This window comes from Pseudoalteromonas sp. MMG033, from assembly GCF_057197785.1.
The window spans coordinates 3,532,133-3,589,803 of record NZ_CM170070.1 but is presented as its reverse complement, the minus strand read 5'-3'; the positions used below and the strand labels follow the sequence as shown (position 1 = coordinate 3,589,803).

48 protein-coding genes (2 of these 48 running past the window's edge) are annotated in these 57,671 nt (G+C 40.8%); 19 read left to right on the top strand and 29 right to left on the bottom strand.

Annotated features, from left to right (window positions below):
• Positions 1–354, top strand: the 3' portion of a protein-coding gene (gene rlmA, locus AC2CZC_RS15635) for a 23S rRNA (guanine(745)-N(1))-methyltransferase (RefSeq protein ID WP_063364001.1). 456 nt of this gene lie to the left of the window's left edge; only the last 354 of its 810 coding nucleotides appear in the window; the start codon falls outside the window, past its left edge; the stop codon is at positions 352–354.
• A gap of 44 nt (positions 355–398) precedes the next feature.
• Here rlmA and AC2CZC_RS15630 read toward each other — a convergent pair whose 3' ends face one another.
• The gene (locus AC2CZC_RS15630; RefSeq protein ID WP_484582502.1) at positions 399–4,163 is read right to left on the bottom strand and encodes a M4 family metallopeptidase; all 3,765 of its coding nucleotides are present in this window, start codon (positions 4,161–4,163) and stop codon (positions 399–401) included.
• 241 nt (positions 4,164–4,404) lie between these two features.
• On the opposite strand from AC2CZC_RS15630, the gene AC2CZC_RS15625 reads away from it, so the two are divergent.
• Positions 4,405–5,085, top strand: a complete 681-nt coding sequence (locus tag AC2CZC_RS15625; RefSeq protein WP_484582501.1) for a PKD domain-containing protein — start codon at positions 4,405–4,407, stop codon at positions 5,083–5,085.
• Between the two features lie 47 nt (positions 5,086–5,132).
• Here the strand turns inward: AC2CZC_RS15625 and yfbV are convergent, their stop codons facing one another.
• A complete protein-coding gene (gene yfbV, locus AC2CZC_RS15620; RefSeq protein WP_484584895.1) occupies positions 5,133–5,579 on the bottom strand; it encodes a terminus macrodomain insulation protein YfbV in 447 nt (148 codons plus the stop codon).
• 152 nt (positions 5,580–5,731) lie between these two features.
• Between yfbV and AC2CZC_RS15615 the strand changes: the two genes are divergently transcribed.
• The 7 genes from AC2CZC_RS15615 to AC2CZC_RS15585 all read left to right on the top strand — a co-directional run bounded on the left by AC2CZC_RS15615 (position 5,732) and on the right by AC2CZC_RS15585 (position 12,244).
• Positions 5,732–6,931: an acetate kinase gene (locus AC2CZC_RS15615; RefSeq protein WP_211036325.1), complete on the top strand. Its 1,200-nt coding sequence runs from the start codon at positions 5,732–5,734 to the stop codon at positions 6,929–6,931.
• Between the two features lie 2 nt (positions 6,932–6,933).
• Positions 6,934–9,078, top strand: coding sequence for a phosphate acetyltransferase (gene pta / locus AC2CZC_RS15610; RefSeq protein ID WP_484582500.1), 2,145 nt, complete (start codon positions 6,934–6,936; stop codon positions 9,076–9,078).
• A 116-nt stretch (positions 9,079–9,194) separates the two neighbouring features.
• Complete coding sequence (locus AC2CZC_RS15605) at positions 9,195–9,575, top strand: ACT domain-containing protein (protein ID WP_063364007.1); 381 nt, start codon at positions 9,195–9,197, stop codon at positions 9,573–9,575.
• Positions 9,575–10,081, top strand: coding sequence for a PTS glucose transporter subunit IIA (locus AC2CZC_RS15600; protein WP_484582499.1), 507 nt, complete (start codon positions 9,575–9,577; stop codon positions 10,079–10,081). The genes AC2CZC_RS15605 and AC2CZC_RS15600 overlap by 1 nt, the downstream gene beginning before the upstream one ends.
• Positions 10,078–10,425 carry an ArsC family reductase gene (locus AC2CZC_RS15595; protein ID WP_484582498.1) on the top strand — a complete coding sequence of 116 codons (348 nt, stop codon included), beginning with the start codon at positions 10,078–10,080 and terminating at the stop codon, positions 10,423–10,425. Before AC2CZC_RS15600 ends, AC2CZC_RS15595 begins: the two co-directional genes overlap by 4 nt.
• Positions 10,422–11,570 (top strand): succinyl-diaminopimelate desuccinylase, encoded by a 1,149-nt coding sequence (gene dapE / locus AC2CZC_RS15590; protein ID WP_211036309.1) that lies wholly within the window; start codon positions 10,422–10,424, stop codon positions 11,568–11,570. The genes AC2CZC_RS15595 and dapE overlap by 4 nt, the downstream gene beginning before the upstream one ends.
• Positions 11,570–12,244 (top strand): M15 family metallopeptidase, encoded by a 675-nt coding sequence (locus tag AC2CZC_RS15585; RefSeq protein WP_484582497.1) that lies wholly within the window; start codon positions 11,570–11,572, stop codon positions 12,242–12,244. The genes dapE and AC2CZC_RS15585 overlap by 1 nt, the downstream gene beginning before the upstream one ends.
• A 21-nt stretch (positions 12,245–12,265) precedes the next feature.
• Here AC2CZC_RS15585 and AC2CZC_RS15580 read toward each other — a convergent pair whose 3' ends face one another.
• Together AC2CZC_RS15580 and AC2CZC_RS15575 are read right to left on the bottom strand one after the other, a co-directional pair.
• On the bottom strand, positions 12,266–13,480 hold the full coding sequence (locus AC2CZC_RS15580; protein ID WP_484582496.1) for a pyridoxal phosphate-dependent aminotransferase: 1,215 nt from the start codon (positions 13,478–13,480) through the stop codon (positions 12,266–12,268).
• 148 nt (positions 13,481–13,628) lie between these two features.
• On the bottom strand, positions 13,629–13,973 hold the full coding sequence (locus tag AC2CZC_RS15575; protein ID WP_484582495.1) for an Hpt domain-containing protein: 345 nt from the start codon (positions 13,971–13,973) through the stop codon (positions 13,629–13,631).
• 129 nt (positions 13,974–14,102) lie between these two features.
• On the opposite strand from AC2CZC_RS15575, the gene AC2CZC_RS15570 reads away from it, so the two are divergent.
• The 3 genes from AC2CZC_RS15570 (at position 14,103) to AC2CZC_RS15560 (ending at position 17,634) form a co-directional block, all read left to right on the top strand.
• Positions 14,103–14,708 (top strand): tRNA-uridine aminocarboxypropyltransferase, encoded by a 606-nt coding sequence (locus AC2CZC_RS15570; protein WP_484582494.1) that lies wholly within the window; start codon positions 14,103–14,105, stop codon positions 14,706–14,708.
• On the top strand, positions 14,647–15,486 hold the full coding sequence (locus AC2CZC_RS15565; protein WP_484582493.1) for a CLCA_X family protein: 840 nt from the start codon (positions 14,647–14,649) through the stop codon (positions 15,484–15,486). The genes AC2CZC_RS15570 and AC2CZC_RS15565 overlap by 62 nt, the downstream gene beginning before the upstream one ends.
• Positions 15,487–15,609: 123 nt before the next feature.
• Positions 15,610–17,634, top strand: a complete 2,025-nt coding sequence (locus AC2CZC_RS15560) for a hybrid sensor histidine kinase/response regulator (protein WP_484582492.1) — start codon at positions 15,610–15,612, stop codon at positions 17,632–17,634.
• On the opposite strand, the gene AC2CZC_RS15555 is transcribed toward AC2CZC_RS15560, so the two are convergent.
• Together AC2CZC_RS15555 and apbC are read right to left on the bottom strand one after the other, a co-directional pair.
• Positions 17,631–20,099, bottom strand: coding sequence for a putative bifunctional diguanylate cyclase/phosphodiesterase (locus AC2CZC_RS15555; protein ID WP_484582491.1), 2,469 nt, complete (start codon positions 20,097–20,099; stop codon positions 17,631–17,633). The genes AC2CZC_RS15560 and AC2CZC_RS15555 overlap by 4 nt on opposite strands.
• 180 nt (positions 20,100–20,279) lie before the next feature.
• A complete protein-coding gene (gene apbC / locus AC2CZC_RS15550; protein ID WP_484582490.1) occupies positions 20,280–21,353 on the bottom strand; it encodes an iron-sulfur cluster carrier protein ApbC in 1,074 nt (357 codons plus the stop codon).
• A 192-nt stretch (positions 21,354–21,545) separates the two neighbouring features.
• On the opposite strand from apbC, the gene metG reads away from it, so the two are divergent.
• Positions 21,546–23,570, top strand: a complete 2,025-nt coding sequence (metG, locus tag AC2CZC_RS15545; RefSeq protein ID WP_484582489.1) for a methionine--tRNA ligase — start codon at positions 21,546–21,548, stop codon at positions 23,568–23,570.
• A 250-nt stretch (positions 23,571–23,820) separates the two neighbouring features.
• Complete coding sequence (locus tag AC2CZC_RS15540) at positions 23,821–24,567, top strand: hypothetical protein (protein ID WP_484582488.1); 747 nt, start codon at positions 23,821–23,823, stop codon at positions 24,565–24,567.
• A gap of 69 nt (positions 24,568–24,636) precedes the next feature.
• Here the strand turns inward: AC2CZC_RS15540 and AC2CZC_RS15535 are convergent, their stop codons facing one another.
• From AC2CZC_RS15535 to tmk, 7 genes are all read right to left on the bottom strand, one after another.
• Positions 24,637–26,238 (bottom strand): ATP-binding protein, encoded by a 1,602-nt coding sequence (locus tag AC2CZC_RS15535; protein WP_484582487.1) that lies wholly within the window; start codon positions 26,236–26,238, stop codon positions 24,637–24,639.
• A gap of 61 nt (positions 26,239–26,299) precedes the next feature.
• On the bottom strand, positions 26,300–28,333 hold the full coding sequence (locus AC2CZC_RS15530; protein WP_484582486.1) for a ligand-binding sensor domain-containing protein: 2,034 nt from the start codon (positions 28,331–28,333) through the stop codon (positions 26,300–26,302).
• A 73-nt stretch (positions 28,334–28,406) separates the two neighbouring features.
• Positions 28,407–30,206, bottom strand: coding sequence for a metallophosphoesterase family protein (locus tag AC2CZC_RS15525; RefSeq protein WP_484582485.1), 1,800 nt, complete (start codon positions 30,204–30,206; stop codon positions 28,407–28,409).
• Between the two features lie 25 nt (positions 30,207–30,231).
• Positions 30,232–31,032: a TatD family hydrolase gene (locus AC2CZC_RS15520; protein WP_484582484.1), complete on the bottom strand. Its 801-nt coding sequence runs from the start codon at positions 31,030–31,032 to the stop codon at positions 30,232–30,234.
• A 10-nt stretch (positions 31,033–31,042) separates the two neighbouring features.
• Positions 31,043–31,369: a PilZ domain-containing protein gene (locus AC2CZC_RS15515; protein ID WP_484582483.1), complete on the bottom strand. Its 327-nt coding sequence runs from the start codon at positions 31,367–31,369 to the stop codon at positions 31,043–31,045.
• Positions 31,370–31,374: 5 nt separating this feature from the next.
• Complete coding sequence (gene holB / locus AC2CZC_RS15510) at positions 31,375–32,283, bottom strand: DNA polymerase III subunit delta' (protein ID WP_484582482.1); 909 nt, start codon at positions 32,281–32,283, stop codon at positions 31,375–31,377.
• 28 nt (positions 32,284–32,311) lie between these two features.
• Positions 32,312–32,947, bottom strand: coding sequence for a dTMP kinase (gene tmk / locus AC2CZC_RS15505; protein WP_484582481.1), 636 nt, complete (start codon positions 32,945–32,947; stop codon positions 32,312–32,314).
• Positions 32,948–33,280: 333 nt separating this feature from the next.
• On the opposite strand from tmk, the gene AC2CZC_RS15500 reads away from it, so the two are divergent.
• Positions 33,281–35,506 carry an EAL domain-containing protein gene (locus AC2CZC_RS15500; RefSeq protein ID WP_484582480.1) on the top strand — a complete coding sequence of 742 codons (2,226 nt, stop codon included), beginning with the start codon at positions 33,281–33,283 and terminating at the stop codon, positions 35,504–35,506.
• A gap of 182 nt (positions 35,507–35,688) precedes the next feature.
• Here the strand turns inward: AC2CZC_RS15500 and adk are convergent, their stop codons facing one another.
• The 6 genes from adk to glk form a co-directional block, all read right to left on the bottom strand.
• A complete protein-coding gene (gene adk / locus AC2CZC_RS15495; RefSeq protein WP_237137696.1) occupies positions 35,689–36,333 on the bottom strand; it encodes an adenylate kinase in 645 nt (214 codons plus the stop codon).
• 271 nt (positions 36,334–36,604) lie between these two features.
• Positions 36,605–37,609 (bottom strand): type I glyceraldehyde-3-phosphate dehydrogenase, encoded by a 1,005-nt coding sequence (gene gap, locus AC2CZC_RS15490; protein ID WP_484582479.1) that lies wholly within the window; start codon positions 37,607–37,609, stop codon positions 36,605–36,607.
• A gap of 16 nt (positions 37,610–37,625) precedes the next feature.
• Entirely contained in the window at positions 37,626–38,246 is a 621-nt protein-coding gene (locus AC2CZC_RS15485) for a bifunctional 4-hydroxy-2-oxoglutarate aldolase/2-dehydro-3-deoxy-phosphogluconate aldolase (protein WP_063364029.1), read from the bottom strand.
• 22 nt (positions 38,247–38,268) lie between these two features.
• Positions 38,269–40,122: a phosphogluconate dehydratase gene (gene edd / locus AC2CZC_RS15480; protein WP_063366582.1), complete on the bottom strand. Its 1,854-nt coding sequence runs from the start codon at positions 40,120–40,122 to the stop codon at positions 38,269–38,271.
• 271 nt (positions 40,123–40,393) lie between these two features.
• Positions 40,394–41,404: a LacI family DNA-binding transcriptional regulator gene (locus AC2CZC_RS15475; RefSeq protein WP_063364031.1), complete on the bottom strand. Its 1,011-nt coding sequence runs from the start codon at positions 41,402–41,404 to the stop codon at positions 40,394–40,396.
• Positions 41,405–41,416: 12 nt separating this feature from the next.
• Positions 41,417–42,433 carry a glucokinase gene (glk, locus tag AC2CZC_RS15470; protein ID WP_284019894.1) on the bottom strand — a complete coding sequence of 339 codons (1,017 nt, stop codon included), beginning with the start codon at positions 42,431–42,433 and terminating at the stop codon, positions 41,417–41,419.
• Between the two features lie 281 nt (positions 42,434–42,714).
• On the opposite strand from glk, the gene AC2CZC_RS15465 reads away from it, so the two are divergent.
• On the top strand, positions 42,715–43,743 hold the full coding sequence (locus tag AC2CZC_RS15465; RefSeq protein WP_484582478.1) for a LacI family DNA-binding transcriptional regulator: 1,029 nt from the start codon (positions 42,715–42,717) through the stop codon (positions 43,741–43,743).
• A gap of 1 nt (position 43,744) precedes the next feature.
• On the opposite strand, the gene AC2CZC_RS15460 is transcribed toward AC2CZC_RS15465, so the two are convergent.
• Both AC2CZC_RS15460 and AC2CZC_RS15455 read right to left on the bottom strand, forming a co-directional pair.
• Positions 43,745–44,629 carry an ABC transporter substrate-binding protein gene (locus AC2CZC_RS15460; RefSeq protein ID WP_484582477.1) on the bottom strand — a complete coding sequence of 295 codons (885 nt, stop codon included), beginning with the start codon at positions 44,627–44,629 and terminating at the stop codon, positions 43,745–43,747.
• 90 nt (positions 44,630–44,719) lie between these two features.
• Positions 44,720–45,058 carry a gamma-glutamylcyclotransferase family protein gene (locus AC2CZC_RS15455; RefSeq protein WP_484582476.1) on the bottom strand — a complete coding sequence of 113 codons (339 nt, stop codon included), beginning with the start codon at positions 45,056–45,058 and terminating at the stop codon, positions 44,720–44,722.
• Positions 45,059–45,249: 191 nt separating this feature from the next.
• Between AC2CZC_RS15455 and AC2CZC_RS15450 the strand changes: the two genes are divergently transcribed.
• Complete coding sequence (locus AC2CZC_RS15450) at positions 45,250–46,425, top strand: GGDEF domain-containing protein (protein ID WP_484582475.1); 1,176 nt, start codon at positions 45,250–45,252, stop codon at positions 46,423–46,425.
• 14 nt (positions 46,426–46,439) lie between these two features.
• Here the strand turns inward: AC2CZC_RS15450 and AC2CZC_RS15445 are convergent, their stop codons facing one another.
• Genes AC2CZC_RS15445 through AC2CZC_RS15430 form a run of 4 tightly spaced genes read right to left on the bottom strand, consistent with a single transcriptional unit; the run spans position 46,440 to position 49,703 of the window.
• A complete protein-coding gene (locus AC2CZC_RS15445) occupies positions 46,440–47,252 on the bottom strand; it encodes a hypothetical protein (protein ID WP_484582474.1) in 813 nt (270 codons plus the stop codon).
• Entirely contained in the window at positions 47,245–48,282 is a 1,038-nt protein-coding gene (locus tag AC2CZC_RS15440; protein ID WP_484582473.1) for an MlaD family protein, read from the bottom strand. The genes AC2CZC_RS15445 and AC2CZC_RS15440 overlap by 8 nt, the downstream gene beginning before the upstream one ends.
• A gap of 3 nt (positions 48,283–48,285) precedes the next feature.
• Positions 48,286–48,951, bottom strand: coding sequence for an ATP-binding cassette domain-containing protein (locus AC2CZC_RS15435; protein WP_484582472.1), 666 nt, complete (start codon positions 48,949–48,951; stop codon positions 48,286–48,288).
• A 2-nt stretch (positions 48,952–48,953) separates the two neighbouring features.
• Positions 48,954–49,703, bottom strand: a complete 750-nt coding sequence (locus AC2CZC_RS15430) for an ABC transporter permease (RefSeq protein ID WP_484582471.1) — start codon at positions 49,701–49,703, stop codon at positions 48,954–48,956.
• Positions 49,704–49,944: 241 nt separating this feature from the next.
• Between AC2CZC_RS15430 and AC2CZC_RS15425 the strand changes: the two genes are divergently transcribed.
• Together AC2CZC_RS15425 and AC2CZC_RS15420 are read left to right on the top strand one after the other, a co-directional pair.
• Entirely contained in the window at positions 49,945–50,547 is a 603-nt protein-coding gene (locus tag AC2CZC_RS15425) for an acyl carrier protein phosphodiesterase (protein ID WP_484582470.1), read from the top strand.
• A 77-nt stretch (positions 50,548–50,624) separates the two neighbouring features.
• Complete coding sequence (locus AC2CZC_RS15420; protein ID WP_484582469.1) at positions 50,625–50,996, top strand: VOC family protein; 372 nt, start codon at positions 50,625–50,627, stop codon at positions 50,994–50,996.
• Here the strand turns inward: AC2CZC_RS15420 and AC2CZC_RS15415 are convergent, their stop codons facing one another.
• The 4 genes in view from AC2CZC_RS15415 to AC2CZC_RS15400 are tightly spaced (at most 17 nt apart) and all read right to left on the bottom strand, a layout consistent with a single transcriptional unit that may run on beyond the window.
• On the bottom strand, positions 50,997–52,655 hold the full coding sequence (locus AC2CZC_RS15415; protein ID WP_484582468.1) for an HD domain-containing phosphohydrolase: 1,659 nt from the start codon (positions 52,653–52,655) through the stop codon (positions 50,997–50,999).
• Positions 52,656–52,672: 17 nt separating this feature from the next.
• Positions 52,673–54,898: a CHASE2 domain-containing protein gene (locus tag AC2CZC_RS15410; RefSeq protein WP_484582467.1), complete on the bottom strand. Its 2,226-nt coding sequence runs from the start codon at positions 54,896–54,898 to the stop codon at positions 52,673–52,675.
• A complete protein-coding gene (locus AC2CZC_RS15405; protein ID WP_484582466.1) occupies positions 54,898–55,713 on the bottom strand; it encodes an MBL fold metallo-hydrolase in 816 nt (271 codons plus the stop codon). The genes AC2CZC_RS15410 and AC2CZC_RS15405 overlap by 1 nt, the downstream gene beginning before the upstream one ends.
• A gap of 15 nt (positions 55,714–55,728) precedes the next feature.
• On the bottom strand, positions 55,729–57,671 hold the final stretch of the coding sequence (locus AC2CZC_RS15400) for an Ig-like domain-containing protein (protein WP_484582465.1). It continues 3,784 nt past the right edge of the window; only the last 1,943 of its 5,727 coding nucleotides appear in the window; the start codon falls outside the window, past its right edge; its stop codon occupies positions 55,729–55,731.

Sequence of the window (57,671 nt, the reverse complement as noted above, 5' to 3'; positions counted from 1 at the left end):
TTAAGTATATTCGCACCAGTATTTGCACAAGAGTCTGCTCGTTTGTTACAAGACGATGGCACACTCATCGTTGTTGGGCCTGGCCCTAAGCATTTGTTTGAACTAAAACAAAAAATTTATGATAACGTGCACTTACATGAAGCGCCGGAATGTCCACAAGACTTTGAAGTGATTGAACAAACACTGGTTGAAGATAATCAGGCAGTCGCGACTGATATTGTTAAGCACTTAATTCAAATGACGCCTTTTGCATGGAAATTTAAAGCTTCTCATTACGAAGAGCTCTCTCGCAAAGACGTTCATGATATTACCTTTTCGTTTTTAATCACTCAGTACAAAAAATTAGTAAAGTGATTAACAATTAGGCCCGTATGCAAATCGCAACGGGCTTAAACATTTTAGTTCATGCCCTTCTGTATAGAAAAACTAAACTGTAGTGGCTCTTCTGAATTGTCTTGAGCCCACTTAAAATCTAACCCAGAACTTTCAAAGACCTGAATATTCTCAAAAACCTCAAGCACCTCTTGCTCCTTTTCATACACAGTAAGCTTGATACTTGTTATTTGTGTTTTGTCAGGAAAATCATAATCAATCGTCTGACCGTATCTTATTTCATTGTTGATCAACCACTGAAATGCCATCCCATCATGTACCTCACCTGAAGCGCTCAGTGACAAGGTTTGGTTATGTTGCTTAAAACCGATATTTATTAAAGGTTTAATTACGTCGACTTTTACCAATAGTTGAGCAGTAAACCTCGCTCTTCCATCAATGACAAGCGTAATATTCGCAATGTATTCTCCAGCTTCCTGATAACTGTAATTAATGCTTTGTGCATTATTTTCTATAACAGTGCCATCACCAAAGTCCCACACATACTTTATATCAGTGGCAGTAGACTGATGCTCTGCTAAAAACTTGCATTCTAGGCCGTTACTTTGGCATCCAATCTTCAAGTTAGGGTCATTTACATGAGCAATATCAATACGTTTCTCAAAAATTGATTCACCATCTTTTTGCAATATATAGCTTACACTGTCTTGAGGGGACAACGCAGTTAAAATAGTTCCAGTTTGACTATGCGGATATTCGATGCCATTAACCACCCAAATTAACGAATAACTAGCCGGAAGTGCTTTTGAGATATTTAGTATGAAGTCATTGTTTTCTTGCTGTACATCAACATCAAAATCCACAACTTCTTTTAACTCAATAGACTGTGACCGTTCAAATATAACAGAGGCGCCTTGCAGGGTGAGTAATGCAGTGACATTTTTCAGCCCTGTTGTACCAAAGTCATAAATTAGAAAGTCATTACTGCTAGTGAAGTGCTGTTCATCTATTTTCCACGCAAACCGAGTGATATTGCTTGGTAAGTCACCTACCAATAATAGCTTACATTCCGTACCATTTTGCTGACAATCAATAGAAAACGCTGGTTCCGGTAATACAGCTACACTTTTATCGATACGATTCACTTCGACACCATGGTAGAGCAATATTAACGTCACTTCTGATGTCTGTGGCATTGATTTTACAATATGGTATTCAGAGGTCTCTATTTCTTCATTACCAAAAACCCATCTAAAAGAATACGCACTAGTGAAGTCTTGATTGATAGATAAGTGGATCTCACTATTTTTCTGTTTATAGCCAAAATCAATATCCGGAGCAATGTAATGACCTTCACGTAATGTTATATTTAGATCAATCACTTGCGCATTGGTTAAACCTGCGCAACTAGAGGTTTCTTCTTGTGCAGATAACACAATCCTTACTACAATAGGTCCAGCACCCAATTTTTGATACTGAGCGAGGTCAAAGACAAACTCACCTTCCTGACTGCTCTGGTTGACCATTTTTTCACTATTAGTATCAAAATACCCATTTCTGTCCAAATCCAAATAAGTAGATATCGCTATCTCGGGATTAAGGCCAATAAAATCTATGTTTAAACCGCTTTGTTTAAAAACTGGATCGAGTATGGTCAGCTCATTAAAACCTTGCTCTACTTCATGATTTTGGGCATTAATTGAAAGGTTAGTAATATACTGATCGCTAATACCTTGTGGTTTACATAATACGCCGTCAAATAAACTCACCAACCTTTTAGTTTCTAATTCTGTGCCATCATTAAGCTCAACATACCATGATAAGTCATGTTCACCTGCACCCAGTGTATGTTGCCCAGCGATGATATCCTGCCAAACGAGTTCATTCTCTGGTGTCCATCTCATAACAGGGTTTGAACCAATTTGAACCTCGACAACCGAAGTATTGTCTTGTGAAACCCTCATATCACTAAAGTCATACCTTAGGCTGCCATATCGGCGATCAATAGATACATTTAATTGAGTATGCTCTTTGTCAGTCGCTATAAATCCAACTTTTTCAGCGAGCCGTGTAATATGTTCTGCATCAGGAGCATCAGCCACTGCAATAATACATTGCGAGGCTTCATACATACCTGCTGTGGCTGAAAAACACCCTGTCATGGCTTTTAACACTAGCTGATATGCTCGCTGAATATCCCAACCATCACTGGAAGCGATTAAATAGAAAAATTTATTTAACGCGCCAGCACGTTGATGCGACCCCACAGTCTGATCATACTCTCTATAGTCATCCATGCTAACGCCATCAAGCCTCGGCATAGCTGCATGTCGAGAAAATGTATCAGACAATCTTGCGTCAAAGCCTATTGCCCAAAGCATTTCATTTTGATCGTATAGTTTCGAATAAATTGCAGAGTGCACCCAGTTAGAATCAAAAGGCTCTGCTTGCAAATGCCGAGCGTAATAATCTTTAACAGCAATCGCTGTCATATCCGAAAAACTCTCATGTAATGCACTTCTCTTCGCACGAAGTTCTACTGGCTCATCTTCAAAATTAAAGCCTGAAATAATATTATCCGTATTCCACTCTAATATCGCATGTCCGATTTCATGAGCAACAATATCCAATGAACTACCATGTGGAAATGGGGAGCCCTTTGTTCCTCCTGCATAATTTGTAAATTCACCGTCCCAACTGCTTTGATATAAATTTCCTGCATCAACACGCTGTTTTATTTTATTCAAGCAATAACCCGCTTCCTTCTCACAACGGCTTTGCTGGTTTGGAAACAACTGTTTAAAATGATAATGCAAGGTTTGGGCAGTAATACCACCAAAAAAATGACCGTCATTTACCGTTTTAAATGCACCTTTTAAAAAATAATAAAAGTATGGGTTACCACTAATACCGTGGGCTTCTTCAACACCATCTGGGCAAGCGTATGAATATGGTTCTAAAGCGCTGCCAAGGTATGTCTCAACCCAGTTATTTTGAAAAATACATCGATTATCGTATAGCTTAACGATCATTGGATAGCCATCAAACTCACTAAATGCAGCGTTGGTATTTGTTCGATAATAAATATTACTGACTATTGGCGCATTTGGAAAAAACTGCTGTGTGATGGGGTGCTCAAGTGGTAAAACACTATTTTGGCATTTTTGAGTTGGCATGTCTGGGGCTTGGTGGCAGTTTAGACCAAGTTTGTAATTCCCAGTTGTTGTCGCTACCGGGTGATAGCTCTCATCATGATGTTCTGAGAAAGCATAATTACTGACAGATACACCTAACTGCTTTAAAGTGAGACTATCCAAGGTAATAAACTGGCGTCTTTGCTCCTTTGATTTTACTTCGACTTGATAAATAAAACGAAGCTTTTGTTGCCTACCTAAAACAACTAAACGATTAACCTGTGCCACATCTGATACAAATGGATAAGTCTGTAAGACATGCTCCGTGACATAATCATCTTTGTAATTGAACTTAGGCTTCTTTATTTTCAAACTTGCTAAGCTTTCTGTTAATTGACTTACAAAGCTTAAATTTCCAGATATTAGCTGCCCCTTACCGCCCTGTGTTTTTTTTAAAACCAATGTACTGTCATATACCTTTACATCATCCAAGTACAAATCATAATGTTTGAAGGTAGACGACGTATCTATTTCCTTAATTTTGTTTAATTTATATTGAATATCAGCGGGTTGGTCTGATAAATGTATATGGTAACCTTCATATTGGTATGGAAACGGCGAAACCTGTTGTGCTCTAGCGTCACACATAAAAGCTTGACAGCCGACCAAGGTAAATATAAATCCTAACTTACGCACTGGAGTCCTTCCTGAAATTATTTTTGTGGTCAAAAAACCAGTAAAAAATAACCAATAAAACTGAGATAATCCAGTAAAACCCCTAAATAAGTTCATTATATAAACAATTTCATAATATAAAAGTATGTATTTAAAGTTTCATATAAATATATTAAGTTAGACGCTTATTCACGTATCAAACAATCCATCAAAAACTGTTAAATCGAAATATATTATCTCCATAAATGGGAAAGGAAATTAAATGCTGTTAAAAAGGATATTGCTGATAACTTGTGTACTGGCTTTTAACATACCTACTCAACTCCATGCACAAGAAAAAACCTACTTTTGGGATTTTGGTGATGGCTCAACGAGTACAGAGGCAAGCCCTAACCATACTTATACAAAACCCGGGATTTATACCGTCTCACTTACTGAAACAGTCAGTGATAATCTTAGCTATAGTAAGCAATACGAAATAAACGCCATCACTCCCGTGATAGAATCACTTAATTTAATCGCACCACACGATATACATAAGGGAGAAAAAGCACGTGCCAGTATCGAACTGAACTCGGAATACGACTTAGCCTTAGACTACGAATGGTTACTTCCTGATGACACGAAATTAAATGGGGAACATGTAGATTTTGCATTTGATACAGTCGGTGAGTATACAATTCAAGTGACAGCCCTTTTCGAAGGTAAACATGTATTTACACAGTCTTTCGATATAGAAGTCATAGCTGAAACCGACACACAGCCAAAAGATATATCAAACCCAGTTGAAAACACTGAACCGGTTGAAAACTCAAGCCCAGTTGAAAACACTGAACCGGTTGAAAATGATATTAATAAAGAATCACCTAGCTCTGGTGGAGCATTGTATTGGCTATTAATAATATTAGGCTTGCTTAAGATAAAAAGAATCACCAATGCCTAGCTTAAAGAAGCGCACAATAAATATAGATTATTGTGCGTTTGAACTTTTTACAGGTTTTCTTTAGTGAAGGCTTTATCCATCTTATCGAACATGTCACTGAGTAATTTAGCCAGCTCACGATAAGTGGGCTTTCGTGTGCAAAGATCCCCTTGATAACCGTTAGCAACCATTTTTTGGTACAAATCTCTATACCAAGAATTCAGTGCAGGGGTTAAGGCTGTCTCACATCGCTTCCCTAACCATAATAATCCTTGTACTGGCAGCGTTAGAAAAAACAACGCAATCGCAATTGATTGAGGTAAATACTCCATACCCAGTAGGCTTGTTTGAAAAAAAACAGTAAACATCGCTAAAATTGGCATAGTTTGCAAAGCCAGATCCGTAGCCCTAATCACTCTAAACTCGGGAAATAAAGGTGCGAGTTCCTTACGCATTGGCCATTCTTTAGCATATTGACGGCCCAGTTGCACTTGTGAAATAAGACTTTTCTGCATCATAACTCCTAGGTGCTAACTTTTCTCAAAAAAATAAGGTAAAATTACGGTCATTCATGTCAATTATACCTTAGTATTAAGTGTAATGCTGAATGAACGTCATCATTTAGCTTAATACGCAACTACTCTTATTGTCAAAACGGAAAGTCATTATGTCATCGTCGCATGTTTTGGTCCTCAATTGTGGCAGCTCTAGCCTCAAATTTGCAATCATAGACTCGAGCTCTGCAAAAGAGCATTTATCCGGGTTAGCGGAACGCTTGGGTGAAGAATCACCTCAAATTAAATATAAAGTTAATGGCCAAAAGCACATTATTTCTCTATCTAATGGCGACGCCCATGAAGTCGCTATAAACAAACTGGTTGAACTAGTAAAATCGTTGAAGCTCGATCAGCAGCTTGTTGCTGTTGGACACCGCGTCGTGCATGGTGGTGAACACTTCACCAAATCAGCACTTATAGACAACACGGTGCTTGAAGCAATCAAGCAAACAGCAACACTTGCGCCTTTGCATAACCCAGCTAACTTACTTGGTATTGAAGCGGCCACGGAAGCATTTTCAACACTTCCTCAAATTGCTGTTTTTGACACTGCTTTCCATCAAACAATGGATGCAACTGCATTTTTATACGCATTGCCATATAAATTGTACGAACAACACAGCATCAGACGCTATGGTTTCCACGGAACCAGTCATTATTTCGTATCGGCACAAGCCATCGAACAATTAGGCCTAGCTGATAAATCTTCTAAAATTGTTACTGCGCACCTTGGTAACGGATGCTCTGTTTGTGCTGTTAAAGATGGCAAATCAGTAGATACCAGCATGGGCTTAACACCTTTAGAAGGCCTTGTAATGGGCACACGAAGCGGTGATATTGATCCGGGCTTATTTGCCTACCTAGTGAACCAGCTTGGTTACTCTGCGGCACAAATAGACACATTATTGAATAAAGAAAGTGGTTTACTTGGCATTAGTGAGCTGTCAAACGACTGCCGTACAATCGAAGAAAATGCTTCCCAAGGTCATGAAAAAGCAAAACTAGCTTTAGACATATTCTGCTTCCGACTTGCAAAGCAAATTGCGAGTTTTGCAGTACCACTTGGTGGGATTGATGCTTTGGTATTTACGGGTGGTATCGGAGAAAACTCTGATGTGATCCGTGCAAGTGTCGTCAACCAGTTAAGCTTCCTAGGCTTCCAGTTAAACAATGAGCGAAACTTAGCAGCAAGATTTGGCAGCGAGGGCGTTATTACTGAAGGTTCATCTACGCCTATTGCCATGGTTATACCAACTAATGAAGAACTTGTTATTGCACAAGATGCGGCAACACTTGCTGGGGAGCAATAATTATGGGTCGTAGGATCATGCTTATTCCAATCTCAACTGGGGTTGGTTTGACATCTGTTTCTGTCGGTTTAGTGCGAGCTTTAGAGCAAAAAGCTGTAAAAGTTAACTTTTTCAAACCGATTGCTCAGCCTCGAAATGCCGATGTAGGGCCTGAGAAGTCGACTTTAATTATCAAGCAAGGCTCATCAATTGCGCCCCCTACGCCTTTCGAATTGCACTATGCAGAGCAAATGATTGGTGATGGTAAAGGCGATGACCTGCTAGAGGAAATAGTAGAGCGCTTTGAAAGCAGCGTACAAGATGATGAAGTCGCCATCATTGAAGGTATGGTGCCAACACGTAAACAACCTTATGCTGGTCGTGTCAACCGAGAAATCGCCCAAACTTTAGGCGCTGATATCGTGTTTGTATTAACACCAGGTAATGACACCAACGACCAACTTGAAGACCGCTTAGAGATTGCCTCTGGTAACTATGGTGGAATAGACCATGCGAGAGTACTAGGTTGTATTTTCAATAAGGTCAACGCGCCACTAGATGAAGATGGCCGCGCTCGTGCTGATTTGGTTGACCAACATGAACCAGAACAACTTGAAAACGAGATGAACCGTTTGGCTTCATTGCCAATCTTCCGCAAACATCCGTTTATGTTGCTTGGCGCTATCCCTTGGGATTTCGATCTTGTTGCACCACGAGTTAGAGATCTAAGTGAATATCTCCAAGCCGAAGTCATCAATGAAGGGGATATGGCTCACAGACGTCTTCGCCGCGTTACCTTTTGTGCGCGAACAGTGTCTAACATCCTGAACCACTTTACTCCAGGCGCCCTTTTGGTTACTCCTGGCGACCGTTCAGATATTTTGGTCGCTGCATGCTTATCGGCTATGAATGGTACAAAATTAGGGGCAATTCTACTGACTGGTGGCTTCAAGCCTGAGCCGCGGATCATGGAACTGTGCGAGCAAGCCATGAATACCGGCTTGCCCATCCTTGCAACTGAAGCAGATACATGGAGAACATCGTTATTACTGCATAACTTCAATATGGAAGTACCTGCGGACGATGAACAACGCATTGATAAGGTGAAGCAACACAACGCTGATCATATCGACCCAGATTGGCTAGATAGTTTATCTCAAGGTGTTGCTCGCACCAGAAAGCTCTCGCCACCGGCATTTAGATTCATGCTGACGGATCAAGCACGTAGAGCAAACAAAACCATTGTATTACCAGAGGGTAATGAGCCACGCACAATCAAAGCGGCAGCAATCTGTGGTGAGCGAGGCATCGCTAAAACGGTCTTACTTGGTGACCATGAAGAGATCCAACGTATCGCAGCGCAACAGGGCGTGGTGTTAAACGAAAACATCACCATTGTCGACCCAAGCCAAGCGATTGGTAAGTATATTGCACCTATGGTTGAACTGCGCAAGAACAAAGGACTTACTGAAGTCGTCGCCGCAGAACAACTGCAAGACAATGTCGTGCTTGGTACCATGATGTTAGCTGAAGATGAAGTAGATGGACTTGTATCAGGTGCGGTTAATACCACTGCGAATACCATTCGCCCTCCTCTACAGTTGATCAAAACTGCACCAGACTCATCTTTAGTGAGTTCTGTGTTCTTTATGTTGCTACCTGATCAAGTACTTGTTTATGGTGACTGTGCAATTAACCCAGATCCAACCGCTGAACAATTGGCTGATATCGCGATTCAATCAGCTGATTCAGCTGCTGCATTTGGTATCGAGCCAAAAGTTGCGATGATTAGTTACAGTACAGGGACTTCAGGCCAAGGGGCTGATGTTGATAAAGTAAGAGAAGCAACTGAATTAGCACAGCAAAAACGCCCAGATTTAGATATTGACGGGCCGTTACAATACGACGCAGCGATTATGGAAAATGTCGCACGTAAAAAGGCACCAAATAGTAAAGTAGCTGGCAAAGCAACTGTATTTGTATTCCCTGACCTAAACACAGGTAACACAACATACAAAGCAGTACAGCGAAGCGCCGAGCTCATCAGTATTGGTCCGATGCTTCAAGGGATGAGAAAGCCTGTAAATGACTTAAGCCGTGGAGCACTGGTTGATGATATCGTTTATACGATTGCATTGACGGCAATCCAAGCGGCTCAACGCCCATAAATAGCCTTTCTTAACGCTATCAAGGGAGTAGGCAATCTCTACTCCCTAAATAAAAAGGTTTCTTTTCCTTTTGCTTACCTATACTATGAAGAAGTCGATGCAGTTAGAGCGCAAGTATGTCAAAACAAACGCTACAAATACTACAACAAGACTTTACGATTCATAGCCTAGATAGCGATGAGAGCATTCCTAGTAATGTACTCAAATCTGATATTTTTTTTATTGCTAAAACAACTGAAGAATTATCAATCGTTTGTCCTTCTGACATAAAAGTTGATAGCTTCGCCGCTGAGCCATACTGGAGAGCCATAGAGATTATCGGTCCATTGGGGTTTTCACTGACTGGGATTATGTCTAACATCTCAGGTGTATTAGCAAGTGCAAATGTGTCTATTTTTTCCATTTCAACATACGATACTGACTACATTCTTGTTAAAGAACAACAACTCAATAATGCAATTCAAGCGCTCAGAAAAGACGGTTACCTTTTTGTTTAATGATATTTTCTAAACCTATTAATTACGCACCAATTACGCAAATTGCCAATCCCCTTTTACATATTGCCAGCCCATTTACTGGTAAAGTTTTTCCATTGACAAATCATCCTTTACCTCTGTTTTCAACTGGCATGATAGGCAGTGGCGTGTGTGTCAAAATGAATCAAGCACTGATGATGTCACCATGCAATGGCAAAATAATAAAGGTTGGCCAACAAGGCTGTGAATTTGTGATCCGTGCAGAATCCGGATTGCAATTTTTACTACACCTTAATATTCCCAATGAATATCGCAAAATGGAAAACCTTATTAAACACTGTATTGGACAAAAACACATCATCACTGGCGATATTCTTTGCTACTTCGATATACCACAGGAATTGCCCATCACAGGCACACTCATAATTCTCAATGCAGATAAATTAGGCCCGTGTTATTATCCGCTAAATCAAGTCAACGCGGGCAAAGATCCGCTAATAACATTATCAAGAGCTAGTAAATTATGAGCATAGTTTTATACGGTATTCCAAATTGTGACACGATTAAGAAAGCGAAAAAATTTTTACAAGAACAAAATATTGAGTTTGCTTTTCATGATTACCGAAAAGATGGTTTAACACCTGAGTTACTAGACAGCTTTGTGGCAGAGCTAGGTTGGGAAACGGTATTGAATAAACGTGGCACCACATACAGAGCCCTTAGCGACGAGCAAAAACAAACACTCGATGAAGCGTCTGCCAAGCAATACATGCTCGACGCACCTGCTATGATCAAGCGCCCTATTTTACAAGTTGATTCGAAGCTACACATTGGTTTCAAAGCAGCGCAATATCAAGAGATTTTTAAATGAGCCAAACCCCACTTAGCGAAGTGCTTGAACTTGCCTCAGCCCTTATCCAACGCCAATCAGTCACACCTGAAGATGCCGGATGCCAAAGCTTAATGAATAGCCGTCTCGAAAAGCTGGGGTTTAACATTGAAGAGCTATTTTTTACAGATACACTCAACACATGGGCAAGAAAAGGCACGCAAAGCCCGCATTTTTGCTTTGCAGGGCACACAGATGTCGTGCCAATTGGCAATGAAAAAGATTGGTGCCACCCACCATTTGCAGGTTTAGTTGAAGACGGTATTTTACACGGCAGAGGCGCTGCCGACATGAAAGGATCGCTCGCGGCTATGGTTGTCGCGACAGAACGATTTGTTGCAAAACACCCTAACCATCAAGGCTCGATCAGCTTTTTGATCACATCCGATGAGGAGGGGCCATTCATAAATGGGACTACCAAGGTCGTCGATTTGCTTGAAGCACGCAACGAGAAAATTGATATGTGCCTTGTCGGTGAGCCTTCATCTAGAGAAACATTAGGCGATGTAGTCAAAAATGGTCGCAGAGGTTCCTTAACTGGCTATTTAACCGTGAAAGGCATTCAAGGCCATGTCGCTTACCCCCACCTTGCTAAAAACCCAATTCATGATGTCGCACCAGCACTTACTGAGCTGAGCAATAAAGAATGGGATACGGGCAACGCGTTTTTCCCTGCTACCAGTTTTCAAATCTCAAATATTAACGGTGGTACAGGAGCTGGCAATGTCATCCCTGGTACTGTTGATGTGCAGTTCAACTTCAGATTCAGTACAGAGTCCACTGTTGAGCAGCTACAAGACGGCGTAAATGCAATATTAAAAGCACATAACCTAGATTATGAGCTTAATTGGACAGTGAATGGCCTGCCCTTTTTAACCGAGCCAGGTGAGTTGCTCAACGTCACATTGGAAGCTATCAAAGAAGTCACGGGTATCGAAGCAAACCCTGAAACAACGGGCGGTACTTCTGATGGTCGATTTATCGCACAAACAGGCTGCAAGGTCATTGAACTTGGCCCTGTAAATAAGACAATCCACCAAGTAGACGAGCAAGTTTGTGCCAAATCTCTAGACGATTTAGCGCTCATCTACGAGTCTATTCTTGAAAAGCTCTTGGTAAAAGCGTAATGAATAACATTGCGCTTCAAGCACTTGGGTTGGACTCATCTCATTTAGTTGAATATCAAAATAAGTTTGTCCACAAAGAGGTAATCAAGGACTTAGATTCCCTCAATAAAGCAGCTAAAGCAGCTGGCTTTGCGTTTTCGATTGCATCTGCACATAGAAATTTCCACCGTCAAGCCATGATTTGGAATGCTAAATTTAGTGGTAAACGCCCTATTCTTGATAACAATAATGCACCTGTTGATATTCACCATCTCAGTGACGAAAAAATTGTCGAGGCAATAATGTTGTTTTCAGCGTTGCCTGGAACAAGCCGACATCATTTTGGCAGTGATCTGGATGTTTACGCCAGTAACTGCCTTGGAGCTGGAGAGTCATTGCAGCTTGAACCTTGGGAATATCAATCAGGCGGTCCATTTTATGAATTTTCATGCTGGCTTGATGCGTCATTGTCACAATTTGGTTTTTTTAAACCGTACGATACATATCGAGGTGGAGTTGCTGCGGAGCCTTGGCATATAAGCCATCTAGAGACCGCGTATAAATTAGAGCAACATGTATCACTAAATACAATTCAACAAGTGATTTCTGAGCAAGATGTTCTTGGAAAGGAAGCGATATTAGCAAATTTACCAAAACTATATTCTCAATTTATTACCAATATCGCAAAGGGCTAAACGCCCTTCTAAAAATAAAACTTACTGTCGATAATGATCAAAAAAGCGGTGCATAGACTGTAATGCAGGCTCTAGTTCATCTTTATGAGGCAAGAAAACCAACCTAAAATGATCAGGAGAAGGCCAATTAAAAGCCCGACCATGAACAAGCAGTATTTTCTCTTCCCTTAAAAGGTCAAGTACCATTAACTCATCGTTTTTAACGTTAAAGTGTTTTGTATCAACTTTCGCAAAGGCGTACAAAGCACCTTTTGGTTTTACACAGGAGATACCTTGAATTTCGTTCAACCCCTGCCATGCAATATTGCGTTGCTCATACAAACGCCCGCCGGGTAGAAGCAGGTCGTCTATCGATTGCACACCACCCAAAGCCTGCTGTATCGCAAATTGTGCTGGTACATTTGCACACAAACGCATAGAAGCGAGCATGTTCAAACCTTCAAGTAAGTCACGCATGACAGAAATTTTACCACTTGCCACCATCCAGCCCATTCTAAGACCAGCGGCTCGGTACGTTTTAGCTAATCCATTGAACGTAATCACGGGTAAGTCATCACATAACGAACCAATTGAAAAATGTTCTGTACCATCAAACAGTATTTTCTCGTAAATTTCGTCACTTAGAATAAGTAACTTGTGCTCTCTGGCAATCTCGATAAGCTCTTGTAAAAGCGCTTTGCTATACACGGCTCCCGTTGGGTTATTCGGATTAACTAATACCAGTGCCTTTGTTTTACTGGTGATCTTATCTTTGATATCGGCAATATCAGGGAACCAATCTGCACATTCATCACACATGTAGTGCACTGGCGCACCCCCTGCTAATTTAACAGAGGCAGTCCAAAGCGGATAATCAGGAGCGGGGATCAATACTTCATCGCCGTCATTCAATAGAGCTTGCGTGACCATTTGGATCAGCTCACTCACCCCATTGCCTATAAAGGTGTTATCAACACTGATATTTGGAAAGTTTTTCTGCTGATAGTATTGGTAAACAGCAACACGTGCTGAGTACAATCCCTTTGAATCACAGTATCCCTGCCCGTCTCGCAAATTTCTAATAATGTCACGGTGCATGTCTTCAGGCATATCAAAGCCAAATGCTGCTGGATTACCAATATTGAGCTTTAAGACTTTGACGCCTTCATCTTCCATTTTTTGTGCTTGTGACAAAACAGGTCCGCGAATGTCGTAACACACCCCATTTAATTTATTGCTTTTACTTATTTTATTCATGATATTCCCCTCAATCCAAACTTAGCATAACGATGAATGAGGGGTTTTAAAAGAGTCAATTGCTGAATTATTTAATTGAAGTGAGATTAGGGCAATACATCTATTTATACTTATTTCGATAGCGCTCTTACCAAGCCGAACCCTTTATTTACACACTGGAAGTTAGCCACCTTTGTAAAAGCACTTTAGAGGCATCTACCTCTGAGCACAAAACACTGACTTGCGTTTTAGCATGCTCTATATTGTTTTCGACCAATGACATCTCAATCGTTCTAGCCACATCAGCCAAACTCATTGCACCAAATTGTGCCGCATTTGATTTAAGGCTGTGCGCATTTCTTGTTGCCGCTTCTAAATCATTATCAATAGTCGCCTTAACCTCATTTGCCAGACGATCAAATTCGCTTAGACAAAACTCTAACGTATCAGTAAATTGCTCTCCAAGCAGTGCCTGCATGTTTTCCAAGCAAGTTTCATCAATTCTAGTATCCATAAAAGTCCTTTATTGTCTATTGCCCGTGTATCTAATTATAACTATATGCTAGTTAAGAGTATCAACAAGAGCAAAGCCAACTATAAATTATGTTAAGATATATACCAATGTAACCTGTTCTAAGCCTATATGAAAAGAAGTACCTGCAATATTTGCCATTTTTCTATTAAAACATGTGTTTGTCACTATATTAGCCCTGAGATGAGCAATGAAACGACAATCATCATATTGCAGCACCCGAACGAAGTTTGTGTAGCAAAAAATACAGTTAGACTGTTAAACCTTCAATTAGGCAACATTCAAACATACGTAGGTGAAAGTCCGTCTGATTTTTTAACCCCACAAAAAATAGCCTCTTCGAGTCATTGTGCTTTACTATTTCCTAGCGAAAATGCGCTTCAAGTTGAAAATATTGATAAAAGTGTAAACCCGATAGACACACTGTTCGTACTAGACGGCACTTGGAAAAAAGTCAATAAAATTGCCATGCTAAATCCTTGGTTAAATGATCTGCAAAAAGTCTCATTTTCACAATTGCCAGAAAATAAGTATTCGATTAGAAAAGCTGAACAATCGTACAGTTTATCAACCTTAGAAGCGTGCGCATATTTCTTATCCTGTTACGAATCGTTAAACGTTAAGCCACTGCATGACTTGCTTGCAGGTATGATACATGAACAGACCAAATTTATGCCCGCAGACGTTAAACAACGATACCTCAATGAAGAGCACTAGATTACATAGGCATTTTAAGCGCTCAGGACCTGATTATCGGTTTGGTGATCAAGTCTGCTTTGACGAATTAAAAACGACATTTGGTTTTAAAACGATTACTTTAGGAAATTGGGTTACCAAAGAAGAGCAACACCTAAGTGCCAATTTAATCTATGACTCACTGGCTGATCTTGCCCAAATACTCTCTCTTCCTCCAACCGCTATAGGCCTAAGAGGTACTTTGAACCTCGCGTTTGGGAGTGGTGGCCAAAAGGGTGTGCAAGCTCACTATGCCCCATCTACTCGAACCTTAGCGCTTGCAAAAAATGCCGGAGGCGGTGCGCTTGCACATGAGTGGTGGCATGCATTTGATCACTATATATGCAAGCACCTGTTTGGGTCCAGTAAGTCCAACGACTTTGCTTCATCGCTTTGGCTTACAAATTCACCAGAGACAGCTCATCCACTCAATCAACTACTAGACCAAGTCTATAAAAGTATTTTACTTAGCAGTGATGGCAATAAACCAAGTGCCTTTTTTCAAAGAGGTATTCATTTAGACAAACAGACACATCAGCTCTATTATAGTTTGCCGCAAGAGCTCACAGCACGTGCTTTCGAATGTTTTGTTGCACATCAACCTAGTATTCAAAACGAATTCTTAGTATCTGATGTCATCAACTCTAAGCTGGAACACGCCGGAGGATTCCCCCTCACCGATGAGATTCAACCAATAACCAAAAATATTGAACGCTACTTTCATACGTTAGGTCATGCACTACATTCCCAATCTAATTAACGTAAATATAATCACCCAGCCAATTGATTATTAGAGATATTAATATATTATTCATCTTTGGGTGTTTTTTTGCATTTAATCTAGTAGAACATAATTTGTACTAGTTCAAAAGGATTTAACTTGGTGAGTTTTTTAAGGCAGTTTCATAATATTGTATCGAAACAAGAGTTGAGCACCGAGGAAAAAATCCAATCATTACTGCGGTTTGGTCTCGACGTTTTTGATCTCGAAATAGCAATTGTTAGTCAAGTTATAGATGATAAATACACCATTTTGTATGTCGAGTCAGATAGCCCTTCACTCGAACCAAAATGCCAATTTGACTTAGCAGGCACGTACTGTACTCACACTTTAAAAGCCAATAAAGCGCTGTCCTTTCACCATGCGGGTTCGAGCAACATTGCTTCCCACCCTTGCTATCAAAATTTCCAACTAGAATCATATATCGGTGCACCGATACGCATTGCAAATCAAACATTTGGAACTATTAACTTCTCCGCGGCCAAGATCAGTAACCCTTTTACAGCAGAGCACAATGACTATGTAGAGTTATTTGCTCAGTGGCTAGGATGTGAACTTGCAAGAATGGAATCTGAAAGCAAGTTCAAGAATAACTACAAAACGCTCGCAAAGATGGAACAAGTTGCGTCAATGGGCAGTTGGCGAATTGATATATCTTCTAATCAAGTATTTTGGAGCGATGAAGCTAAGCGGATCCACCAACTAGAGTTAGATTCGACACTCTCACTCAATGAATGGTTTGCACTCATCAACGAAGATGCGCATCGTCAAGCATTTTCCAGTGCAATTGATAATGCCTTAAATAAAGGCTTGCCATGGGAGTTAGAATTACAAATCACAACCAAACTAAACAAAGAAGTTTGGGTGTCATGTCACGGGGAAAGAACCATTGATCAAGATGGGGAAATGTATCTAATTGGTTCAATACAAAACATTACCAAAGATGTCGAACTAAGAAATAGCCTTCAACAACAAAAATTAGACGCCGAGAAATTGTTAAATGAGCGTAGCTTACTTTTGGCGAAAATAAGCCATGAAATGAGAACCCCATTAAACGGGATCAATGGCATGCTATTAAGTGCCATGGATGAAACTGATAAAAATAAGATTACAGAGCACCTTCAACTTGCGCTACGCAGCACAGACATTTTAACTGGTCTGGTAAATGAAATTTTAGACTTTTCAAAAATATCTCAAGAAGGCCTTTCTTTAACTCACCAAGATTGCAACCTCTGCTCTTTAATCGATGACCTTGTAGAATTATCTAAACAGCTGGCAAGCAACAAAGGTATTGATTTTCGCTCTGACATCAAATTACCTAAAACATGCTGGGTAACATGTGATCCACTACGACTCACTCAAATTATCACTAACCTTATTAGTAACGCCGTCAAATTTACTGAATATGGCAACGTGAGTCTCAGAGTCCACTCTCAATCTCGCGCGGATGGCGTCAATCTTTTTATTGATGTGAATGACACAGGGATAGGCATGTCACCCACAAGCATCCAGTATTTATTTGAACCATTTAAACAAGGGGAAAACGAAATAGGTCGTCATTTTGGCGGAACTGGGCTTGGCATGTCCATTGTGAAGGAACTGATAGATCTCATGCAAGGCACAATTAATATTACCAGCGCTTTGCAAAAAGGCAGCCAGTTTAGTGTGTTTATCCCGTTAAAATTAGTGCCTAAACCCGCTATCGAAGAACCTCTAAAGCAGCATGATTTTGATGCATCCAGCTTGAATGTGCTCGTTGTGGAAGACAACCTGATTAACCTAAAAGTGATGATAGCATTTTTAAATAAATTTAATATTTCCCCGCATACTGCAAGCAATGGTGAGATTGCGATAAAACAGTGTGAACAGAATAAGTACGACATCATATTCATGGATAGTATGATGCCGGTTATGGATGGGCTGACAGCTGCAAAGATTATTTTTGACCGTAAACTCCTTCCACATCATGCTACCATTATCGCTATGACTGCTAACACGGATGAGCTCAGCAAAAGGCACCTATCTGAGGTGGGAATGACAGATATGCTGCCAAAGCCCATCGACTTTATGACGCTTGGCAACTTGATCTCCAGCGGTCTTGAAACTATGCCCGTAATTAACACTTAAGATGTGAGGTAATGAATAACGTCCTCAACCTCAATCATTCTATGCAGCCATTTTTTGTAATCTTCAAAAGGTAGTGGCCTTGAAATAAAATAACCCTGTCCAATGTCGCACTTGTACTGTTGCAACTGACGATAGCATTGCTCACTTTCAATTCCCTCAGCAACAACAACTGAACCTAAACTGTGCGCCATATCACAAGTAGCTTTACAAATTGTTTGATTAGTCTTCGAACTTTCTACGTCCATAACAAAGCGTTTATCTATTTTCAATTTATCAAATCCAAGTTGACTTAAATAAGCCAATGATGAATAACCAGTACCAAAATCATCAATCGCTACTCTAAGCCCTATGCTTCGATAATCACCTAAAGTATCAAACAACGTATTTTCATTCTCCACTGTTGCTGACTCAGTCACCTCCAAAACAATTTGTGTCGGTACTAATGTATATTGATTAACTAGCTCGATAAGTTGCACCGTTAGCTCTTTACGACCTACATCTTTACCTGAGATGTTAAGTGATAAGGTATGATCAGGTAATAATTGAACAAGCTCCGCTTGCTGTTTTAGTCCGGTTTCAATCACCCATTCCGTGAGTTCGTAGATAATACCCGAAGACTCAGCTACAGGAATAAACTCACTGGGTGGCACAACACCTAACTCTGGGTGATGCCACCTTAATAATGCTTCTGCACCGTATACACGGCCAGTTCCAAGATGAAGCTGGGGTTGAAGGTATAAGCTAAGCTGCTTTCGTTCAATAGCCACCTTTAGCGCAGAAGCAATTTTTATACGCCTTTGAGAGACGATTGAATTACCAAAGTCAAAAAGCTGCCACTTGTTAGTCCCGGCAGGCTTTGCAGCCATTGCCTGCATAGCACACTGTATTAACGAGTCGGCATTTGTGGCATGAATTGGATTACTCGCCACCCCTATTTCAAGTTGATCTACCAATAAGTCTCCACCAAAATCAATGCCTTCCTCAAAGCTAGCAGACAAAACACAAACAAACTGCTCTACTTGGCTAAGTTCAAACTTTCCGAGTAAGACAATTGCAAACAATGAATCATCTAGGCGATAAATCGCGGTATGCACATTATTATGCCCTGCAATGACAGTATTGCCGTACGTATTTAACTGCTCACCCACTTTCATCAGAAGTTTTTTTAGGTGAGCATTAGCATAGCTCCAGCCCATATTTAATCTAATCGTTTGCAAAACCAGCGGGCGAAAAAGAAGTAAAGTATGATCTTTTTGACTTTTACCTAAGCCATCTAGACTCTGCTGCAACATATAGCGATTAGGGGCGCCGGTATCTTTGTCATGCGTGGCATAGAACAACAGCTGTTTTTTCTTGTTTTTATCATGCCAGTACAAGTATGCCGCAAGTAAAACAACATGTAACGTGACAAATATCTGGTTTAGTACGGATGGATCAATCGACACATAGATTCCAAATTGATTCATGAAAACATACATTTTAAAAATAAAAATAGGCAACCAAGCGATAACAATCGCCATTACTTCACGTTTATGTTCATAAAACTGATTTTGTAGTACCAAAATATACAATAAGAAACAGATCAAGCTACCGATTAGGTGGAAGACAAGAGAGTGCTGAGCATTCAAGGGGGCTATCAAAACAGCTAACCCTGCCAGTGCCCAAATAGATGCACTGACGAGCCTAGTGAATTTTGGGTCAGAGCGTTTAACTACGACAAAATAATTTAGAAAGAGTACCGCAAAAATCAAAGAGAGCAGATAGATTTGGCTTTGATAAACTGCAAAATAGCTTGCCAATTCGCTTGGAAAAATTAAGTTGTTGGCGCCATTATATGCGCCTGTTTGTATGCTGACACAGACAAAATAGGCTGCTAAAACCGCTAGCCCTTTTCGTGACTGACTTATCGCCATCAATAAAACAAAAATAGCAATGAAATAATGGATACCACTGCTGGCACCAGTAATAAATAACCTTTCATTAAGTGCCTCTCTATACTGTTCCAACGACATCACAGATAAGGACAACATGCCATTATACTTAGCCTGTACCTTGATGTAGGCATCGTAGTTCTGATTGTCGGTAGATAATGCGATAGAAGGCAATATATGAAGATTAGGCGCAAGATGCGCGAGTTCTGGTGAAATAAACTTGTAAGCTGCAACTTTACCGTTAGCAACCTGATACAACTTGAAAGTGCCTTCAATAGAGCCTAAAACGACTAAAGTCTCGCTAGCTAGCTCACTGACACTAGAGACTTTTATCCAAAGTGTTTCGCCTTTAATAAAACGAATTTCTCCCTTAGCAGCATTAAAGCTCGCAGAACGGTCAATGATGGAATCTATGGTCAATTGGTTTGATGTATCTGAAACTTGCTCAATGATATAACTTTGAGATGCAAACGAACCATAGCTACAAATTAAAAGCATGCAAAACAATGCAATGTTCTTAACATACAACCACATACCCACCTCCTTGAGTAAGTGATTTCGATTGCCAATAGCCTAGGCTATCACAAACATGTCAACGTTAATGTCAATTCAACCAGACACCCCTAAAAACCACATGTATAAGTATGATGACTAACAACCCAATTACCAGTGTTCAAGAGAAATAAAATCCCCAACATCATACAAAATAGACATTTAGTCGTCAGAAAAAGTAATTTCGACTGCTGATGTTTCAGCTGATTGCAAGTGCAACATACTACTCAAAAGCTGTGCACAATAAACATAATGTTCAGCCACCTTAGTACCTTGAGAAATTAAGTTTTCCCCTTTTTCTGACTCTTCTCTAATCTGAATATCTAGTGGGATCTCAGCTAATAAAGGCACACCATGGCGCGCCGCTAACTCACTGCCGCCATCAGAACCAAAAAGCGCGTTTTTCTCACCACAGTGCTGACAGTTAAAGTAACTCATATTTTCAATAAGTCCTATTATGGGCAAATTAACTTGTGAAAACATGGCAATGCCTTTTTGTGCATCAGCTAGCGCTAAGTCCTGTGGCGTTGTAACAATGACTGCGCCACTGGCTGGTAACTTTTGCGTCATAGTAAGCTGTATATCGCCTGTTCCTGGAGGCATATCAACAATAAGGTAATCCAACTCACCCCAGTCGGTTTCATTAAGTAACTGATTTAATGCCTGCGACGCCATTGGCCCGCGCCAAACCGTCGCATTTTCGGCTGGTACCAAGTAACCAATAGACATTGTATTTAATCCATATTTTTGCATCGGATTCAGTGTTTTATCATCTTTCGCTGTCGGTTGCTCACCAACCAAACCCAATAATGATGGAATAGAAGGTCCATAAATATCCGCATCAAGTAAGCCTACTTTTGCTCCCTCTTGTTCGAGCGCTAATGCTAAGTTTACCGCGGTTGTTGATTTACCCACCCCGCCTTTACCGGAAGCAATAAGCACAATATGCTTTATTTTCTTAAATTTGTATGAAGTAGGGATACTGGTTTCAATGGTAACAGCGACTTCTTCTATTTTATTTTTATGTAGATATTGCTCAAGTTGCTTTTGTTGAGTGTGTGCAGCAAAAGGAAGCGTAATCAATACACGATATTGCGACTTACTTTTTTCAATCGATGAGATCCACTCGTTTTGAACCCCCATCGGAAAAATCGCACTACGATAGCTATTTAATAGCTTCATAATCTCAGTTTGCTGTGGATCTTCTTTACTAAAAAACTTCTTGATGCCAAACATACAAATAAAACGCCATCAGGTGATGAAAAGAACGCAGGAATTATGTAACATTCGATAAATTAAGACCAGTCAAAATCGCGTTATTTGGGCATAATCCAGTTGGTCAAAATATTTGTATTTAATTTAACCGTCAAATTGAATACAAAGTGACACTGGCGTTAGCCGATGCGGCTAATTAACCTTGGGAAAACTATGACAAAGAGAAAAATTCTCATCACAAGTGCATTACCATATGCAAATGGCCCAACTCATTTAGGGCACTTACTTGAATACATTCAGACTGATATTTGGTCACGCTTCCAAAAAATGCGTGGCCATGAAACATACTATGTTTGTGCTGACGATGCACACGGTACTCCGATCATGCTGAACGCGCAAAAGCAAGGTATCACACCTGAAGAAATGGTTAAGAATGTCAGTATTGAAAGACAGCGTGACTTTGCTGATTTCAATATCGTTTTTGACAATTACCACAGCACACATAGCGATGAGAACAAAGCTCTTAGTGAACTTATCTATACTCGACTAAATGATAAGGGCCACATCAAAAAGCGTACTATTTCGCAGTTGTTTGACCCAGAGAAAAATATCTTTTTACCAGATAGATTCGTAACTGGTACCTGCCCTACATGTGATGCAGTAGATCAAAACGGTGATAGCTGTGATGCCTGTGGCGCAACATACAGTCCAACAGAACTAAAAGACCCTCGCTCAGCAATGTCTGGCGCAACGCCCGTTTTAAAAGACTCAGAGCACTACTTCTTTGATCTGCCTGCTTTTGAAGGCATGTTAAAAGAGTGGCTACATTCAGGGAGTTTACAAGCCGAAATGGCAAACAAACTGGAAGAATGGTTTGCTGAAGGTCTTCAGCAGTGGGATATCAGCCGTGATGCGCCTTATTTTGGTTTCGAAATTCCAGGCGCGCCAGGTAAATACTTCTACGTGTGGCTAGATGCACCGATTGGTTACATGGCAAGCTTTAAAAACTTATGTGACAAGAGTGGTATCGACTTTGACGCATTCTGGGGCAAAGACTCAGACGCGGAGCTATATCACTTTATCGGAAAAGACATCATTTATTTCCACAGCCTATTTTGGCCTGCAATGTTAGAGGGCGCAGATTTTAGAAAGCCAACTAACGTATTTGCTCACGGGTTCGTTACTGTAAACGGTGCCAAGATGTCTAAATCGAAAGGTACGTTTATCAAAGCGCGTACTTATCTTGAGCATTTAGACCCTGAGTACTTGCGTTATTACTACGCTGCGAAACTAAACAACGGTATCACTGACTTAGACTTGAACCTAGAAGACTTTGCACAACGCGTAAACTCTGACCTTGTCGGTAAAGTTGTGAACATTGCAAGTCGCTGTGCAGGATTTATTACTAAGAAGTTTGCTGGTAAGTTAAGTGACAAGATCATGGACGAAGCGCTTTTAGCAGAGTTCAGTGCTGTTTCTGATACCATTGCAACCCACTTTGAGAATCGCGAATATAGCCGTGCTATTCGCGAAATCATGACACTTGCTGACAAAGCAAACCAGTTTATTGACGCTGAAGCTCCTTGGGTATTGATCAAAGACGAAGCGACTCAAGAACGCGCACATCAGGTATGTTCACTTGGTTTGAATATGTTCAAGATTATCCTGACTTACTTAAAACCAGTATTACCTGGCATGAGTGCAAACGTCGAGCAATTCCTTGCAACAGAACTTACTTGGGAAACAGTATCTAAGCCATTAGTTGGCCATGAAATTAATAAGTTCAAAGCATTAATGCAGCGTGTTGATTTAGATAAGGTAAATGCAATGGTAGACGCATCTAAAGAAAGCTTAGAAGCTGCTAAACCAGCTTTAGATCCAAATAGTCCGCTAGCTAAAGAGCCAATCGCAGACGAAATTGAATTCAATGACTTTGCTAAGGTTGACTTACGTGTCGCTAAAATCGCTAAAGCTGAGCATGTTGAAGGAGCAGAAAAACTGCTTAAATTGACGTTAGATTTAGGTGGTGAAACGCGTCAAGTATTTGCAGGTATCAAGTCAGCCTATGCACCAGAAGACATTGAAGGTAAGTTAACTGTGATGGTAGCAAACCTTAAGCCGCGTAAGATGCGCTTCGGTATGTCTGAAGGCATGGTTTTAGCCGCAGGTCCAGGTGGTAAAGAAATTTATATCTTAAACCCTGACGACGGCTCTGAGCCAGGTATGCGTGTAATGTAATACAATTCATTGAGGGCATGAAACTATATTTCATGCCCTCATTTTAGGCTGGCTTCTCTTTAAATCTAGGCCTCTTGCGACAAAGTGCAGAATAAATCTACTCTAATTTATACCCTTTATACTTAAATATTTTAATTGTTTAAATACTTTTGAAACTATAATAACCCATCAACAAATACTACCTACCCCTTTAAATAATATCATGTGCACGCTAAAGTAAATTCTCACAACATGTAAAAAGGAATGTAAAATGAGAATTAATAGAGTGTTACCTTTGATGATCATAATAAATACATCTGCTTTAGCATCATCAATCATACACGATACTGATGGCACGCCCGGTAGAGTCACCTATTATAACCAAACTGCACTTAATGTGATGGTGACCCAGTCAAGCTCTGCATACGACATCCGTGTTTATGCTCCATACCCAGGTAACGAACTCCCTTGCCAACACGCCGCAATTTTCGAAAAGTACACACATACTCATCTCGCTAATGTGCAAATAAATGGAAGCATTTTAACGGCTCAACTTGAACGTGGCCACGAACACAAAGAAAAGTATATTGAGGTGCAATGCATCGATAACTCAATTTCATCAGTACGATTAAGGCATAACATTGCCCCAGCACCTAAAATCAAATTAAAAAGCAAAATGACAGCATCTCACTGGCAAGATGGCGATCATCTTTATCCGGGTTTTTATCAAGATGTACGCTATCAAGCTACTTTAAACATTAATAACAGCGAAGAGACTGGTTTTTGTACTGCTTCAAGTATTGAAAGTGACGCACCATTAAAACTAGAGCCATGGCACAGTGATGGTTTTATAAATGATATTATCTCTTTTGATGAGCCTACCTATTATGATGCAAGAACAGCAACAATATCAGCACAAATAGTCTGTAGGAATACAGGCGGCACAACTCGAATGGTCGAGACTTGGAAGCTAAATCAAAATAATATCACTCGGGATATATCTACCTATATAAATTAACCATTTTTAATATATTAACTCTAGCCCTATTTAAAATATGATTTAGTATGGGCTAGCTTTAATTAGAACCTATTTTTTTTCATTCATATGTGCTGTTGGCACTTTCAACTTCACCTCTAGGCCTTTATTAGGTTTTGACCAAGCTGATATCTCGCCTTTAAGTAACTGTGTGACTAAATTATAAACAATATGCATACCTAAACCACATCCCCCTTGACTGCGTTTAGTGGTAACAAATGGGTCGAACATTGTTTGTAAGTTATCCGCACTCATTCCAACACCATCGTCTTTATAAACCAACGACCAATAGCCATCTATTTGATGGACTATTACACTCACCCCACCAGACTCTTTTCCTTCAAAACCATGCAATATCGAGTTGTTGTATAAATTGGTTAGGATTTGATAAAGAGCGCCGGGATAAGTATCTACATTCACCTCCTTATCTCCTTCGATATCCAAGGTTATCTGCTTGCCATTTGCCAAAGGGCTTAAAGACTTAAAGACATCCTCGACATAGCATTTTACATTTATTTCTCGCTGGACTTCACTGGAGTGATCAACCGCGACTTGCTTAAAGTTACTAATTAACTCTTTAGCTCGGTCAAGGTTACGGCTCATCAATAAATAGCCCTCTTGTTGCTCCTCAATAGACTGCTCTAAATCAGACTGTTTAAGTGTCTGATTCTTTAATTTAGTCGCGACCTGTTGCAAGCACTCTTGATTATAAGAAATTGCCGTAATAGAAATACCTAGCGGAGTATTAATCTCATGGGCAATACCGGCAACAACGTTACCAAGTGAAGCCATCTTTTCACTCTCAATAAGCTCTTGTTGCGTTCTTTTGAGCTCTATCATCGCTTGCTCTAGCTTCTGGTTCTTTTGATAAAGTTCGTCAGTGCGTACTGCGACCTTAATCTCTAAATCTTCATTTAATGCCTGAAGTGCATTCTGATGTGCTTTGAGCTCGGCTATGTCTTTTAAGGCGCCAGCGAGCCGTTTAACCTTGCCATGACTGTCTCTACTGACAACCTTGCCTCGCTCCAATACCCATGTCCATTGGTCATCAATGGTTTTAACTCTAATTGCGATCTCATATGTATCTTGCTCACCATCTAGGCAAGCTTCGAGTTTTTCTTCCCAAGCAATGTAATCTTTTGGGTGTATAAACTGCACAGCGTCATGGACGGACATCTCTGACTTGCATTGTCCATATTCAATTCGGGGTCTCACACTGTGGCGATAAATTTTATCTGTATCAATATGCCAATCCCACATTTCGTCCTGACTGGCCCACAAAGAAAGCTCTAAACGCTCCTGCAATTCATTCATTATTTTGTTGTCATTAACAACTTGTAAGAATCGCTTTTGTCGCTGTCTAAACCACATGACTAGAAGAAGTGATAAAAGAATGAAATAAAGTGTTTTAGTCAAGTTACTCCACCACCACGGCGCATTAATTTTTATATCAAAATGATGGACAGGAGATGTTTGATTAAAACGATTAATTGTATAAGCCTGAACTTGATAATTGCCTGGGTTTAACTTGAGCAGATTAATTTGCCTAACCCCATCAGCAAGCTTAAGCCACTGTTCACTGAGCCCAATAATACGATAGTAAAATCTAAGGCCTTCAGAACCATAGTCCAAACTTGAGTAATGCAAAGACACAATATCTTGGTCATATTCAAGTTCGAGGAAAGTAGTGAGCTCGGGTGCTAATTTTAATTCTTTATTTATCGACGGGCAATGTTTTACCCAATAACTCTATATTGGAGGTTAATAATGGTCTAATTAATGGGGATATGGTTATCTGCTCAGGATGAAATTGATTAAATCCATTTGACCCACCAATGAATACTCGTCCATCTGGCGCTAGCCAGCTCGCATTATAATTAAACTCATTGCCTTGCACGCCATCCACAGGTAAGAAGTTATCAATTTTAAAGTCATGAATATTTATTCGCGACAAACCACCACTCGTGCCTAGCCAAATATGATCTTGCTCGTCATACAAAAGTGCCCAAATTGCGCTATTTGCTATTCCGTCCTGCCTTTTAATGGTTCTAACCACAGAAAACGTATTATCAATAACAGAAATGCCCGTTTCACTTCCTGCCCAGACTCGACCAAAGCTGTCAGCTTGCAACATAAATACGATATCAGAAGCCAAAGCATCAGCAATAGTAAGCTGTGTTAAGCTGCCCTCTTCATATTTGAAAAGCCCATCGCCGATACTGCCAAATATAAGCGCATTACCTTGGGGCAGTAGTGATGAAACGTGACTAGGCGCATTCTCCATGTTTAGAAATGGCTCTAACTTGTTTGATGATTCATTAAAAAACAACAACCCCATCGAGCGTGAGCTCACCAAAATTCGACCTTGAAACTCAATGATGTCATTAAAGCTCAGCTCTGGGCCTTTACCGACATCGGGAATAATATTCAATAATGTTCCGTCATCTAAGTTAAACCGATAAATACCTAACCCACGTGTTGCAATCCACATATATTGATCGCGAATATACAACTTAGTTATAAATGCACTCTCAACAACCGAGAGGTTCGGAAAAACGCGGTGTGCTCCTTTAAACCCTGTTCCATCGAAAAAATATAAGCCTGAAGAGGTTGCCAGCCAAAGTCTATCAAACCTATCTAATGCAAAATTTCTAATATCAGGCTCAGGCAGTGGGCTATGTGGATAGTTAAAAGCACTGATATGACCGAAGTTCTCACTTAATTGGCTAATGAAATGTAACCCACCTGTCTCAGTACCAAACCATAGATCTTGATTACTATCGACCAGTACAGACATGATGCTGTTGTCTTGTAAGCCAAGTCCCTGACCTTCATGCTTAAACCAGTGCTTTTTAAAATTGCCATTCAAGTCATATAAATAAACACCATAATTACTGCCAACAAATAATTTCCCTGTTGATATGTGCAAGTTGTTCAATTCAAGCCCAGCTCCAGCACCAACTGATATCTCCCAAAGCACACGCTCGTATAATGTGTCATAACTCAGCAATTGATTTTCTTTGGTGATCAGAAAAACGCGCTCTCCGCGTAGTGCCAGATACTTAAATTCTCCTGCGAGCAACAAGTCACTTTTCTTAGACTGCAGGTTCAGCGTACTAAATCCGCTCTCAGTGATATAAAAGACTTGATTATTGTAGGCAATCGCATGGCTAGGAAAACGGCCAGCTAAATCTAACGCAACCGGCTCAAGTGTCACTTTGTCGATAAGATAAAAAGCATGGTTTTCAGTGGTGACCGAAATATAATTACCGCTGCAATTGAGGGTTTTTACTCTGTCTGAAGTAATGGCTTGGTAATTTTCTTCTAAAAAACTTTGAAAGCGCCCTGTCACTGTGTGATATGCGCTGAGCCCAGTGCTTGTACCTATCCAAACTGTTTCACCACTGTGGCACAGCCCTGTCACAAACGAACCAGCTAGCTCGTTGGGGTTTTGTTGCGTGCTGGTAAACTGTTTAAATTCATGGCCATCAAATCGGTTAAGCCCAGCCTGAGTACCAATCCATATGTAGCCCAGCTGATCTTCGGTAAGTGCCATGATTGTGACTTGACTGAGGCCTGACTCATAATCAAATCGCCTCATAACTTGAGAGGTATCCGTAAAGACAGGGTTTGCCGCCGTAACAAAAACAGCACACAGCAAAACAACACAAAGGACACCTTGTACAAAAGGCTTAATAACCCGTGTTAATCCTATACACATCACATGCAAGCGCTGTATTAAAAGCATAAATGCCACTTAAGTCTCTATACTTAAACGTAACTATAGCAAAAGCTACGTGTAGCGCTTTAATCCGTGATGTTTAGTTTAAATCAAATTGGGTTACTTCGCCTGTTCCGTGAAGTAGCGTGTATTTAACCAGTTTGCCCTCATCCATACTCACCAAGCTAATTGCAGAGTCCGAAACCAGATACCGTCCATTTTCATAATCAGACTTATGCTTAGAAACAGCGAGCTGCCAACGCTTTGTAAATAAGTTAAATGGACTCCAAGTAGCGAAAAACGCAATATCTAGTTTTTCCAATATCGCCAATAGCCCTTTGGGGAATTCATTTTTAATCCCCGAAGCAGTTAGCTGCCAGATCCGATTGTCATGACGACCAAACCTCGCCTGAACCGAAAAACAAAATGAATAATGTACATCACCAGATAGAATAATTGTTTCCTTAGGCGTGTCTTCTCGCTTGAAGATATCAATAAGCTTTCTAGCTGCTCCCTCATGCGCCATCCAGTTCTCAACATCCACCACTAATGGCTCGCCGCAGGTATTAAAAATTGCCTGAATAGTTTCAATAATTTTTACACCAAATACTGGCGCAGGGCTCACCAGCAGTACACTTTCATGATTAATCAGTACTTCCTGTAACTCCATCAAGCTTTCCCAATCCATCAAGCCACTGGGTTCATCAAAGTCTTGCTCGCTTCGCCACCGGTGCGTTCTGGTATCGATCACAACGACTTTTGGTGTCGTATCTAAACAATAATGCCATTGACCAAATCGATTTATCTCTTTATCAAAACTTTTAAAATACCAAACATTGTCTTTTAAAGAATTGGAAAATCCGGCTAACAATCGACCTGACACTTGGTGCGCATCATTACCAAGACCTTGAAACAACCAATATGCGATCAGCCCATTATTGACAATACGCTTACTAGCTTGAGAATTGGCAATATTTTGCTCCCACCTAGGCGTTAAATTCCAATCATCTGTCACATCGTGGTCATCGAACATCATTAATGTGGAGACGTTGGCCATCAATCTTTCGACGCTAGGTAAAGTTGCAATGAACTCTTTCAGCGCCCTTGATTCAGCCTCAAATAATGTTTGCTGATTTGCGCTCAATTTTCGAGTATCAAACTCAAAAGGGGTGACTAACTGCCAAGCTTTAGCACTGAAATTTAAGACATAAAAAGCCACAAACTCTTCTATCGAGACAAGATGATTAGCGGCTTTAACACTGGAAAAATGAGGCTCATCTTTTCGTAACCAATACCCCAAAGTGAATTTACTTCGACTTTTCCAAGGTACCTTAGGAAGGAATGAGTCTCGATTGTAAAGCTGCTCATCCACTGTATTTGGCAGCCTCAAGTCTAATGCTTGCTCTTTATAAATCCCAAGTAAGTTAATTAACTGCTGGACTGCGACAAGCATTGGGCCTGCGACATCATCAGCATAAACTTGATCGCCTGATAAGATCAGCAAGCTTGCTCGTTCATGACTATTTCTATAGCTTTGAGCCATATAAGAATCGGCTTCAACAAGGCTATCTTTGCTTGGGTGATGCGGGTTTCTGCACGAACCATGCAGTACATTTTTCAATAACTTGGGTACAACTATCTGAGGTGACCCCTGATAGCTCAAGTTGGCTAGGTCCGCTTTTTCGCCTGCATTGAAAATCTGATAGGGTATCTCTTCATCTGTCGTAAACTCCCCTTGTTGCGGAGTAACACACACAAAAGTCAGAAATAGCGCATCACCTAGGCGTATGTCAGTTTGATCTGATAACGTTTGATGCCCTTTTAGCTCAACCTTTAAGTTTGTTTTTCTCGTCGTAACAAACTGCAAGCAAATTTGGTGAGGTTCAGCTCTGCGGACCATAGGCCCGCACAAAAATAGGGGGAGGTTAGATTGATTCACTACTTTGATTACTGCGATTTGCTAAACTAAAAAGCTGGTAAAAATTTTCGGTCGTCGCATGTGCAAGCTCTTTATATTGCAACCCTTTAAGGTCCGCAACAAAATAAGCTACATCCTGAACATAAGCTGGTTGATTAGTTTTCCCACGGTGAGGGACTGGCGCTAAATAAGGAGAGTCGGTCTCAATCAAAAGTCTATCCAAAGGTAGTTTTTTCACTACTTCTTGCAAATCAACTGCATTTTTAAATGTGACTATCCCTGAAATCGAAATGTAAAAGCCCATATCAATGGCTTTTTTAGCCATATCCCAATCTTCGGTAAAGCAATGCAAAACACCGCCACAATCTTGGGCGTTATGGGCCTTCATTATGTCGATGGTGTCTTTTCTCGCATCTCTTGTATGAATGATCAGCGGTTTTTTCAGTTCATTTGCAACATCTATATGTCCTGCAAAACTTTCCTGCTGAACTTGATGTGTATCCTTAGCGTAATAGTAATCTAATCCAGTCTCACCAATTGCAACAACACGGGGATGTTGAGCTAGCTCTATTAGCTCACTCTTATTTAACGCATCACTTTGATTTAAAGGATGTACTCCACATGAGGCAGACACATCTTTAAACGGCTCGATGACTTTCAACATATTAGGGAATTGATCAAGCGTGACACTAACACATAAAAAGTGTTCAACTTGCTTATCGCGTGCAGCCTGCAAAACTTCTGGTAACTGAATATCTAACTTGTCGAAATCTAATCGGTCAAGATGACAATGTGAATCTACTATCATTACTACTTTCTTACATCGTATAAGTTGGTTTATCTAAATTGAGTGAAGTACCCAGCATTTTTATTATTTTATCGTTTAACAATTCAAACTCAGTATCAAAACTAATACCTACACCGGGTGGGTTTGAGTTTTGCGCCCCCTGAGGCGTGATCCAAACGACTTTACCTGTCACTTCTTCTTCTTCCAGCGCATCAGGCAGCATGAGCCTCATAGACACTGGCGTACCCATATCAAAGCGGCTATTGGTTTTTACAAACATACCGCCACTTTTTAAAAATGGCATATAACTGCGATATAACTCGTCGTTGTCTTCAATATCGACTAATAATTCTTGCATGATATTCAATCCTGTCTTAGCAAACGCTGAAGCCCAAATACCAAATTGGACAAACTCAAAAGCTTATTTATGCCCAAAATTTTATGATGATCAGACATATATTTTTCAATTTGCTGTGTGCAATTATGATACTGCACAAAATCAATTTGACCAGCCACTAGTTGCTGCTTAACCGCAGAAATTAAAAAACGCGTGAACACAGTATACAAACCAGTGCCCTTTGCAAGCGAGCTTTCAAGCGCATTTATATCAGAAATGCTAGCAATATCATGCGCTACTTTCCATAAATAATCCACTTCAGGCATGAGCCCTTGGCTGGACCACTGTTCAAGTAGCAACGGCTGATTGGCGAAATTATCAGCCCATAAGTGTGCTTCGCTTGAAATTCCTTTCATAGCTAACCACTGCTTTGATGCTGTCCCATCTGTCACTGCCACCCGAACTTGATTACAACGGCTCAATACGGTTGCCTTAACCTTGGATATATCATTACACGTCATCAAAATATATCGTTTAGCCGCGGGTTCTTCGAGCGTTTTGAGTAATGCATTCGCAGCCGATTCTGTCATTTTTTCTATTTGCTCAATGACAACAACCTTGTTACCACCTTGCTGTGCCGAATGAAAAACGAATTCATTCAATGCTCTGACTTCATCAACTCCGATACTACCTGACTCGGCCATTAGATGTAATAAATCTGGATGGTTTTGGGCGCGCAGTAACAAACAGCTTTTACACTGACCACAGCTAACGAGAGTACTGCTATTTATACACAGCAGATCTTCACTTAAACTTTGCACAAGCGCGGTTTTTCCAACACCAACTAGCCCGTGTATCAACTGCGCATGATGAAAGCGGTTGCGTTCAAAGCTCTCTTGCATTTGAGATCTAACAGACTCAATCCAAGGAAACATTATGCCGCACCTTGATTACATTTATACTTCATGAATGGCGCATCACTAAGCTATCCACGACTTTAAGGCACTGTTGCAATACTTGCTCTTGAGAATGTCGAGCATCCACAACAGTAAATAACTCTGGTTGTGCATTTGCTTGCGCTAGATATCCGTCTCTGGCTCTCTTTAAAAAATCAATTTTTTCGTCTTCTAAGCGATCTAAGCCCTCACCTCGCTGCTGAACTCGCTGCAAGCCGAGTTCTGGTTCGAGGTCTAAAATAATATTCATATCAGGTTTAAATCCGTTTAGCGCTAAATCATTAATTGTTTTAATGACCTTTAAATCTATGCCTCTTGCATAATGTTGAAAGCTAAAAGTTGCAGCATCAAAGCGATCGGAAATAACCACCTTTCCCGCTGCAAGTGCAGGTTTAATTTTTTCTTCAATATGCTGTGCACGTGCTGCACCAAATAGCATTAATTCAGCAATATCCGTCATCTGAGGGGTCTCTGGATTAAGAATAACTTCACGGATTTTTTCACCAATTTCTGTGCCACCAGGCTCACGAGTTAAAACAACCTCATAGCCTTTCGAAGTTAGGTAAGCTTCAATACCCTTAATCACTGTTGTTTTGCCTGCGCCATTACTGCCATCGCAAACTAGCATGAACCCTTTGCTCATTATTAATCACTCAAACTTAATTTTTGGTCGTGGATAAGTGCCCTATACTACCGTTTTTTTTGGCCTTTATCAGTACATACTAATTCTTTTGCGTACTAATCAGTCAACATAGCTGCATATATCAATCTTTGTACTTTATAGGAATCATCAAAAGGCAACTGTAAGTTAACAATTAAGTTCAAAAAAGATTCAAGTTAGATTGTTCTATCTCAGATAATTAAAAAATGACAACGTAATCAATTTGATTTAAGTCTTTATTTCGCTGATTTGTCATTGAATTGTGTACAGTTAGACCTTAGTATTGTTCAAAATAATAATACGAAATATTTAGTTTTGAGTACATTAAGCCGATTTTTCTTACTTGAAGAAGAACAAAAACCAAAAGTAAACGTACCTACATGGCGACTTAGCGCTCTTCGTATTATTTTGGCGACGGGCTTAATACTGTGCCTGGGCATTTTTCTAAATAGCTTACCTGCGGCAATTGATTACGAGTTAAACTATGTCATTGCTTTAATAACTGGATTCACACTCACAGTAGGCGCATTACTACTATTAAGTAATCGTTCTTTTTATCTTACCGCCCATTTGCTGTTGGTATGCATTATCACTGCAGGGGTGATGATAAAGTTATTCATTCCAAGTATTGAACTTGCTCATCTAGGCTCTATCTTTGTTTACATTACACCGATTATCGCATTGATTTTAGTGGGTAAAAAAACCGCCGTTTTTTATGCGCTATTAAACATTATCCCTTTCATGCTAATACTTAAAAACATAGACATTTCGGTTGTGCCAAAAGAAAGTAGGATGTTAGTTGATGCTGTATTACATATTCAGCTTTTGCTGTTTTTCTTTTTAAATTGCTGTATTCCACTTGCTGTTTGGAGGACAAGCCTAGCTGCAAACCGTTTAAACCAGCATATGCATGAAAATAACACCCTACTAAAATCACAAAAGCAGATTTATCAGCGTTTTTTCCAAAAGTCATTTAACGCAATTATCTTAGTTGATAACGCCTTGAATATTGTAGAAGCAAACGACAAGGCAAAAAGGTTGCTAAATATCCAGACTCAACCACTGCCATTGCTACTTTCACGCATTACGCCGGATAACGTTGATTATCTTACTTATGATAGCGAGCTTGTTGATGCAATACCAAAAACATTTACCGTAAATGAGAAATGTATTGAAGTCGCAGCACAAGAGCAACACTCAAGCGATATTAAAGCTTGGTATCTACAAGATGTGTCAGATCAGCAACAACTTCAACAAGACTTACTCACGCTTGACGTTGCCCATCAACAAGCCAAGTACTTTGATAAAGCAACCAATCTACCAAATAAAACATGGTTGTTAGAACAGCTGCAAGCGCACATAGATAGAGGTGAGCCTTTTGCCTTGTTGATCGCTGACAATTTAAACAAGCACGTGCTTGATTATATGATTGATGGAGAGCAGCACCGCACCCTCTATGCACGGATTAACCAAATTGTAGAGCAAGATGCTGAGTTACTCGATCAAATTGCGTATATTGGTGCAGGAAGGATAGCTATCTTAGTAGAAGCAAAGGCGCCATTAAAGGACATTGCGCGCAGGTGGCATAAACAACTCGACTTTTGGCTCAAGCTTGGTCAACATCAGTTTCATTCCAAATATGCTATCGGTATTGCCACCTACCCAGAGCACGGGTATATCGCCGAGCGACTATTAAAAAATGCACTGCAGGCCTGTGAGCTTAGAGCGCCAAACCAGATGATCACCGTTTTTGATCAAATGACTCGTAGGCAAACTTTAGCCAGGCATGAAATGGCTTTGCTTCTTGAGAAGTCCATTGAGCTAGGTGAATTAAAATTATATTTACAAAGTAAGCATAATGCCAACAAAGACATTATTGGCTATGAAGCACTAGCAAGATGGCATAACAACTTATTGGGCTGGGTTCCACCCTCACAGTTTATTCCTATCGCTGAAGAGTTTGGCTTAGTAAATCAAGTCACAAGAACTATGTTGAAAAAGGTCTGTCAACTTTTAACCAGCGCGCCCGATATCACTGTGCCTGTCGCAATTAATATCAGCTCAAGGGATATTGAAGATCCTCACTTTATCACTTCAATTAAAGAAATAACGACACACTATGATGTGTCACCTCAGTCTATTGAACTCGAGTTAACCGAATATAGTTTTGCTGAAGACCATAATCACATTATGGATCAGCTTAACAAGCTTGGTTTTATTCTCAGTGTTGATGACTTTGGTACTGGATATTCAAATATTGCACGCGTGCTTGAATGTCCAATACAAAGGCTTAAGTTAGACAGAAGTTTAATATCTGATATTACGGATCTTAAAAAACAGCGCTCTCTATTACTGGGACTAAAAACCATATGTGAAAACATGCAGATTGCACTATTAGCTGAGGGCGTTGAAACACAACAAGACTTCGAGCGCTTAGATGCACTAGGCATTACTGAATATCAAGGTTATTGGTTTAGTAAGCCCCAAAGCGCTGATGAACTTGGCTTCAGCAGAAGCAAACAAAACACTGTCATAAATTAGTCATCAAAAAGTTGTTTAATGTGCATTTCCAAACAGCCTTGTTTGGCATTTGAATTCCCCTTAAGATTTTTAGCGCTTGAGTTTTCAGGCGCCTTTTTCTTTTACGTACCTATGCATCCAAATTTTAGGCAAAAAAAACCCAGCCGCATCGCAACTGGGTTCAAAGCTAATTAATTACCTAATTAACCAAGTAACTCACCAAGCTGCTGACTTACAGCGTCTACAGCTTGTGTACCGTCTAGCTTGTGGTACTTAGTATTGCCCGCTTCAGCTTCTTTGTTGTAGTAATCTACAAGCGGTCTTGTTTGGTCATGGTAGATACCTAGACGCTTACGTACAGTTTCTTCTGTATCATCAGCACGGATAATAAGGTCTTCACCAGTCTCATCGTCTTTGCCTTCAACCTTAGGTGGGTTGTAAACTACATGATAAACACGACCAGAGCCTGGGTGTACGCGACGACCGCCCATACGCTCAACGATGATCTCGTCAGCAACATCAAACTCGATAACGTGATCAATCGTAATCGCATTTTCTTTCATTGCATCAGCTTGAGGAATCGTGCGAGGGAAACCATCTAATAGGAAACCTTTCTCACAGTCAGGCTTTGCGATACGCTCTTTAACTAGACCAATGATGATTTCATCAGAAACTAGCTGACCAGCATCCATCACTTTTTTTGCCTCTAAGCCTAGCGGTGTACCTTCGCTGATAGCAGCGCGAAGCATATCGCCTGTAGAGATTTGAGGGATACCAAATTTTTCCATAAGAAATTGAGCTTGAGTGCCTTTACCAGCACCAGGCGCGCCTAAAAGGATAATGCGCATATTATGTTCCTCGATTCTGAGTTTACTGTATTTTAATTGGTTGGAATTTTTTCATATTGCGCGTTGATACTCAAGTCACTTATACCAATTGATTAGAGGTTTTGTACCCCATGTCGAATGTACATAAACATAATCTACTTATTGTGCAAGGAATACACACCATAATCGTATATTTATAAAACGATATTTTTAGGCTAGGTGCTCAGGCAAATCAATACGCATAAAAAAGCCCCGCACATTTGCAGGGCTTAACTTTAATTCTGAGTTGCAATTATAAAAATGCGCCTAGTGCTTTAACTTGGTCAATCATACGATTTGAGAAACCCCATTCGTTATCATACCAAGCCATCACTTTAACAAGTTTACCCTCTGCTTTAGTTTGCGTTGCATCGAATACTGATGATGCTGGGTTATGGTTAAAGTCAATTGATACAAGTGGTAACGTGTTGTATTCAAGCACACCCGCCATCGCACCTTCTGCAGCAGCTTTTACAATTTCGTTCACTTCTTCAGTCGTAGTGTCGCGCTTAGCAACAAAAGTTAAATCAACCAAAGAAACATTCACAGTAGGAACACGCACAGCCATACCATCAAGTTTACCAGCAAGTTCAGGCAATACTAAACCAACTGCTTTTGCAGCACCGGTTTTGGTCGGGATCATTGACTGTGTTGCGCTACGAGCACGGTATAAATCCTTGTGGTATACATCACATAGATTTTGGTCATTTGTAAATGCATGAATTGTAGTCATGCTGCCCTGCTCGATGCCAATGACATCGTTTAGTGCTTTTGCAACTGGCGCAAGACAGTTAGTTGTACATGATGCATTTGAGATAATATTGCTGTTTTCGTTTAACACATCGCTATTAACACCGTGAACCACTGTCGCATCTAAGTCCGTACCAGGCGCTGAAACGATTACTTTCTTTGCGCCTGCTTCAATGTGCTTAGCCGCAGCCTCACGAGATGTGAAAATACCCGTACATTCTAGTACGATATCTACATTTAATGCTTTCCAAGGCAGGTTTGCAGGATCGCGCTCTTGCGTTAGTGCAATTTCATCATTACCAATAACAAGTGTATTACCCGCAAGTGTTAACTTTTCATTGAAACGACCATGTACCGAATCGAATTGAGTTAAATGTGCGTTTGTTTCTGCTGGCGCAAGATCGTTGATAGCAACAATCTTGATTTGGTCATTTTGACCTGATTCGTAAAGTGCGCGTAGTACGTTGCGACCGATGCGGCCATAACCATTAATTGCGATGTTGATCATGATTACATTCCCCTAATTATTTAACTTCACTTGCTTGTTTTGCAAGCGCTTCGATGGCTTGCCAGTCTTTATTTGCAATTAGCGATTTATCCAACATCCAAGTACCGCCAACACAAACTACATTGTTTAACGCCAAGTATTTAGGCGCGCTTTCAAGTGTTATTCCACCTGTCGGGCAAAATGTCACTTGCGGAAGAGGCCCACCAATTGATTTAAGCATTGGTGCGCCGCCAGCTGCTTCTGCTGGGAAAAACTTTAAATACTTGAAGCCATGCGAGGCAAGTTCCATTGCTTCACTTGGTGTAGCAGCACCAGGTAAAAATGGGATATCAGTGCTTTTAGCAAGTTCTAGTAATTCTGAGCTCACACCAGGACTTACCATGAAGTCTGCGCCCGCATTAACCGACGCTTCAAAAGAAGCTTTATCTACAACTGTACCAGTACCAACATAAGCTTCAGGCAATGCTTCTTTAATTTGCTTTACAGCTTCAGCCGCTACAGGTGTTCTAAGCGTTACTTCAAGTGCACGTAGTCCACCATTGTATAAAGCTCGTGCCAATGGTATTGCATCTTCTAATTCTTCTATAACAATTACCGGTACTACGGGAGCTGCCGATAAGATTTCTTGTATTTTCATATTTACCCCATCCCCAATGTTTTTATTCGTCGATACCAAAGGCGCTAGCACCCAAGTCTGCACTACTCACCATGTTTCTAAACCCTGTGAATAGTTCTCGACCTGTACCAAATGTCAGCTCTGGTTGAGTAAGTTCTAATTCGCGCTCTGCTAATTCTTCATCTGAAACATGTAAAATTAAATCACCATTTGGCGCATCAAGCGTAATCATGTCACCTTCGCGGATCTTCGCGATGATGCCGCCTTCAACGGCTTCTGGCGCTAGGTGAATAGCCGCTGGAACTTTACCGGATGCACCTGACATACGACCATCTGTCACAATCGCAACTTTATAACCCTGGTCTTGCAAGGTTGCCATTACTGGCGTCAACTTATGTAGCTCAGGCATGCCTTTGGCTTTAGGACCTTGCTCTTTAATCACAGCAATAAAGTCTTGATTAAGTTCACCGTTGGCAAACGCATCTTGAAGAGAGGCCTGTGAGCTAAATACTTTTGCAGGCGCGGAAACAAATTGATGTTTCTCGGCAACGGCTGATACTTTAATTACCGCTTTGCCCAGATTACCTGTTAAGAGCTGCAAGCCACCTTGCTTGTTAAATGGGTTTGATACCGGTCTAAGCACATCTTCGTCTAAAGAGTTTTCAGGACATGGTACCCACTTAACCTTGCTTGGGCCTTCACTGTTGGTCATGATCACATTGGTATCAACATCTAATACTGGCTCTTTGGTGTAATCGTCTAAGCCTTCACCAACAATGGTCTTAACATCATTATGTAAATAACCTGCATCGCGCAGTTCACGCATTAAGAAACCCATACCACCAGCTGCTTGGAAGTGGTTTACATCCGCTGAACCATTTGGATAAATGCGAGTTAAAAGTGGCACTACTTCTGATAGCTCAGCCATGTCTTTCCATGTGATCTGTACGCCAGCGGCTTTCGCCATTGCAACTAGATGTATTGCGTGGTTAGTAGAACCACCTGTCGCGAGTAAACCAACTAACCCATTGATAACGGTCTTTTCATCAACAATCTCACCAATTGGGTTTGCCGATTTAGTTTCAATAAGTTGTTCAAGCATCATTTTCACAGCACTGGCTGTTAAACCATCTCGTAATTCTGTGTACGGATTAATAAATGAGCTACCCGGTAAATGAAGACCCATGATCTCCATCAACATCTGATTTGAATTTGCAGTGCCATAGAAAGTACAAGTGCCCGCACTGTGGTATGAAGCACTTTCCGCTTCTAATAGCTCTTCACGACTAACTAGGCCTTGTGCAAAGCTTTGACGGACACGCGCTTTTTCTTTATTTGGAATACCAGACTCCATTGGGCCGGCTGGTAAAAAGAAAATTGGTAGATGGCCAAATGAAAGTGAACCTATCAAAAGTCCAGGTACAATCTTATCGCACACACCTAAGCAGAAAACACCGTCAAACACATCGTGTGACAACGCAACTGCGGTAGACATCGCGATAACGTCACGTGAAAATAAAGACAGCTCCATACCGTCACGACCCTGTGTAACACCGTCACACATCGCAGGTACACCGCCAGCAACCTGTGCTGTGGCGTCATATTTTGTCGCTATCTTTTTAATTAAATCTGGGTATTCGATATAAGGAACATGTGCAGAAAGCATGTCATTGTAAGAGTTGATAATCGCTAGGTTTGGCTGATCGTCAGCTTTTAATCTTGCCTTATCGCTACTTGAACAAGCAGCCATTACGTGCGCTAAGTTACCACACCCAAGTCCAGCTCTTACGCGTGTTTGTTTTTTTGCTTCTTGTATACGCTTAAGGTAGGCACTACGAGTTGTCTGGCTGCGTTTAGCGACTCTTTCAGTAACTTCTTGAATTCGAGGATGCAACATAATCCGCCTCTCTGCATGTTTAGAGGAAAAAGGCTCAGCACATCTCACATGTACTGAGCAGCTTTGATTTACCCGTTCAAAGGTACGCTGGCAGGTTGTCTCTCACCTCAACCTGACACCGGTGTCACTATATTAACTCACACTTATGACACCGGTGTCAACCTATTGAACATTAAATTTAGATTAAATTAGGTTCATATCTAAATTATGGACAAAAAAAGCCCAATCGCTAGGGATTGGGCTTTTGACAAGTAGATGTAATTAAAACTGGTTATTTTGCAGCAGTCGACTCTCTTGTAATGAGCTTTGCTTCGAGCACTTTTTGATAAACTTCTGTCGATGGATCAGATATTTGTAAAATCAATTGCTCGACAGCTTGGCGAGTCATCTCCTCTACAGGCTGTGCAATTGTGGTCAGACCCGGCCAAATATGTCTTGCGATCGGTGCATTATCAAAACCTGCAATTGAAATATCTTCTGGAACTCTTAGCTGCCTTTGCGTTGCAAGCTTCAACACCGCTGCTGCCATGTAATCGTTAGATGCAAAAACCGCAGTTGGCATTGGCTCCAAATCTAAAATTTGTTTTGCACTATCAGCACCTGAGTGATAACTAAAGTTACCCTGTGCTACCAAACCTTCATTAAATTCAATTCCATGATTAAGTAACGCGTTTTGATAACCACTAAAGCGTTTTTCAGTTGCACTGTGATCTTGGTGACCCTTAATAAAAGCAATTTCTTTATGACCAAGTGATATTAGGTGCTCAGTAAGTTCATATGCGCCCTGCTCATCGTTACTGCGCACGGAAATAGAGGTGTCGTCTTCCAAAGCAGATGCAACACGAGCAAAAGGTATATTCTGTGTTTTTAAGAAATCTATCAGCTCTTGTGAATCAGAAAATGGCGGCGTCAATACTAAGCCATCTAGCCTCGACGTAGTCAGTAATTGATCAACGTTATGAATGAGCTCATCACCTCTTAGCTCGCATGGGTGAATAAGCAAATTATAGTTGAATTTGTGACACGCTTCTAAAGCCCCGCTTTGCACCCGAGTTATATAACTCTTACTTGGATTGTCATATAAACACCCAATGATAAAGCTTTTATTGCGCGCCAGTCCGCGCGCAATGGGGTTTGGCTTATAGTCGAGCTCTTTAAAAACTTTGAGTACCTTTTCACGCGTAGCTGGACTAACATTAGGCTCATTATTGAGTACTCTAGAGACCGTTTTCTTCGATACTCCAGCATACTCAGCTACGCTGTTAATGGTTACTTTTTTCATACTTATTCCAATTTATGAAAATTGGTTACGGCTATGCAGACATGCTGCCGCTCCAATTAGAGGAATATTATCCTGCACAACTAGAGTTACTGGAATTTGCCCAGCGTACTGAGACATTATCCCTTTTTCTGTAAACCTTTCAACAAACCTGCTTGAGATCAGCCGTTCAGTCATGCGGGGTAAGATCCCACCGCCAATAAACACGCCACCTAACGCCCCGAAAGTTAACGCAAGATCACCTGCAACACTGCCAATCCAGTCACAAAACTGATTAAGAGTCGCATCACATACTTCACACTCTCCCGCTTTCGCGCTTACCTGTGCAGCATTTAAATCTTCGGCTTGTACACCTTTGACCTGCGCCATTGCTTTATAAAGCCTCGCAAGCCCTGGGCCAGAAAACACGGTTTCTACTGAAACATGCCCAATGCTTTCTTTTAATACTTGTAATAATTGTCTGTCTAATTCAGTAACTGCTGCCAAGCTGATATGCCCAGCTTCACAACTCAATACTGAGCTGCTGTGGATATCGCTAACATGACAAGCTGCACCAAACCCTGTACCAGGTCCCATAACAGCAATGTTTGCACCTTCAGCTGCTTGTCCTGCCTTAATCTGTATATTGTCTTCTTTTTTTAGATAAGGCGCAGCATAAGCAAATGCCGCGAAATCGTTAATCACCGCACACTGTTCAAAACCAAATTGTTTCTGAACATCCTGGGTATTAAAGTTCCACCCCAAATTTGTTAAAAACACTTGATGCCCTTTGATAGGTCCTGCAACGGCAAAGCAAGCTCTAGAAGGTTTTGAAATAGTCAGTGAATCGAGGAAAGCTGATAAAGCAGTTTCAAAGGATTGAAACTCTGCACTTGGAAAAGTAAGTTGATGGGCAATTGTAAACTGATTAGAGTCTAAATCGTATCCTGTCACGACGGCAAATCGAGCATTAGTACCACCAATATCGGCAACGATAATCGGCTCGAACGCACGGTCATGACCATTAAAACTATTAAGTGTTGTCTGGCTCATGCTGTTTTTCTCTGTTGTTGCGGTGTTCCAAACACCTATTGGGGCTAGCCCCACTTGTTATCCCAAATCATAATCAGCCGAAACTTTGCACGCTGGCTGAAAAAAGAGCTGCCCTAATTTCAGGGCAGCCAAATACGTTTTGACAACAAAATGATAAAACACCGACATTATGACACCGGTGTCAAAGTACATCAATAAAAATTTACGCCTTTTATGAAATTGGTTGCAAAAAAAAAATAATCGAAGACAATGTCCAAGACTCAATTAAACTAATTTTGAACATGAAAACAAAAGGTAAAGCAACCTCCTTTGACATTGCACATTTTGCAGGCGTTTCCCAATCAACCGTCTCTAGGGCACTTAGAAATAGCCCACTTGTGAATGAAGAAACGCGAAGAAAAGTGTGGGAGGTCGCTAAGAAGCTCAATTATAAAGTGGATAAAAATGCCAGTAATTTGCGCACTCAGCAAAGCGCAACCTTGGCAATTCTATTATTTGAAGATCCTACCGGTGATGAATCTCAAATAAATCCTTTCTTTTTAAACATGCTTGGAAGTATCACCAGAGCATGCGCTAAAGAAGGATATGACTTATTGGTTTCTTTCCAATCTATCAGCCAAGATTGGCGTGCTGAATACGAAGACAGTCATCGCGCAGATGGCATCATTTTGCTGGGCTACGGTGATTACATGGATTACCAATCAAGGTTACAAAATCTATTATCACAAAATACCAAGTTCGTATGCTGGGGCGCAAATGTTGAGGGAAGACCTGATTTAACTGTCAGTTGTGACAACTATGGTGGCGGCCAATTGGCAGCGCAACACTTTATCGAAAAGGCAAGGAAAAACTGCGTCTTTATTGGAGACGCCTCGGAGCACAGCCCTGAATTTTTAACGCGATTCAAAGGCTTTCAAGACACTTTAGAGCGCCATGGTATTTCATGTAGTGAAAGGCATATTGCCAATGCCATCTCAACAGAAGAGTCTGGTTATCACGCTACACATTCTCTTTTGGCCAACAATGTAAAATTTGATTCTTTGTTTGCTGCCAGTGATTTAATTGCCATTGGCGCTATCAAAGCATTAAAAGAAGCAGGCTTAAGAATACCAGAAGACGTCAATGTCATTGGCTTTGATAATATTGCTGCATCAAACTATATCACGCCATCTCTAACCACAGTTCAACAAAATACAACGCTTGCAGGGCAAATGCTTGTTACTAACCTGCTCTCTTTAATCAGAGGTGAAGATATAACCGACACATTACTGCCACCCAAGTTGATACTCAGACAGTCGACATCTCAGTAAATTAATTTAGCTGAGGTTCACAGGTCGAAAAGTTCTCTTCCCAAACTAATTTATTGGTTTTAACCCAATCCAGCGCTGCTTGTTTAACTGTACGCCCATTGACATCCACTTGGGCGGACAGCATTTCAATTTCTTCATTAGTTAAATCAAAGCTCTTAATTCCCTTTGTTAAACATGGAAACAGTTCTGCAAAGCGTCGGCTTGAAGCCTTTTTTAACCAGCCCGATTTGGGGTTACCACAATCGTATTCCAGTTCAGAATTGACACCCCAGCTGCTATCTTCTTCACATTCTTTAGCGTATTTCGGAAATTCTACAAACTCACCAGGGTAAGCAGCTCCAACCCAATTGGGAGTCCAGTTAAATACCAAGATTGCATGCCGCTTCTCGATCGCATATTTAAGCTCTTGCCAAATTTTCTCACCCTCATCAACTTGTTTGACGATAAAATTGAGGCCTAATGCTTTGATCCGTGCCCTGTCTGGCTTTTCCCATGGCCCTGCAACATAAACGCCTTTTCCTCTTGAGTCTGCCCGTTTGAATATATCTGCACACGTTCTTAGTGCTCGCCAATTTGGTAGCCCAGGGCACATATCTTTAACATACAATGGATACCACCAATCCTCTCGTGTCTTAACAGAGTACTCCCCCAAATCAACAATTTTTCCCACACGATGCAATTGATTAAACTTATCCTCCATGGTGCCTTGCCACACTTCTAATTGCAGATCGGCTCTATTTGTTTTTAATAGAAACCATTGTTCATCTACAGTCACAGTGATCAGCTCTACTTCGTAACCTAATCGGATAAAAATTTGTTCTGCAATATTTGCTAGGACTTTTTGACTCGTCCAATCATTTACGATAATTCGAATAGGTTCCGCCATAGCTTGGCCATGCATGAACAATAGAAAGAACAAAACTTTTTTCATAATCTATACAGTACCGATAATAGTTGGCATTGACTTTTCACGGTTTTAGCTGACTAATGTGTAAATGTAAGCTCTGTAGCACTCTCCAGAGGCTGTTTTCACTTCACATTCTTGTCGCGTATACTCTTGCCCCTCAAATTCATCAATCACCTGCCAAAAATCGTTGAGTTTGCTCGATCTGACCAAATAGCCTTCTATCCAATCACCCTCAGTGCTCAGTTCAATTCCGGGATAGCCCATCGCTGCGCCCCACCCTTGTTCATAAAGTTTGCCTTTTACCCAGCCTTTTTGATATGTCGCTTTCAAAGGCTCCAACACGCTAGCATTTTCACGATCTGGCGCTAAAGAACCATATACAAATAGCTTGTTGATACGCTGCTTCACATTCATCTCCATACTACCCCTCACATTAAAATATAGTAATAATTGCAAATTATGGTCCAAAATAAATAGCTATCTAATCGGTAAGCTAATGCAAAAGCATCAACATTTGCTAAGCTTTTATTGGGCTCCAAGTTTGGAGAACAATTCAACTCAAAGTCACTTCCTATGACTTGATAAGGATCATGTAATAAGTGCAAGTTCATGACTTAACCTTAATGCTCTCACTTTTCATCGCATCAATAACTGGCGCAATTGTATTAAGTGCCATAACAAGGATGAGCCAGACTATTGAGGGCGCGCGATATTGGGCCATTGCGCTTGGTATCCTATCCGTTGCTTACCTTTCTCAGTTAACCCTGCAAGGATTACCAAGAAATATCATGGTTGTGACCTTTAATACCTGTCTTATTATCGGGCATGCACTCTGGTTAATTGGGGCTTGGCACTTTGTACATAGTCCGCCTTCAAAACAAAAAGTTTTACTTCTAATCGCACCCGTTTTGGTACTGTCTTTAGTATTTACGCTGATTATACCGGAACGCTCAATGCGGCTGCTGGTGATTGGCGTTTGGCTGCTTTACGTTAGAGCAAATTATGCTTGGGCCCTGTGGCAACATGCCAAGCAAGATAAAAACGAATATATCGCTGTAAAAATCACTGTATCTGTTGTGCTCCTAGAGCTGATTTTAAGTTTTGTATATACACTTTATGGTGCATTCGGCGCATTACCCAGTATCGGAGAGCAGTTCAGTTGGGTGGGCGGTTACACTTGGGTAGTGGCTTTAATTGGTATTGTCGCAGGTATCCCATTACTCATGTTACTCAGTGCAGGTAGGTTTGTGAGAAAACTTGAATACGCAGCCCATCACGACGAATTAACAGCACTACTCAATCGTCGTGGTCTGTCTAAATACCTTGATAACATCATGCCCCTCTCACAAAGAAAATGTCACTCTTTAACTGTTATCATGTTAGACGTTGATCATTTCAAAAGAATAAATGATACGTTCGGACACCAAACTGGCGATCAAATTCTCGCTCATGTAGGTAAACAACTATATGCTTCTGTCCGTGCATCAGACCTTGTTACCCGCTGGGGAGGAGAAGAATTTTGTATCGTTTTATTCGATAGCAACCCGACCCATGCACTGCAACTGGCCGAAAAAATAAGGCGTGCTTTTACTCACAGCTTAGCGCAAGTCAACACACAAGTTGGTGAAGTAACCTTGAGTGCAGGCATTGCTAGCACTGAAACTGTATCAAAAGCAGCATTTGAAGCAACCCAATTACAAGCGGATAACGCACTCTATCAAGCCAAGCACAATGGCAGAAACCGAAGTGAGCTACACTTAATAGAAGACGTATAACATAGCACAACAATTTATTGCGCTTTTGAATAAGGGTTAAAACTATCCAAACGTTTTAGGAAATAAGTTGCTTTATCTTCATTTCCATGAGCTTTATATAATTTAACGGCAAGCGCGTAGCAATCTCTAATCTTGTTAGTCAACTCTAACTCTGAAAAGTGTGCGATTGCCTGCTCAATTGCTATTTGTGCCTGTGCATGCTTATCACGCACTTTCCACAGAGCATTGTTATATACAACAAATGATAATATTTCTATATTTTCAAGCTCGCCACGCGCTTTCAGGTTATCCAGCAAGCGCAAATCTCTGTCCATTTCTTCCCATAACATTATACTGTCGCTTGAGTACATCACACCTAACCAGCGATAGTAAATACTGCGCTCATTATCATCTTTATATGCCTCGCTTAGCGCCAAGGCAGAGGCTGACGCCTCTTTAAAGCGACCTTGTGCATGTGCAAGCTTTGCTTCTAACGCTCTTATAGGAAGTTTTAATTCAGCCCCTTCATATTTATGCAGCGCTTTCGCTTTTTCAATGCGCTTTAAAGCAAATTCAAATCGACTTTGATTAATATAAATCGTCGCCTTTTTAAGCTGCAAAATCCCCATTAACGTCAAATCATTTCGTAAATGAGCATATTTAAGACCTGTGTCGTAATTACTTAAAGCAAGATCTAGTTTTTCCTCTTGCCTTTTTCTATCTCCTCGCGCCATCCAGGTATTTGCCAAATCCAAATATTTTGTCACGCGATATTGCTTTTCAGGCGCGCTTGAGCAGCTTGTGTTTATCAATACAAACACCATTGCCAATACCAAACTTCTAATCATGCATCTCTATCCCTCTGGTTTGCGGTTGTTTTTCAATACCATCTTTCAGAATGGGATGATTATTAAGCGCCTGTAAGGTCTTATCCATTTTATCTAACACTTGCTGCATGCTGTGTATCGCGATGGCAAATTGCTCACGTTCGCTGTGCACTTCTTTAAGCATGGTTTGCATCACGGTAAGACTTTCGTTAAGGTTGTTCAGTACAATCGGTAATTGGCCTTCGGTTATATCTCCGACAATCTCAGCTGGGGATGCGTAGTTATTTAGAGTAGTACCAGCTTGTCCCATTAGGCGCTCGGTCGTTAACAGCGTGGTATTAATTTGGGCTAATACTTTTGGCATTTGCTCAAGTACCTGCTGGCTTTGAGCCAGTGTGCGCTCGGCATCTGGCAGCAAATCACTGCTTCTGACCTCCTCACTCACCACCATCAAATTGTCGCTAATTTTTGCTACACGGTCTAAGACTCTAAATATCGCTCCAGCCTCGGGGTTATCTTCTTTTTGAAAGTTCTGTAAAAGCTGGTTAATACTGGCAAGTATGCTCTCAATATCATCGCCTTTTTGAGCAATTGCCCCCTGCTCCACATAACTTTTACCTAGCTCACTATTGATATGTGGAATAAAACTATTTGGTGCCAATTGAATATAGCTATCAACACGTTTTTTATCAGGTAAAATCAGCTCAAAGGTCGTTACATCATCAAAAATTGGATGCTGCTCGCCGGCTAATACAGCATACTCGACGACCTTGTTTTGATATTCCTGAAATATCCATAAATCAACTTCAATCAAATTGGTGTCGTGATTCAATCTGAACCCATCTATTCGCCCTACTTTTAACCCTTTAAAGTAAATGGCCGGCAACGCACTCAACCCACTTGCGTCTTGAAGCACCGTTTTATAATACGTTTTATCGGCAAAAGTATGATTGTTTACCAAGATCATTGAGGTCAAGATCAGCAACATCAAAATACCCGCAATGCCAAAAACCAGTACGATATTATTTGTTTTATTTACGCTATGTTGCATGCTCTAACACTCCGACAAACAAAACAGCTCATTAAGCTCTAACTGCTCGTCCGCCAAGTTACTGATCACCTCTTTTCGATTTGAACATAAAACCAATGTCGTGCCTTGATCTTTAAGTTTTAACAAGAGTTTCAACACATAATGACTCCATTGCTCATCAATTTCCGTCATAGGTGCATCCCATATCACCGCTCTAGGCTTCAATAACAGTGCGCGCGCAAGACCCGCCAAAGATGCCTGACCAGATGAAAGCATCTCGGTACGCTGTGGTAAATATTGCGTCAAAGCAAACTCATCAGCTAGCGCGTTAATACGGCTATATTTCTCAGCTTTATCTAACTCTTTGCAATGACGATTTAGTGGCAGCAAAAAGTTCTCTTCTAGGGTTAAATTTGAAATTAACCCTGATAATTGAAATACCACGCCTAAGTCTCTTCGAAAGTCAGCATATTTTTGCGCATTCATTTGATGCACATTACAACCATCAATCAGTACTTCCCCTCCATCAGGTCTGATGATGTCACTGGCAATGCTAAAAAATAAGGTCTTCCCACACCCTGAGCGTCCAGACACAACTAGACACTCACCACTGTTTACATGGGCGTTTATATCACTAAATATGACCCTGCTTTTCACACTGTGGGAGATATTTTTAAACTCAATCTGCATCACTATTGGCCTGTAATTATCACGTACAGCAAAGTCAGAGAAACATGAATTAAGCAAATTGAAATAAGCCCTCTGCCAACCGCCTTAATATTACGTTGCGGCACTTCTGTAATCGCGCGATTCACAGTCAAACCGTGATAACTGGCAATTAGGCTAATAAACAAGCCTGATAATGCAACTTTCAAAAGCATAATGACTATATCCAACCAATGTAATTCACTGATTAGCTTTGCGAAAAATGTACTTACGGGGATTGATTGAAATGCGTTACTGACTAAATAGCCACCAAAAATACCACATGCTACAAAATAGCTCATGAGCAGAACTAGGGATACAATCATGCCTAATACACGGGGGGCGACAAGATAAGAAATAGGCGAGACGCCCATTGCGACTAATGCATCAATTTCTTTGCTGACAACCATATTACCAAGCTCGGTAGTGATTGCGGTCCCTGAACGAGCTAACACAATAAAACACACTATAAATGGTCCCAAGTCGCGCACTATGGTAGAAATTAAGATATCGTAAATCCAATTACCTTGGCCTATCGCGGCTAACAGCGGGTAACCTTGTACGATAATGAGCGCTCCTATCAACATGGCTATTAATACCACCAGCCCAAGCGCTTCTACTCCGGTAAAGCGAACCTGTCTAACAAGCACGTCAACACTAATAGAGCGATTACGGTGAAAAAAGATAAAATCCGAGATAACGTAGGCTGAAAAAGGCAAAAATCCATATGCAATCATAACTGTACCTCGCTATCAAAGTTCAGTAGATCAGGCATCAATGGTCGTCTTTATAAGGGCTCATAAGTTAAGGTTAGCAGAACAACTTAGTTAGTGGCCGCGATTTCAATAATTTTCTTTTTAGGGAAATAACTGTTAAAGGAAAGGTTTTCAGTTCGCGCTTATTGATAATTTGTCCATTGCCCGCATAGTAATAGTAGTGAGTAAACCACTTTTTCCATATATGATAAAACGGTGATCTGTGAATTATCTAGCCCACTTATTCCTCGCGCAAAACAATGCAGAGTCTTACCATGGCAACTTGCTTGGTGATTTTCAAAAAGGCGTGGACACAAAAACCCTATCACCACAGACGAAAAGAGCGCTAACAAATCATATTTTGGTAGACAAATTCACCGACACTCATCCGCAAGTTAAACAATCAAAAACATTATTTACCGCCAAACGTAGACGTTTTTCAGGGATTGCTATTGATGTATTGTACGACCACTTATTGATTAAACACTGGGATCAGTTTAGCGATTGTCATTTTGATGAGTTCAAAAGTAATAGCTATCGGCTTCTTAGTCAAAAGCTGCCCATCATGCACCCACCTATGCAAAAGGTCATAAAAAATGTCATTACGCATGATTGGTTTACCCAGTACCGTTCATTTACTGGCACTACTCAAGCGCTTGATAATATTGCCAACAGGATACGGTTTAAAAACGGATTTCATGGCATAGGCGTCGAGATTTCTGACCACTTTGAACCACTTGAGCAATCTTTTTTAAGCTTTTTCCCTGACCTTATTGAACATATACGTTGCTACGGTCCTGAAAAGCAAGATAGTTCAAATAATTAACAACTACTTTGCTGTTTACAGTGCCTGAATTGTTTGAAATTATGGTTTTAAACACACCAACAGAGAAAACAATAAGCATGAATTTAAACCAAGTTACTCTGCCCGTTACCAATATGCAAAAATCAGTAAGCTTTTATCAGCTGCTTGGCTTCACATTAATTGTAGATACGCCACATTATGCTAGATTTGAATGCCCAAAAGGCACAAGTTCTTTTTCACTCTCGCTTGAAGATGAAAAGTTTAACAACGGCGCTGTGATATATTTTGAACACCCTGAATTAGAGCAGTGGGTTGCAGAGCTTGTAGATAAAGGCGTTGAGTTTAAACAACTACCTACGATGGAGAGGTACCTTTGGAAAGAAGCCATATTGTTAGACCCGTCTAACAATAAAATTAAACTCTACTGGGCTGGAGAAAACCGCTTAAACCCACCTTGGCGTGTTACTTAATTACCCTTCAGGTTTGTTATATCCGGGAATTTTATCTATATCTACCTCATCTATTTGCTCTGGCTTCAAATATTGCCTAGCGTACTCTAAGTACACACCAGAGCTGACGAATACATCAAATAAGTCCGGATCAATATGGTCTCCGAGCTTCATTTTTCCCATAATAAACAAACACTCGCTCAATGGCTTCGCGTCTTTGTAGGGTCTATCTGCCGCAGTTAATGCCTCAAAAATATCGGCAATAGCCATGATCCGTGCAGGTACTGACATCTGTTCTCTGGTAAGGCCTTTTGGGTAACCTGTCCCATCCATTTTTTCATGGTGTCCTCCCGCAAACTCAGGCACACGCTTTAAATGTTTTGGAAAAGGCAATGCCTCAAGCATCTCAAGTGTAATATCCATATGCTTATTAATTACAACTCGCTCTTCAGCTGTTAAGGTGCCTCTGGCTATGCTCAAGTTATATACTTCTTCATTTGATAGTAGGGGCTGTTCAAAGCCCGCAATTGAAACCTGATAGCTATCTGCCAAGTTTTGTACTCGGTGCTGATCGGCTTCTTTCATAAATTCACCGCCAATATTTACTCGAGATAAAAACTCACTCTCATCATCTAACGTTTGCAAAGCACGTTGTAATTCTTTTTTCAAGCTATTTGCTTTTTGTTGCTGATCTAGCATCTCCGCTTTAATGATTTGCTTTGTGTAATCAAGCTCAATATCCCTTTTAGCAATTTCTATCTTAGCGATTACCAATTCGATGCGATCATACACAGAGTGTAACTTAGTGGCTTTATCCATGACATATTCTGGAATTGCGATTTTCCCGCAGTCATGAAGCCACCCAGCAAGCGATAATTCATGTCTATCTGCAGCAGTCATTATAAATTCAGCCATGGGTCCTGATTGCGCATCATGCACCGCATCTGCAATCATCATGGTCAACTCGGGTACGCGTCGGCAATGACCTCCTGTGTAAGGCGATTTTTCATCTATCGCTTTTGCAATTAAGCGTGTAAATGCCTGAAAGAGTGTTTCCATATCATCAATTAACTGCCTGTTAGTTAAAGCAACGGCCGCTAATGAACTCATGGAACAGATCAATTCTACTAAGTCTGAAGAAAACCTAACCACTTTATCTTTACTGCGAGGGTTTATCAGTTGCAATACGCCATTTAAATCACGCTCATGATTTGCCATAGGGACCGTCAATACGGACTGGGTGTGATAGCCTGTTTTTTTATCCATTGCTCTGGCTGCAGATAAATCATAATCTGTACAGTCATAAACATCGTCAATGCGGATAACATCTTTTTTAGCTGCAGCAAGCGCCACCAATGCGCTTTCATTTGGAGAGCCATTTTCTAAATATATTGGGATCGCGGGAAATGGTATCTCTTTACCGGATGTCCCTCCCATATGTAAGCCAAGCGGCTCATTAATCAGTGTGGCAAATTTAAGTTGCGCATCTTCTGAGACAGAATAAATTGTTCCGCCTTCTGCATTACTCAGTGCAATTGCAGACTCCAAAATATGCTCTAATAACCTGTCGGTATCATGCTCTGACGACAGCTCAATCGCTAATTTAAGCAGATGCTTTAATGCAACCTGACTCTCTATGATGTCTTCTTCAGCTACTGTGCTACGAATTGACAGATCCATGGCCCTATACACCCATACTATTTTGACTTGTGCGTATAACTTCCATCCCAGTTTTCACTCGGTGGATTCGACTGCATCTCACGCACTCTCTCACAAAGAAGCTGATAAATCTTTCTTTGCGGTTGTAACTCTATTAGTTTAGTAAAAGCTGACAAAGCTTCCTGCCAAGATTGCGATAAATACAACTGCCAAGCTGCTTCGTGCTGTTTTAATTCATCAAACTGTGCCTGTGTCACCGCATTTTTTAACGCGATTGGCTCAAAAATAGTTACTGCTAGGCTTTTCCCTTTTACTTTTACTTTATCTATCGGTCTAAAAATAATATTTGGGCACTGCTCATAGGTCATTTCACTCACAAGTACACCTACCCCGTAAAACTTGGTTAATCCTTCAAGACGAGAGCCCAAATTAACGGCGTCACCAAGCACAGTATAAGCTCGTCGATACTCAGACCCCATGTCGCCGACATTCATATCACCGGTATTTAATCCGATACCGATCGCAAAAGGCGGGAAACCTTGCTCGATCATTTGTGCTTGCAAATCCTCTACCTGCTGCTGCATTTGCATGGCGCATTTAACAGCGAGTTCAGGGTGCTGTTCAACCAATAATGGGGCATTCCAAAATGCCATCACCATGTCACCAACGTATTTGTCTATCGTGCCTTGATACTCAAATATGATCTTGGTTATTGGGGAAAAATACTGATTCAGATAAGCTTTTAACCTTCCCGCGTCCAATGACTCGGAAATACTGGTAAATTCACGTATGTCAGCAAACAAGACCGTCATTTCACGCTTTTCGCCTTCCATAGAGGCTTGATCGGGTTGCTCTAGCATGGAAGCAATATGTGCAGGTGGTACATATTGATCAAATATCGACTTTATCTGTACACGCTCTTTATGTTCTTTCACAAAACCAAGACTACCTAGTACGGTAGTTTGCGAAATAATCAGGCCAAGTGTTGCAACTTGGGGGAAGTCTAATCGCCAAACAACCCAAGCATAAAAACTAAAGAAGATAAAACAGGAGGTGATAACTCCTGCAAATAATGTCATGCCAAGTACGCCTAGTAGCGGTAACACAATCGAGGTGACTAAGCCTAAACAGATCAGTAATACAACTACAGCACCATCTATCCAATCAGGTCTTGAAGGCAGCAGCTCAGGAAAAACTAACCCTTCTAATACGTTTGCGTGTACTTCAACACCCGGATATTGAACGCCCACCGGCGTGGTGCGAAGATCCGCATGACCAACGGCGGATGTACCCACAAAGACGATGGCTTGGTCGAATAATGTTTTATCTACCTCACCATTAATTACATCAATAGCAGAGATATAAGGAAAGCTGAACGCAGGTCCTCGAAATGGAATAGCTACACGGCCATAGTCATCAGTTGGGATTAATGTTGTGCCTAACTTTATCCCTTGCACACTGTGTCCATCACCAAATGGCTTAGCAACAATCTCGACAGTATCTGCCAAGGTATACAATCTTGCTGCTTCTAAAGCCAATGCTGGGTAAGCGTTGTTGTTGTGTTTAATCATCAACATAGAATAACGTACAAAACCGTCACCATCAGGCGCACTATTTATGAACCCTGTGCCCGGGCTATTTTGCTGCAGCACTTTTACATTCGCCACATGTCCAGCAAAATCAGGGATTGGAAGGTCTGTGGGGATTATTTCACTGGCGAAAATGGGAGCAGGTAGCTTCCCTACTAAAATATCTTGTTGATGTTCAAACAACATACCCAAAACAGTATCTGTGGCGTCGAGTGTTTTTGAAAAGGCGATGTCTGCGTCAATTTCAGGCGCAATTGACCGTAATTTACTTGTAGTATCTTGATCTAACTCACTTAAGTGATTGGCAACTTGGTTCGCTGGATTAAGCTCTGGCTCGGAAAACAAAACATCATATGCAACAACAGAGACGCCAGCAGCAGCAAGTTGGTCTTGTAGCTTTGCCATTACGTGGCGACTCCAAGGGAAGCGACCAACCTCAATCAAGCTTTGCTCGTCAATATCAACGATCACGATAGGTAAAAATGACCTTTGCTGCCAAGAAAGAGTTTCTTTTAGACGTACATCATATGCCAATCCTTCAAAGCGTTTTAGAACTTGCCCATAAGGCGCTGCAGGAGACAAAGCTAGTAGATGAAGTAATATAAATAAAAACGTAATAATAAAACCAGCTGCCCATTGAAGTCGATATAGCTTAAAATGCTTAGCTAGTTTCATTAAATTATGAGCCCCTCATGGGCAATAATGATTTTAAAATCGTAGCCCTGCTTGCCAATGTCTTGTGCTATTTGGTCCAGGTCATCATCTGTTCTTGCAGGGTCATGACTAATCAGAACTAAGTTTTTAACCTTGCCTTTTACCGCTAAGTCTAAAGCATCTTTAATCTGCGAATGCCCCCACCCCATCTTTAAAGGGTAATCACTGGGGATAAACTGCCCATCATGGATTAAATAGTCAACACCATCGACGAACTCAATCCACTTATCAAAACTCGTCACAGGATCATTCGGAGGGTACAACTCGTTATCAATTGCATAAACTATTTTTAGCCCATCAACCGTTAAGCGATATGCACTACCACCACCGGGGTGATTCATCGCCATACGCTCAATTTTAATATCATGATAGTGCCAAGTATCATTTTGCTGCTGCACAATTTTCACCGTTGACGGCAAATCATCATATTGTACAGGGAAATAGCTGCCATCCATTTGCCGCAAAATCGCATCAGGTGCCTGAGCATCAGTTACACCTGGAATGATTGTAATATTTTTATTTGGCATATATGCAGGCACAAAAAACGGAAAGCCTTGAATATGATCCCAATGGTTGTGACTAAGCAGAATATAAATATCCCGCTTATCTTTCATTAGCTCGTCACCAAGTAGCCTTATACCTGTTCCAGAGTCTAAGATAATGTGTGTATTGCTTTGGCTTTGCAGTGATACACACACCGTATTGCCACCATATTTGACTGTATTTGGTCCCGGTGTGGGGATAGAACCCCGCACACCGTAGAATTTTAACTGCATTCTATATCAACCTCGCTAGTCAGCTATTTCAATGATACCTGCTTGCAACACAATGACCTTAGGCTCATCCTGTTGTAAAACCAGTACAAAACTATCGCCATTATTTAAACTAATAGCAGTGGAAAGCTGTCCTGTCATGGACACCGAGAAGTTTTGATAACCGACAGAGTTAAACGCTGTATCGAAAGTACCCGCATCATCAGCTAATTTAACCCGAGCAATGTAAATACCTTGACCGCTTGATTCTTGTAGGAATAATACCAGCTCACCTGTGCTTTGGACCCAGCCTTGTTTAACAACAACTGGGGTTGTGCCTAACTGCTCAAACATCAATACCCCCCCTGAACCAAATGTGCTGTCAATTAAACCATCACTATTGACTCTCATTACAAAGTTCTTACTTCCGCCGGTGCCGAAGATCACAAATCTGCCTTCAGAATCAACCAAAGATCCAGTAAGTGAAAGCGACTCTCCTGAAGATAAACCGATATCTAATTCCGCAACGCCGTTAGTGCCAAAAGTTGTATCTAATGCACCGGTAACAGTCGCTTTAGCAAGAATAATTCGTGGTTCAGGGAATATTTGTTCATCAGTACCTACACCGACAAGGAAGGTCGAGACTGGATGAACAAAATCAATACTCCTAGCTGACGTATTACAAGCAGGCTCTCCTGGTATTGGATACTTAAATTCATCAGATAGCACACCAGAGCTGGTGAAGACAAAGCCATGACTTTGATTTATACAGCCATCAAATACTTTTGCGAACATCAGAAACCCGCCTGTCGCAAGCCCATATAATCGCTTAACTATCATTGACTCGCCTGAATAATCACTCGCGGCAATTTGCAAAATCCCATTATTTAGCCCCCCTGTAAATGAGGTATCTTGTATGTTGCCATTCGCAAAGCTAGCAATATAAGCTTCAGTAGTAGAAGTAACATCTTGGAATGCCATCAATATATTACCGGAAGTTAACTGAGCAGAAGCAGTTGCAACAGCATTAACACCAGTAAAAACCTGCGCTTTACCCAAATTGCCAAAATCAGAGCTACCTTTCCCTGTAGCGTCTAATTTATAAATATAAGGCACGTCATTTCCATAAGATGTTTTAGCATCACCCACTATATAAATTCGATCAGTTTGTAAGGACGATGCGAAACCATATTCAAACCTTTCATCAGCATTTCCGACCGTGACTATTATCTGACCATTACTACCAAAAGCGGTATTAAATGCTCCCGATAAGGCAAACTCGGCAAACCAATACGATCTAAAAAAGTTATTTCCAATTAAGTTGTATTGATAACCGGGTAGTAAAAAACCTTGCTGAGTGCGAATCAAGTCACTTAGTGTTAAACCCTGCTGATTGAGAACGGTCGGTCCCCCAGTATCGGATCCCCAACTGCTATCTGCCACTCCCCCATGAGATACCCTAAACATTTGAGCAACAAATTCGCTGTCAGCTGAAGAACCTCTACCTACACTAATATAATAATGACTATCATCTGCAAAAATACCTTTTCCAGATGCATGCCAAGCACTCAAATCCAAGTCGGTAATTGTTGAAGATGGTAATTCATTAAATTCATATACTTTATAACCATTTGTATCAAAGTCGGTATCAAGCGCACCGTCATTAGATAAGCGCATAACAAATGCAGACTTAAACGTACCACCGGGTAAATATGTATCTCCCGTGACTAAAATCTTGTTATCCGACAATTGAATAGCGTCGTTTATTCTGTCATTAAATGACGACGATGTAACATCAAGCTGAACTATACCAGCAGCTCCAAAAGATGTATCCAAATTCAAGCTTGTACTGTCAATACGTGCTAATAGTATATCTTTATCATTATTGTCTGTTTCAGAGGTAGTTTCAGAGGTAGTTTCACCGTACATCAGTATGGTGCTATTTAATTGTATTGCACCATTTGCAAACTGAGACCCGTTGG

Bases quoted from the DNA above. Each gene is read 5' to 3' on its own strand.
- AC2CZC_RS15410 (WP_484582467.1), bottom strand. From the start codon at position 54,898: ATGAAACTAGCTAAGCATTTTAAGCTATATCGACTTCAATGGGCAGCT.
- AC2CZC_RS15445 (WP_484582474.1), bottom strand. From the start codon at position 47,252: ATGATTAGAAGTTTGGTATTGGCAATGGTGTTTGTATTGATAAACACA.
- pta (WP_484582500.1), top strand. From the start codon at position 6,934: ATGGGTCGTAGGATCATGCTTATTCCAATCTCAACTGGGGTTGGTTTG.
- AC2CZC_RS15430 (WP_484582471.1), bottom strand. From the start codon at position 49,703: ATGATTGCATATGGATTTTTGCCTTTTTCAGCCTACGTTATCTCGGAT.
- tmk (WP_484582481.1), bottom strand. From the start codon at position 32,947: ATGAGCAAAGGGTTCATGCTAGTTTGCGATGGCAGTAATGGCGCAGGC.
- AC2CZC_RS15460 (WP_484582477.1), bottom strand. From the start codon at position 44,629: ATGGCGGAACCTATTCGAATTATCGTAAATGATTGGACGAGTCAAAAA.
- holB (WP_484582482.1), bottom strand. From the start codon at position 32,283: ATGTTTCCTTGGATTGAGTCTGTTAGATCTCAAATGCAAGAGAGCTTT.
- gap (WP_484582479.1), bottom strand. From the start codon at position 37,609: ATGATCAACATCGCAATTAATGGTTATGGCCGCATCGGTCGCAACGTA.
- AC2CZC_RS15540 (WP_484582488.1), top strand. From the start codon at position 23,821: ATGAGAATTAATAGAGTGTTACCTTTGATGATCATAATAAATACATCT.
- AC2CZC_RS15595 (WP_484582498.1), top strand. From the start codon at position 10,078: ATGAGCATAGTTTTATACGGTATTCCAAATTGTGACACGATTAAGAAA.
- AC2CZC_RS15440 (WP_484582473.1), bottom strand. From the start codon at position 48,282: ATGCAACATAGCGTAAATAAAACAAATAATATCGTACTGGTTTTTGGC.
- AC2CZC_RS15580 (WP_484582496.1), bottom strand. From the start codon at position 13,480: ATGAATAAAATAAGTAAAAGCAATAAATTAAATGGGGTGTGTTACGAC.
- dapE (WP_211036309.1), top strand. From the start codon at position 10,422: ATGAGCCAAACCCCACTTAGCGAAGTGCTTGAACTTGCCTCAGCCCTT.
- AC2CZC_RS15515 (WP_484582483.1), bottom strand. From the start codon at position 31,369: ATGCAAGAATTATTAGTCGATATTGAAGACAACGACGAGTTATATCGC.
- AC2CZC_RS15600 (WP_484582499.1), top strand. From the start codon at position 9,575: ATGATATTTTCTAAACCTATTAATTACGCACCAATTACGCAAATTGCC.
- adk (WP_237137696.1), bottom strand. From the start codon at position 36,333: ATGCGCATTATCCTTTTAGGCGCGCCTGGTGCTGGTAAAGGCACTCAA.
- AC2CZC_RS15575 (WP_484582495.1), bottom strand. From the start codon at position 13,973: ATGGATACTAGAATTGATGAAACTTGCTTGGAAAACATGCAGGCACTG.
- AC2CZC_RS15565 (WP_484582493.1), top strand. From the start codon at position 14,647: ATGAACAGACCAAATTTATGCCCGCAGACGTTAAACAACGATACCTCA.
- AC2CZC_RS15585 (WP_484582497.1), top strand. From the start codon at position 11,570: ATGAATAACATTGCGCTTCAAGCACTTGGGTTGGACTCATCTCATTTA.
- AC2CZC_RS15475 (WP_063364031.1), bottom strand. From the start codon at position 41,404: ATGAAAAAAGTAACCATTAACAGCGTAGCTGAGTATGCTGGAGTATCG.
- AC2CZC_RS15405 (WP_484582466.1), bottom strand. From the start codon at position 55,713: ATGCAGTTAAAATTCTACGGTGTGCGGGGTTCTATCCCCACACCGGGA.
- edd (WP_063366582.1), bottom strand. From the start codon at position 40,122: ATGTTGCATCCTCGAATTCAAGAAGTTACTGAAAGAGTCGCTAAACGC.
- AC2CZC_RS15415 (WP_484582468.1), bottom strand. From the start codon at position 52,655: ATGGATCTGTCAATTCGTAGCACAGTAGCTGAAGAAGACATCATAGAG.
- AC2CZC_RS15420 (WP_484582469.1), top strand. From the start codon at position 50,625: ATGAATTTAAACCAAGTTACTCTGCCCGTTACCAATATGCAAAAATCA.
- AC2CZC_RS15555 (WP_484582491.1), bottom strand. From the start codon at position 20,099: ATGTGGTTGTATGTTAAGAACATTGCATTGTTTTGCATGCTTTTAATT.
- metG (WP_484582489.1), top strand. From the start codon at position 21,546: ATGACAAAGAGAAAAATTCTCATCACAAGTGCATTACCATATGCAAAT.
- AC2CZC_RS15520 (WP_484582484.1), bottom strand. From the start codon at position 31,032: ATGATAGTAGATTCACATTGTCATCTTGACCGATTAGATTTCGACAAG.
- AC2CZC_RS15465 (WP_484582478.1), top strand. From the start codon at position 42,715: ATGAAAACAAAAGGTAAAGCAACCTCCTTTGACATTGCACATTTTGCA.
- AC2CZC_RS15435 (WP_484582472.1), bottom strand. From the start codon at position 48,951: ATGCAGATTGAGTTTAAAAATATCTCCCACAGTGTGAAAAGCAGGGTC.
- yfbV (WP_484584895.1), bottom strand. From the start codon at position 5,579: ATGCAGAAAAGTCTTATTTCACAAGTGCAACTGGGCCGTCAATATGCT.
- AC2CZC_RS15615 (WP_211036325.1), top strand. From the start codon at position 5,732: ATGTCATCGTCGCATGTTTTGGTCCTCAATTGTGGCAGCTCTAGCCTC.
- apbC (WP_484582490.1), bottom strand. From the start codon at position 21,353: ATGTTTGGCATCAAGAAGTTTTTTAGTAAAGAAGATCCACAGCAAACT.
- AC2CZC_RS15570 (WP_484582494.1), top strand. From the start codon at position 14,103: ATGAAAAGAAGTACCTGCAATATTTGCCATTTTTCTATTAAAACATGT.
- AC2CZC_RS15525 (WP_484582485.1), bottom strand. From the start codon at position 30,206: ATGGTCCGCAGAGCTGAACCTCACCAAATTTGCTTGCAGTTTGTTACG.
- AC2CZC_RS15605 (WP_063364007.1), top strand. From the start codon at position 9,195: ATGTCAAAACAAACGCTACAAATACTACAACAAGACTTTACGATTCAT.
- glk (WP_284019894.1), bottom strand. From the start codon at position 42,433: ATGAGCCAGACAACACTTAATAGTTTTAATGGTCATGACCGTGCGTTC.
- AC2CZC_RS15625 (WP_484582501.1), top strand. From the start codon at position 4,405: ATGCTGTTAAAAAGGATATTGCTGATAACTTGTGTACTGGCTTTTAAC.
- AC2CZC_RS15530 (WP_484582486.1), bottom strand. From the start codon at position 28,333: ATGCTTTTAATACAGCGCTTGCATGTGATGTGTATAGGATTAACACGG.
- AC2CZC_RS15485 (WP_063364029.1), bottom strand. From the start codon at position 38,246: ATGAAAATACAAGAAATCTTATCGGCAGCTCCCGTAGTACCGGTAATT.